The organism is Massilia sp. AB1, assembly GCF_018119385.1.
In the GTDB taxonomy this organism is placed as follows: Bacteria; Pseudomonadota; Gammaproteobacteria; order Burkholderiales; family Burkholderiaceae_D; genus Telluria.
Genome location: NZ_JAGKSG010000005.1, coordinates 1 through 57,671 on the forward strand (window position 1 = coordinate 1; position 57,671 = coordinate 57,671).

Consider the following 57,671-nt stretch of genomic DNA (forward strand, 5'->3'; position numbering starts at 1 on the left):
GGACGAAGGTTTGCTGCAGCTGCTCTTCCGGATATCCGACATGAAAATCATTGGGGAGGCAACGTTTAATGAAGTTCAAGCTTGAAAAAGTCCGCTACGTGCCTAAACAACTCGCGCCAGGGGTCCTCTATGTGTCCTATGAGTTTGGCACTGCGGCGCATCTCTGTGCTTGCGGGTGCGGCGCAAAAGTGCGCACGCCGCTGGGACCGGCAGAATGGTCGATCAAGGAGCATTCTGCAGGACCATCGCTGTGGCCATCAGTTGGAAATTGGCAGCGGCCCTGTAAGTCCCATTATGTTATTTCAGAAGGCGAAGTCGAGTGGGCTCCGCGTTGGTCAGAAGCTCAGGTGCATGCTGGACGTGCTAACGAACAACGGCGTCGCGAAGCTTACTTCGCGCAACGGAAACACAGTCGTCGTGGAACTTGGGGCCACTTAACGCAATGGCTTAAAGGGCTTTTCAACTGAACTTCGCCGCTACCGCTTCGGTTCGACGATCTTGTTCCAAACAAGCAGCTTATCGTCGAAAGACATATGAGCGTAAGCTGGCGATGACGACGGCAATACGAGGGTTTCGAAGCCTGCCGCGCTAAAACGTTGCTCGGATTTGCCGGAGGTCTTACCGTTGAAGCAGACGCGGAAAAGATGGGGGCTGTGCCGTAGCAAAACGCCGAATTCGTTGGCCTGCGCCTGTCGAATGGCAGCGTCAAGGCTTCCTTCACGCTTGCAAGCAGCAATGGTGTCCCACAAGCCGATCTGATGAGCGAGCAAGCGAGTCAATCGCTCGTCGTAACCCATATCTGAAAGAGGCTCGCCGATTACCGCAGACAGAAGCCGCCAGAACTGATTCCTTGGATGGGCATAGTATCGCTTTGCCGATAGCGAAGCCTCACCAGGAAAACTCCCAAGAATAACAATACGGGTTTGTTGATCAAGAACGGGGGACAAGCCAACTAGCATAGGAAGAATTTGCCTGGAGTAAGTTAACGTAGCAACACGCGAAATGAACGCTTCGTCTCTAAAGACCAACTATAAAAGGGAGTCAAAGTCAGAAGCCATGCAGGTTCTAGGTCGGTTACGCAAAAACGCTGAACAAACCTCGTCACGCATAATCCGGTGGGCGTAATACTGCTGGGCGGCGAGCGAGGCGGCGCCGGGGAAGCTGCCGAGGACGAGGATGCGGGTCCCGGCGTCGATGACCGGGGCAAGCCCGGTAAGGGTCGCGGAAGTCGGGGTATCGAGGGGGTTCGGCATGGGGGCATTGTAGCCTCGCGATGCCGAACCCGATGCGCGCTTCGTGGATCAGTTATGGATGTATTTGCTGAACACGTCGCTGAAGTCGCATTTGGTGTGCGTCTCCAGCATCGCAGTGTTCACGGCAGCCAGCAGTTCGCCGAACTGGCCCGCCACGCCGCCCGCCGGCGCCGTATTCAGCTTGTGCATCGACGCGGTGGCGTCCAGCGCGCGCAGGGCGTTGTCGCGGCCGACGGCATCGCGGTGCTGCTGCTTGCCGATCGAGATCAGGGCCTTGTAGATGTCCTTGAGCTGTTCGATGTGGGATTTCTTGACGTCGATGCTGAAGGTCGTGTCGCCGGCCCGGAATTTGAGTTCGACGTCCATGTCGAGCGTACCGGCGGTTTCGATGCTGACGTCGGAGATATGGGTGGACGCGTATTCGTAGCGCTTGATCGAGCGCTTCGAGGACACGGCGGAATCGCCGTCCACGTGGATCAGCGCCACGTTGGTGAAGCAGTACTCGTCCTTCTTGCTCTTGATGAGGAAGAAGATCTGCTCGCCGTCTTCCGAGAACAGGTAATCGTCGGCGTCGACCTTGTCGTAATCCTTGGGCGAGACGATCACGCCGATATCGCTGATGCCGAGGGCCTCTGCGGCCAGCTTCTTGAACATGTCCAGGACTCCATCGCTGTGAAAGATGTCCTTTTATACACGTAAATCTGCGTCTTGCGCCCTCCTTCTCCCGACACGATGTTGCTCTCTCACAACGAACTTCTGTATTTTATGTCTTTACGCTTGATTAACCCTCGACCACTTAGTCAAACTACAAGTTTTGCTCATCCTGTCTATGCAACAGGCGCCAGGCGCATGACGCGTGCCGGCGGCAGCGAGTGACTTTTCTTATAGATTGGACATCGGTATGGATACACGCTTCAAGCATTCCCTGCTCGCCCTGGCCGTCGCCAGCGCTTTCCCGCTGCACGCCAGCGCCCAGGAAACCCCGCCCGCCGAGGAGGCGAAGAAGCCCGGCCAGCTGGAGACCGTGATCGTGACCGCACAGCGCCGCGCGGAAAACATCCGTGACGTGCCGATGTCCATCGCCACCGTGAAGGGCGAGAAGCTGGACGTGCTGACCTCGGGCGGCCAGGACATCCGCTTCCTGAGCGGCCGTTCGCCGTCCGTGTCGGTCGAATCGGACTATGGCCGCACCTTCCCGCGCTTCTACATCCGCGGCCTGGGCAACACCGACTTCGACCTGAACGCGTCGCAGCCGGTCGGCCTGGTGATGGACGACATCGTCCAGGAAAACCCGATGCTGAAGGGCTTCCCGGTGTTCGACGTGGACCAGATCGAAGTGCTGCGCGGCCCGCAGGGCACCCTGTTCGGCCGTAACTCGCCGGCCGGCGTGATCAAGTTCGACTCGGCCAAGCCGGTGTTCCGCAAGGAAGGCTACGTCAACGTCGGCTTCGGCAAGGACCGCGTGCGCAACATCGAAGGCGCCATCAACATCCCGGCCAACGACGTCTTCGCCACCCGTATCTCGGTGCAGTCGCAGCACCGCGGCGACCGCGTGCACAACGACCGCCCGAACGCGCCGACCCGCGACTTCGAAGGCTACAAGGACAACGCCGGCCGCATCCAGTTCCTGCTCAAGCCGACCAAGGACTTCAGCGCGCTGCTCAACCTGCACGCCCGCGACATGGACGGCAACGCCACCCTGTTCCGCGCGAACATCCTGAAGAAGGGCACCAACGAGCTGGTCGACAACTTCGACTACAAGTCCTACCCGACCGACGGCCTGAACACCCAAAGCCTGAAGAACAAGGGCGCCAGCCTGCGCCTGCGCTGGGATACCCCGGGCCTGACCTTCCACTCGATCACCGGCTACGAGACCCTGGAATTCTTCAGCCGCGCCGACGTCGACGGCGGCTACGGCGCCGTCTATGCGCAGCCGATGGGTCCGGGCTTCATCCCCTTCGTGGTGGAGACCGCCGACCTGATTCCGGACCATAAGCAGCTGTCGCAGGAATTCCGCGTCGAGTCCAACAACAAGGGCCCGCTGCAGTGGATCGCCGGCCTGTTCTACTTCGACGAGCAGATCCAGATCGATTCGATCTCCTTCGATTCGCTCGCGCCGGGCAATCCGCAGAACTTCAACTACGCGACCCAGAGCCAGGACGCCAAGTCGTGGGCGGTGTTCGGCACCGTCAACTACACCGTCACCGACGCGTTCAAGCTGCGCGCCGGCCTGCGCTACACCAAGGACAAGAAGGACTTCGTGGCGCGCCGCATCGAGACCGGCGGTTCGACCAACCTGCCGCTGCACGATTCGTCGAACAACGTGAGCTGGGACCTGAGCGGTACCTACACCCTGAACAAGGACACCAACCTGTTCGGCCGCATCGCGACCGGCTACCGCGCCGCCTCCATGCAGGGCCGCCTGTTCGACCTGACCTCGCTGCCGTCGCAGGCTGACGCCGAGAAGATCGTGTCGGTGGAATTCGGCGTCAAGCAGGACCTGTTCGACCGCCGTGCGCGCATGTCGGCCACCGTGTTCGACTACCGCATGAAGGACAAGCAGCTGACCGCGGGTTCCGGCACCGTCAACATGAACCAGCTGGTCAACGCCGACAAGGTCACCGGCCGCGGCGTCGAACTGGACTTCCAGGCCAACCTGAGCGACGCCTGGAGCATGACCTTCGGCACCAGCTACAACGACACCGAAATCAAGGACCCGAACCTGTTCGTGCAGTCCTGCGGCAGCGGCTGCACCACCCTCGATCCGCGCCGCACCTTCACGGACGCGAACGGCAACGTGATCGGCTCCGCCGCCATCATCGACGGCAACCCGCTGCCGCGCGCACCGAAGTGGCAGCACAACCTCACCCTGCGCTTCAGCCAGCCGCTGGGCAACGGCGAGATCTACGCCTTCACCGACTGGGCTTACCGCACCTCGTACAACTTCTTCCTGTACGAAGCGGCCGAGTACAAGGCGAAGGAACTGCTGGAAGGCGGCCTGCGCGTGGGCTATCGCTGGAACGACGGCAAGTATGAAGTGGCAGCTTACGGCCGCAACATCACCAACCGTATCCAGGCGCTGGGCGCGATCGACTTCAACAACCTGACTGGTATCGTCAACGAGCCGCGCACTTATGGTGTGCAGTTCAAAGCGAACTTCTAAGTCAGCCTAAAGACCGTCGGCCCGGCCTTCGCCGGGACGACGTTTTTACGCTGACTCAATCTCACGCAATTACTTCATCCACACCGCGTAATTCGTCCCCGACGTCTGCAAGGTCCACCCTGCCCCCGGGCTCCAGCTGTTCGGCCCGATCTTCATCGCCAGCTGCCGCGTGCTGCCCGTAATGATGGCCGCATACAGCCCCTGCGTCGCCTGCTGGATCGCCACTGCCGACGTCGAATGCACCCCCGCCGCCTTGCGCGCCGCCATCAGCGCGGCGATCGGCGTCTTCAGTCCCCAGTTGTAGATGTGCGGGTAGTACACCGTCGGGATGCCCGGATGGCTGAGGATGTAGGCATAGCCCTGCATCACCGCGCCGCACGGCACCGGCCAGTGGTTCTGGCCAGTGCTGCAGCTCTCCGACGGACCGGTGTCGTGGTTGTCGACGAAGGTCACCGACATCGCCGGCCACCAGCCCAGCGCGCCCTGCGGCTTGCCGGCCGAATCCTTCAGGCGCCAGTAATTGCCGTTCGCAAGCGCATCGTTGAGCAGGCCCTTGGTGGTGAAGTCGAAGGCGCCGCAGCTGTTGTTGGTGCCGTTGATCCAGTTCATGATTGCCTGGCGGTGCGGGTTGACGTCGTTCAGGTTCAGGTCCGTCCACAGCTCGCCCACGCAGAACTCGGCCCCGAAGGCGTTCGCGTACTGCCCCGCATAGCTGGCGCCGAAGCCCTTCACATAATCAAAGCGCAGGCCGCTGAAGCCCACCGGCTTGATCGTGGAATTGAGCCAGGTGGTGATGCCGTTCTGGACCTCGCCCACGTTGCGGTGATCGAGGTCGCGCGCGGCGCTGAAGCCGTCGCCGGTGTCGGCGTTACCCAGGCCGCAGTTGCATTCATCGTTGTTGACGATGGCCCAGGTGGTCCAGTTGGGATTGGTGAGGTCGGACCAGCCGGTGGTGCCCACGCGGTGGTTGACGACGACATCAGCCACTGCCTTGATGCCGTTGTTGGTGAAGGCGCGCACCACGTTGGTCAGCTCGGCCGAGCTGCCGTACTTCGAATTCAGGTTGTTCAGCTGGCGCGGCATATAGCCTTCGACCGCCCCGGAATCCGAAGGCGGCGGGAACCAGACGTGGGTGATGCCCATGCCCTTGAGGTCGGACACGTTGTTAAGCAGGGTGTTGTACCAGTTCGGGTTGCTGTAGCGGGCAGAGTTCCAGTGGAAGCCCTGCAGCAGAACAGCCTGGCTGTTGCCGGATTGGGCCGGCGGGGTGGCGGCGCTGGCCTGGATTGACAGGGCCAATGTGGTCATTGCAAGCATGGCGCTGAGGCGCGTTTTTTTCTTCATGTCTCCTCCGAGAGTGTGGTGCGGTTGGTGTGGATTCCTTCAAAAAAAGCAGAAACTACAGGTTTCTTTATTACACGAACATTAGGTAGAAAAACTACTTCACAACTGTCATTACGGCGCGGTTGCCAGCGCGATAATCGCGTTTACCGCACAACGGTGTCAAACGAATTCAACGGTTTTATGTAGTTTCGCTACTTAATTGCGACTTCTGCACCAACGTCCGAATGCAAAAAAAGCGGCGGGCGCTGTCGCGCACCGCCGCAAGGGCAAAACTCCCAAGGGAAAGAAAATCGATCAGTTCTGGGCCAGGGTGTTCCCTTCCACACCGGCGCCGTCCCAGCCGCCGCCCAGTGCCCGGATCAGCGCCACCGTCGTCACCGCGCGATTGCCGCGCAGCTGGACCGCGGTGCGTTCGACCGCGGCCAGGTTGCGCTGGGCGTCCAGAAGCTCGAGGTAGCTGGAGCGTCCGGCGTCGTAGAGCTTCTGCGCCAGGTCGGCCGAGCGGCGCGCCGAGACCAGGGCCGCGTCGATCTGCTCGCCCTGTCCTGCCAGGATACGCAGGCCGGCCAGGTTGTCCTCGACTTCGGCGAAGGCGTTCAGGACGTTCTGGCGATAGGTGCCCACCGATTCCTCGAGCGCCGCTTCGCTGCGGATCACGTTGTTGCGGTTGCGGCCGCCGTCGATCAGGGGCATCGCCAGCAGCGCGCCCGTGACCCAGGAGCGGCTGCTCCACTTGAACACCTCGGAGAAGGTGCCGCCGATGCCGCCACCGGCCGCGCTCAAGGTCAGCGCCGGGAACATCGCGCCGCGCGCCACGCCGATGCGGGCGTTCGCCGCTTCCATCGTACGCTGGGCCGCCACGATGTCGGGACGGCGCTCCAGCAGCGAGGACGGCAGGCCGGCCGGAATGGTCGGCATCAGGGTCGAGTCCAGCAGCGGGCTCGGACCTGCCACGTAATCCGCCGCCGGCTTGCCCAGCAGGACCGCGAGCTGGTGCTCGGTGGTGGCGCGCTGGCGCTGCAGGCCGATGGCTTCGGCGCGCGCCGTGGCCAGCTCGGTGCGGGCGCGCGACAAATCGAACTCGCCAATGTCGCCCAGGTCGAAGCGGCGCTGGGTGACCTTGACGCTTTCCTCGCGCAGGCCGACGGTACGGTTCACGGTCTCGAGCTCCGCATCCAGGGCGCGCAGGCGGAAGTAGGTCTGGGCCACGTCCGCCTGCAGCGACAGCAGCACAGAACGGAAGTTGGCTTCCGAGGCCACCGCATCGCTGCGCGCCGCCGAGACGCCGGCCGCCACGCGGCCGAACAGGTCGACCTCGTAGCTGGCCGTGAGGCTGGCGCTGTAGCTGGTCTGGGCCGGGGTCGGCGTGCCCTGCGGCAGGTTCGCTTCCAGCGGCGCCGGGCGGGCGCGCTGGGCGCCGACACCCACGCCCACTTGCGGCAGGCGGTCGGCGTTGGCGATGCCGGCGATGGCGCGCGCCTGCTTGACGCGGGCGGCCGCCACGGCCAGGTTGGCGTTGTTGGCCGTGGCCTCGTCGATCAGGGCGGTCAGCGCCGAATCGTTGAAGGCCAGCCACCACTGGCCGCGCGGCTGCTGTTCGGCCGGCTGCGCCGGCTTCCAGCGCGAGCCTTCGATGCCGGCCACTTCGGCAGCGGGCTGCGGCGTTTGCGACTCGCGGAATGCTGTCGGGGTGGCGATCTGCGGCTGCTTGAATTCCGGGGTGGCGCAAGCCGTCAGGATCAAAGCCGCTAGCAGCGGGGCCACGCCCCTTGCAATCATCTTATTCATCTTAATGCACTCCTTCCGTGCCATGCGCAGCCGCGTGGGCATGAGCAGGCTTTTCGAAACGCTTGGCCAGCATGCGCAGCAGCACGTAGAACAGCGGGGTCAGGAACAGGCCGAAGAAGGTCACTCCCAGCATGCCCGAGAACACCGCAATACCGATGGCGTGGCGCATCTCCGCGCCGGCGCCGCTCGAGAACACCAGCGGGATCACGCCGGCGATGAAGGCGATCGAGGTCATCAGGATCGGACGCAGGCGCAGGCGGGAAGCTTCCAGCGCGGCGTCGATCACGCTGCGGCCGTGGTCTTCCAGTTCGCGGGCGAATTCCACGATCAGGATCGCGTTCTTCGAGGCCAGGCCCACCAGCACGAACAGGGCGATCTGGGTGAAGACGTTGTTGTCGCCACCGGTCAGCTTCACGCCGATCAGCGCGCACAGGATCGACATCGGCACGATCAGGATCACCGACAGCGGCAGGGTCCAGCTCTCGTACTGGGCGGCCAGCACCAGGAACACCAGCAGCACGCACAGCGGGAACACGTAGATCATGGTGTTACCGGCCAGGATGTCCTGGTAGGTCAGCTCGGTCCATTCGTAGCTGATCCCCTTCGGCAGCACTTCCGCGGCGATCTTCTCCATCGCGGCCTGGGCCTGGCCCGAGGACACGCCCGGCGCCGGTCCGCCATTCAGCTCGGCGGCGACGTAGCCGTTGTAGCGCTGCACGCGGTCCGGACCGTAGGCGTCCTTGATGCGCATGAGCGAGGACAGCGGGATCATCTCGCCCTTGTCGTTGCGGACCTTGAGCTGCTCGATCTGTTCCGGATGCGAGCGGAACTGCGCGTCCGCCTGCACACGCACCTGGTAGGTGCGGCCGAACTGGTTGAAGTCGTTCACGTACATCGAACCCAGGTTGACCTGCAAGGCCTGGTTGATCTCGGCCAGCGACACGCCCAGCTGCTTGGCTTTCACGCGGTCGATGTCGGCGAACAGCTGCGGCACGTTGATCTGGAAGCTGGAGAACACGCCCGCCAGTTCCGGGGTCTGCCAGGCCTTGGCCTGCAGCGCCTGCATCGCCTTGTTCAGTTCATCGTAGCCGAGGTTGCCGCGGTCTTCGACCATCAGCTTGAAGCCGCCGGTGGTGCCCAGGCCGTTGACCGGCGGAGGCGACAGCACCAGCACGAAGGCGTCTTCGACGGCGCCCATGCGCTTGTTGATCTCGGCCGCGATGGCGTCGGCGCTCATGGCCTTGCCCTTGCGCTGGTCGAACGGCGCCAGGGTGGTGAACACGATGCCGGCGTTCGGCGCGTTGGTGAAGCCGTTGATCGACAGGCCCGGGAAGGCGACCGAGGATTCCACGCCCGGGATCTCCTTGGCGATCGCGGACATCTTGCGGATCACGGCGTCGGTGCGGTCCAGCGAAGCGGCGTCCGGCAGCTGGGCGAAGCCGATCAGGTAGGCCTTGTCCTGCTGCGGCACGAAGCCTGGCGGCACGGCCTTGAACATGAACACAGCCGCCACGGCCAGCGCCAGGTAGACGCCCAGCGCTGCGGTCTTGCGGCGCAGGACGCCCTTCACGCCCACTTCATACTGGTGCGACGAACGGCCGAAGAAGCGGTTGAAGGCGGCGAAGAAGCGGCCGAACACGGCGTCGATCATGCGGGTCAGGCGGTCCTTCGGCGCATTGTGCGGCTGCAGCAGCGAGGCCGCCAGGGCCGGGGCCAGGGTCAGCGAGGCAAAGGCCGAGATCACGGTCGAGATCGCGATGGTCAGGGCGAACTGGCGGTAGAACTGGCCGGTCAGGCCCGACACGAAGGCGATCGGCACGAACACGGCGCACAGCACCAGCGCGATCGCGATGATCGGGCCGCTGACTTCCTTCATCGCCTGGATGGTGGCGTCGCGCGGCGACAGGCCATTGGCGATGTTGCGCTCGACGTTCTCCACCACCACGATGGCGTCGTCGACCACGATGCCGATCGCCAGCACCAGGCCGAACAGCGACAAGGTGTTGATCGAGAAGCCGAAGCCCAGCATCACGGCGAAGGTGCCCACCACCGAGACCGGCACGGCCAGCAGCGGGATGACGGACGCGCGCCAGGTCTGCAGGAATACGATCACCACCAGCGCCACCAGGGCCACGGCTTCCAGCAGGGTGTGGATGACGGAGTCGATCGATTCGCGCACGAACTGGGTCGGGTCGTAGACGATGCTGTAGGCGACGCCTTTCGGGAAGTCCTTGGACAGTTCTTCCATCCTGGCGCGCACGTCGGCGGACAGCTGCAGGTCGTTCGCGCCAGGCGCGGCGAAGATCGGGATCGCGACCGCCGACTTGTTGTTCAGCAGCGAGCGCAGCGCATACGAGCTGGAACCCAGTTCGATGCGCGCCACGTCCTTGAGCAGGGTGGTGCCGCCGTCGGTGTTGGTCTTGAGGACGATGTTGCCGAAGTCCTCGGTCGACTGCAGGCGCCCCTGGGTATTCAGGGTCAGCTGGAAGTCGGCGTCCTTGGCGGGACCCTGGCCGACCACGCCGGCCGCAACCTGCACATTCTGCTCGCGGATCGCGGCGACCACGTCGCCGGCGGTCAGGTTGCGGGCGGCGACCTTCTGCGGGTCGAGCCAGACGCGCATGGCGTAGTCGCCCGAACCGAAGATCTGCACCTCGCCCATGCCCTTGATGCGGGCCAGCTGGTCCTTCACGTTCAGCACCGCGTAGTTGCGCAGGTACAGGTCGTCGTAGCTGCCGTCGGGCGAGTTCAGGTGGACCACCATGGTCAGGTTGGGCGAGGCCTTCACCGTGGTGACGCCGATCTGGCGCACCTCTTCCGGCAGGCGCGGCAGGGCGCGCTGCACGCGGTTCTGCACCGCGGTCTCGGCCTGCTCGACGTCGGTGCCGATCTTGAAGGTCACGGTCAGCGCCAGCGCGCCGTCCGAGGTGTTTTGCGAGGACATGTAAAGCATGTCCTCGACGCCGTTGATCTGCTCTTCCAGCGGCGTGGCCACCGTTTCGGCGATCACTTTCGGGTTCGCGCCCGGATACTGGGCGCGCACCACCACCGAAGGCGGCACCACTTCCGGATACTCCGACACCGGCAGCTTGAAGATCGAGATCAGGCCGCCGACGAAGATGAGCACCGACAGCACCGCCGCGAAGATCGGTTTGTCGACAAAGAATTTAGGGAAGTTCATACATTACTCCTTGGCGCCGGCGTCCGCCATGGCCAGTTTGGTGTCCTTGCTGCCGCCCGCCTTGGCTGTCGCGGTCATCGGCACGACTTGCGGGGCGATCGGCGCGCCGGGACGCACGCGCTGCAGCCCGTTGACGACGATCTTCTCGCCCGGCTTCAGGCCTTCGCGCACGATGCGCAGGCCGTCGATGGTCGGGCCCAGCTTGACGGCGCGGTATTCGGCCTTGTTGTCTTTGCCGACCACGAACACGAACTTGCGGTCCTGGTCGGTGTTGACGGCGCGGTCGTTGATCAGGATCTGCGGACGCGCTTCGCCGCCGGCGATCTGCACGCGGGCGAACAGGCCGGGCGCCAGCTGGCGGTCGGCATTGGCCAGGGTGGCGCGCATGCGCACGCTGCCGCTCTGGCTGTCGAGGCGGTTGTCGACGAATTCGAGCTTGCCGCTGTGCGGGAAGCCGTCTTCGTTGGCCAGGCCGACCTTGACGTCGACCGCCTGGCCGGCGTGGGCGCGGCGGCTGACGCGCAGGTAGGTGTCTTCGTCGCCGTCGAAGCTGGCGTAGATGCGGTCCAGCGACACGACCGAGGTCAGCACGGCCGACGCGTCGACCAGGTTGCCCAGGGTGATCTCGGCCTTCGACACGCGGCCGTCGATCGGCGACAGCACGCGGGTGTAGGCCAGGTTCAGCCTGGCCGCTTCGTACTGGGCCTGGGCCGCGCGGGCGCTGGCGTCCAGTTCCTTCTGGCTGGCGGCGCGCTCGTCGAATTCGCGCTGGGCGATGGCTTTATCCGCCAGCAGGCGCTCGGCGCGCTGCAGTTCCAGGCGCGCCAGGTCGGCGCGGGCCTTGGCTGCCGCCGCGGCGGCGCCGGCGCGGTCGGCTTCGGCCTGGTAGGGGCGTGGGTCGATCACGAACAGCAGGTCGCCCTTCTTCACTTCGGCGCCCGGTTTGAAGTTCACGGCGGTGATGTAGCCCGACACGCGCGGGCGGATCTCGACCACCTCGATCGCTTCCAGGCGGCCCGAGAATTCCTGGGTCTCCAGCACCGGCTTCTCGAGCACCACCGCGGCCGACACCGGCGGTGCGGGCGCCGCCGCCGGGGCGTCATTGCTGTTGGCGTCGGCGCAGCCCGTGAGGCCGGCGCCTGCCAGGCCGGCCACCGCGAGTGCGGCGACCATGATGCGAACTTTGCCCGTCCATCCTTGTTGGCTATTCATGATTAACCTTTCTTATTTAGTACTTGATAAAAGCTTGCGCGGCCCCGCTAGTACGGAAACGCAGGCAAAAAGAGGCCCTCCCGCGCCAGTGGGCACGGTTGAACGTCATTCAGTGGATTAAGTCGGAACGCTAGCTAGCGTCGACACCTTTCGGTGCATATGCGCATGTTGGTCATGGCGAACTCCCTTCATCGAAATCATTGCCTGCAAACCGCAGGTAAAGCGCTACCCCTGCCCTACACTCGGTAAGGCATGTGCGCGGTTCTCTGGAATCGGGGTCGGTGCCCCTTATGGTAGCCGCGCTAGACGGGCGCGCCTCCTTGTCCCTCGAGTCCCGAGAGGAAGATGCTGATCTCGCCCATCGCATGCACCTTGCACGCGCATTCGGTGCGGCCGTTCGGGTCGGTCAGCTGGGCCGGGGGCAGGCGGCGCACCGTGGTGCGCACACCTGCGTTAATCAATTTGGCGCCGTATTGTTCAGCCTCGTCGCGCAATGGGTCGTCTTCGGCCGACAGGATCAGCGCCGGCGGCAGGTTCTTCAGCCGGCTCGACTGCAGCGGCGACGCGTACGGATGGGCGCGATCAGCGGCGTTCGGCAGGTAGCCGCGGTAGGCTTCGGCGCACACGGCGGTCACTTTCTCGCGGTCCGGGCACAGGGTCATCTGGCGCATCGAGCAGGTGGTCAGGCCGGGATCGAGCATCGGCATGATCAAGAGCTGGCCTGCCAGGGACGGGCCGCCGCGGTCGCGCGACATCAGGCCGCACACCGCCGCCAGGTTGGCTCCCGCTTCGATGCCGGACACCACCAGCTGCTTGCCGGTCCAGCCGAGCTTGGTCTTGTTCTTCTTGGCCCACAGCAGGACCGCATGCGCATCCTCGACCGCAGCCGGGAAAGGGCTCACGGTGGCCAGGGTGTAGCGCGAGGCCAGCACCAGCGGCTGGTGGTCGCTTTCGGCGAGCATGCGCAGGAACTCGTCCGCATCGTCCATGTCGTCGGCGATGAAGCCGCCGCCGTGGAAGAACACCACCAGCGTGTCGCGCTTGGGGGCGGGTCCCGCCACGTAGAGACGTGCGCCGAGCGGGCCGGTGGCGCCGCCGACGTCGAGCTCGCGCACCTTCACAGCCAGATTGTCCGGCACCGCGCTCATCGGGCAGCCTCTTGTTCACCAAGTTGAACAATGTTTTCCTGGCCATTGCACTCGCCGGCGCAGGCCATCTGCACCTGGGCGGTCAACGCATGCAGGCCGCGGGCTTCCAGGCCGGCGGCGCGCGAGTAGGCGTCGGTGCCCAGCAGGCCCGCCAGCGCGATTCCGCTGACAGCGACTGCGACCGTGGTGAAGATTCCGTCCCGAATGCTCATGACCAGCTCCGTTAAACGTTGCGTATTTATTTGTTGCGATGCACACATAATAGACATCATCTACAATCGGATAAAGATGGCAATGCCGAATTGATTGTTCGGATTGTTGAACAATGACACCGTTCTGTCATCCGGAGGACAGGAAATGAACAAGTTACAGGCCATGGAAGTCTTCGTGCAGGTGGTCGATTGCGGCAGCTTCACCAAGGCGGCCGACGCCCTGCAGCTGCCCAAGGCGACGGTATCGACCCTGGTGCAGTCGCTCGAAACCACCCTCTCGGCCAAGCTGCTGCACCGCACGACGCGCCAGGTGACGGTGACCTCGGACGGCGCCGCCTATTATGAGCGTTGCGTGCGGATCCTGTCGGACGTGCGCGACGCCGAGGAATCGCTCTCGCGCCACCGCCTCAGCCCGAGCGGCCGGCTGCGGGTCGATGCGCCCACCGGCCTGTCCTCAGAAATCCTGCTGCCCGCCCTGCCCGATTTTTTCGAGCGCTACCCCGACATCACCATGGAGCTGGGCAGCAGCGACCGCCCTGTCGACCTGGTCGAGGAAGGCGTGGACTGCGCCGTGCGCGGCGGCGAGCTGGTCGACCTGAGCCTGATCGCACGCCGGGTCGGCGTGGTCAATTTCGTCACCTGCGCATCGCCCGCCTACATCGAGCGCTTCGGCATGCCGGAACATCCGCGCGACCTGGAACGCCACCGCTGCGTGAATTATTTCTCCGCCAAGACCGGCAAGATCTACAACTGGGACTTCACCCGCGACGGCGAGCGCATCGAGCTGGCGCTGCCGGGCGTGATCGCGCTGAACGACTCCAACGCCTACATCGAGGCCGGCCTGTCGGGACTGGGCATCATCTTCATGGCCGACTACCTGCTGACCGGGCACCTGGCCACGGGCCGCGTGGTGCGCCTGCTGCCGGATTGGCGCTCCGACCCGCTGCCGATCCACATCGTGTATCCGCAGAACCGCCACCTGTCGGCCAAGGTGCGCGTGTTCGTGGAATGGGTGTCCGAGCTGTTCGCCAACAATCCGCATCTGCGCCTGCAGCCGGCCGACAGCGCCTTGAACCCACCGCCCCTGCCGCCGGATGCTTTCCGGCTGGGACAGTCGGTGTAGAATCGGCGCATAACGATAATGCCGGAGACCACCATGGAACATGCATCGCAACCGCGCCAGATCGACATCCTGCTGGCGAAGTATGCGGAGAGCCACCAGAACCCGACCAACGAGCTGATTCACTTCGTCTGCATTCCGGCGATCGTCTTCAGCCTGCTGGGCATCCTGTGGGCGATCCATCCGGTGGTGGCGCTGGCGGTGGTGCTGGGATCGATGGTGTATTACCTCAAGCTGTCGCGTCCCTTCGCCATGGGCATGGGTGCGATGAGCCTCATCATGCTGGCCCTGCTCGCGCTGCTGCCCGGGATGACCGTGCTGCCGGTATCGATCGCGGTCTTCGTCGTGGCCTGGATCGGGCAGTTCATCGGCCACAAGATAGAAGGGAAGAAGCCATCGTTCTTCGACGACCTGCGCTTCCTGCTGATCGGGCCATTGTTCGTCCTGAGCTTCCTGTATCGCCGGATGCGCCTGGCCTACTGAATCATCCACACCACATCGCGCTGGCGGCGGCGGTGCCTCCCCAGCGAGATGCATGCGAGAAAGCCGCGGAGCACGTATACTTCCGCGAATGCCTTCTCCCGTCCTGTTCACCGTCGCCTGCCTGATCTGGGGCTCCACCTTCTGGGCCATCACCTTGCAGCTGGGGCACGTCGCTCCTTCCGTCTCGGTCGCCTATCGATTTTTCCTTGCCGCCGCCGCGCTGTTCGCCGTCTGCCTCGTGCGCCGCGACCGCCTGCTGCTGCCCTGGCGCACCCAGGGCTGGATGGCGCTGCAGGGCTTCCTGACCTTCGGCATTTCCTACGTCTGTACTTACGAGTCCGAGCTGCACGTGGTCTCGGGCCTGGTGGCCGTGATGTTCGCGCTGATGGTGTTCTGGACGCCCATGTGGAGCCGCATCTTCTTCGGGACCGGCATCAGCCGCCGCACCCTCGCCTGCGGCGTGGCCGCGACCGTGGGCGTGGCCTTGCTGTTCTATCATTCGATCGCCGACGCCTGGCGCGACCTGCAATCCGGCGGCGGCGGCGAATTCCTGGCCGGTGTGATCCTGGCCCTGGCCGCCACCCTCGCCAGTTCGGCCGGCAGCATCGTGGTCGGCAAGGTCAAGGAGCAGTGCGCCAACCTGCCGCTGTCCATGGCCTGGTCCATGCTGTGGGGCGCGTCCATGGTCGCCGTCTGGTGCGTCGTCAACGGCGACGCCTTCGTGCTGCCCACCGCGCCCAGCTACTGGATGGGCCTCGTCTACCTGTCGATCTTCGGCTCGGTGATCGCCTTCTTCGCCTACTTCACCCTGATCAGCCGCATCGGACCGCAGAAGGCCGTGTACATCGGCGTGGTCACGCCGGTGCTGTCGGTGCTGCTCTCGATCCAGCTCGAAGACTACCGTCCCGGCCCGGTCGAATTCCTCGGCATGATCGTCTGCCTGGCCAGCGTGGCCTGGGCCCTGCGCGCACCCGCAGCCAAAAAGGTGCAATCCGCTAACCTGAACAACGCCATCGAAACCCCATGAGCACTGAATCCGTCTTTTCCATCCGCCCCGCCCAGCCTTCGGACGTCGCCCACATCTACGGCATGATCGTGGAGCTGGCCGTGTTCGAGAAACTCGAACACCTGGTGGTCGCCACCGAAGCCATGCTGCACGACGGCCTGTTCGGCGCGCGCCCGTCCTGCGAAGCCATCATCGGCGAGGAGAACGGGAAAGTGGTGGCCTTCGCGCTGTTCTTCCATAACTTCTCGACCTTCCTGACCAAGAAGGGCCTGTACCTCGAAGACCTGTACGTGCTCCAGTCGCACCGCGGCAAGGGTTACGGCACACAGATGCTCAAGCGCCTGGCGCAAATCGCCGTGGAGCGCAATTGCGGCCGCTTCGAGTGGTCGGTGCTGGATTGGAACGAACCGGCGATCCAGTTCTACAAGGCGATGGGCGCCGACATCCTGCCGGACTGGCGCATCTGCCGCGTCACCGGCGACACCCTCACCGCGCTGGCCGAACGCCGCTAAACGCTCCACGCAAAGAAAAACCCACGGGGCCGTTGGCGCCGTGGGCGAACCCATTTTTGGCAAAATGGGGAGGGGAGATGGGAATCACTGAATGCACTATAGACGTGCATCCTTAACGATCCATTAAGCTTTACATTTGGTTACCGCCCTATTACCGTTTAGGTAATCATTACCCACGTGGAAATGCCTGCTTTGAGCGTGATCAAGCAAGCATTCTTAAAGACGGGGAATGTGATGTGGGGTGGACGGAGATCGCCCACCCAAGGCGCTACGGACGCAGCACGCCTGCCTTGTAGACAGCCTTGCAGGGATTGAATCCGATCGCATACGCCAGGTCGGCGGGACGTGCGATATCCCACAGGGCCAAATCGGCCTGCTTGCCCACTTCCAGCGTCCCGATCTGCTTCTGCAGCCCGAGCGCGCGCGCCGCATTGGCAGTCGTGCCGAGCAAGGCTTCCTGCGGCGTCAGGCGCCACAGGGTGCAGGCCATGTTCATTGCCAGCAGCAGCGAGGTCATGGGCGAGGTGCCGGGATTGCAATCCGTCGATACCGCCATCGGCACGCCGGCTTCGCGCAATGCGGCCACCGGCGGCTGCACGGTCTCGCGCAGGAAGTAATAGGCTCCAGGCAGCAGCACGGCCACCGTGCCCGCATTCGCCATGGCGGCGATGCCCTCCGGCGACAGGTATTCGAGATGGTCGGCGGAGAGTCCGCCAAAGCGCGCCACCAGCGCGGCGCCCTGCTGGTCCGACAGCTGTTCGGCGTGCAGCTTGACCGGCAGGCCGAGCTTGCGCGCGGCGGCGAAGATGCGTTCGGTCTGCGCATTGCTGAAGCCGATCCGCTCGCAGAAGGCGTCCACCGCATCGACCAGTCCCTGCCCGGCCAACTGCGGCAGCATGCGCTCGCAAACTTCGGTCACGTAGTCGTCGGCGCGGCCCGCGAATTCCGGCGGCAGCGCGTGCGCGCCCAGGAAGGTGGTCGCCACCCGCACCGGCAGCAGCTCGCCGATGCGGCGCGCCGCTTGCAGCATGCGCGTCTCGGACTCCAGCTCCAGCCCGTAGCCGGATTTGATCTCGAGCGTGGTCACGCCTTCGCGCAGCATGGCCTGCACGCGCGGCAGGCTGGCCGCGACCAGCGCGTCGACATCGGCTTCGCGCGTGGCGCGCACCGTCGACATGATGCCCCCGCCCTGGCGTGCGATGTCCTCATAGGTGGCGCCGTTCAGGCGCGCTTCCCATTCGTTGCTGCGGTTGCCGGCGTGGACGATGTGGGTGTGGCAGTCGACCAGCCCCGGCGTCATCCAGGCGCCGCCGCAGTCGTGCTCCTGCACCGCGCGCGGCGCCTGCGCGCGCGGTCCGATCCAGGCGATGCGCCCGTCCTTCACCGCCAGCGCGGCGTCGCGCTGTTCGCCGTAGCCGCCCGCCATCGTGGCCAGGTGGACGTTGGTGAACAGCAGGTCCATCTCACTCATACATTTCCTCGTCGTCTTCGTCGGAGTGGTAGTACACGTCGACGATGAAGATGGTCGCCTGCCCCGCTTCCAGGTTCCAGGTCTTGTCCGGGTCCAGCACCACGGCGTCGTAGCGCACCAGGCCGATGCGCTCCTCGTCGTTGGACAGTTCCAGGCTGTCGCCCTCGGCCAGGAACAGCACGGTGACGTCGGCGCGCGTCACGAAGCGCGAATCGCCGCTCAGGCGGCGGCGTCCGAACTGGTGGTAGCAGCGCTCGCTGCGCGTCATGACGTTGAAATCCGTCGTCACGCCCCGGCTGAGTTTTGCGAAGACTTCCGAGCTGCCGTCGAACTGGGCCACCGGCTCGGCTTCGCAAATCAGGCTCGGCTCGCCGTCGATCTGCAGGGTCATGCCGTGGCCCTCGACCAGGGCCAGGGTGCGGTCCACGCCGGGGAACTGCGAAAACGCGCCATCCTCGGCGATGGTCGCCAGGCTGACGCGCCAGTCGAAGTTCTCGAAGCCCGCATCCGGCGGCCCGATCGCGATCTCGATGGTGCTGCCGCCGCCGTTCTTCCACGGCACCGGCGACAGCCCTGCAAACGGAATCAAGACGGTCATTGGCTCCCCTCCCGCAATTGTTTCACTGCTTGCCGATAGCGCTGTGCGATCGCATCCTGCGCCATGTGGCGTCCACCTTGCACCACCCAGCGCCCGCCGCACAGCACGTCGCGCACCAGGTTGTCGTTACCGCAGAACAGGAAGCGTCCGAGCACGTCCGCATCCTGCACGCCGTCCAGGTTCGGATGGCTGCCGTCGAGCACCAGCAGGTCGGCGCGCCGGCCCTCTTCCAGCGCGCCCACGCGGCGTCCGGCCGCCTTGGCGCCACCCTGCAGTGCAGCTTGCCACAGGAATTCGCCCACGTCGCGCTGCTTTTGGGTGACGGCGACGTTGCGGCGCTGGTGGATCAGGCGCTGGCCGTATTCCAGCCAGCGCAGTTCTTCCACCGGGCTTTGCGAGACGTGGCTGTCGCTGCCCACGCCGAAGGCGCCGCCGGCCGCGATGAAGGGCTCGAGCGGGAACAGGCCGTCGCCCAGGTTCGCCTCGGTGGTCGGGCACAGGCCGGCGATCGCGCCGCTCCGCGCCAGGGCCTGCACTTCGCTGTCGTTCAGGTGGGTGGCGTGCACCAGGCACCAGCGCGCATCGAGCGCGACCTGGCCCATCAGGTATTCGACCGGGCGCTTGCCCGCATAGGCCAGGCATTGCTCCACCTCTCCCTGCTGCTCGGCGATGTGGATGTGCAGCGGGCGTTCCTTCGGCAGCGCCGCCGCCAGTTCGCGCACCTGGGCGATGGAGGCCGCGCGCAGCGAGTGCGGCGCGGCGCCGACTTCGACCTGGCCGCCGCGCAGCGGCGCCAGCGCCTCGACGATGCCAAGCACGTCGTCCACGCCGGTGCGGAAGCGTCCCTGGGCTGGTGCCAAAGGCTTCTCGCCGAAGCCGGCATGGCTGTACAGCACCGGCAGCAGGGTCAATCCCATGCCGGACGCCTGGGCGCCGGCGGCGACGCGCTCGGCGGTCTCCGCCACGCGCGCGTAGGGCTGGCCGTCCGGGGCACGCTGCAGGTAATGGAATTCGCACACCGAGGTGTAGCCGTGGCGCAGGCACTCGACGAAGAGCTGGGCGGCGATGGCCTCGATCTGCTCCGGCGTGATGCTGGCGGCGAAGCGGTACATCAGGTCGCGCCAGGTCCAGAAGCTGTCCGGACCGTCGCCGGCGCGCTCGGTCAGGCCGCCCAGCGCGCGCTGGAAGGCGTGCGAGTGCAAATTGACCATCCCCGGCAGGACGTAGTCGGCGCGCGCCACGCCCAGCGGCGCAGGCGATTCAGGAACGATATGGGTCAGGTCGCCGTGGATGTCCCACTCGACCAGGACGTCGCGCCGCCAGCCTTCCGGCAGCAGCGCGTGGCGGGCGAATAAAGCTCTCATTTCTGCACCCAGTCCACCGCGCCCTGGATCATGGCGCGCAGCAGGGGCTGCACCTCGGCCGCCACGTCCGGGCGGTATGCGAAGGGCGGCGCCTCGTTCATGTACAGGCACTGGCACATTTCGAGCTGGATGGCGTGCACCTTCTCTTGCGGCTGGCCATAGTGACGGGTGATGTGCCCGCCCTTGAAGCGGCCGTTGACGGCGACGCTGAAGCGGTCCTGGGCACGCGCCACGTCCACGATGGCGTCTTCCAGTCCCTTGGCGCAGGACTTGCCGTCCGCGGTGCCGAAGTTCAGGTCCGGCAGCTTGCCTTCGAAGAAGCGCGGCACCCTCGATGCGATGGAATGCGCGTCCCACAGCACCACGCTGCCGAATTCGGCCTTCAACCGGTCAAGCTCGGCGCGCAGCTGATTGTGATACGGGCGCCAGTAGGCTTCCAGGCGCCGCTGCACCTCGGCTTCGTCGGGCTCCTGCCCTTCCCGGTACAGCTTTTCGTCGCCGAAGGTGTCGACCGGGCACAGGCCGGTGGTGCTCATGCCCGGATACAGGTTGGTGTTTTCCGGAGGCCGGTTCAGGTCGATCAGGTAGCGCGACCAGCGCGCCGACAGCACCGACACGCCCATCTCCTCGAGGAAGCCATACAGCTCCGGCAAATGCCAGTCGGTGTCGGCGCGCGCCTGCGCGCAGGGCGCAAGCCGCGCGGCGACCTCGTCGGGGATGTCGGTGCCCACATGGGGCATCGACACCAGCATGGGGACCCTACCTGCCTTGAACCGGAACTCCATTACGACTCCTGTGGTTGTGGATTACGGGTGCAGCACCGTAAACAGCTCCTTGCTCGACGCCGACAGCGCGCCGCTGACGACCATCTTGCGCGCGGCCTCGATGTCCGGCGCGAAGAAGCGGTCGGCATCGTAGGGCGCCACGTGCTGGCGCAGCGCGGCGTGCACCTGCTCCAGGATGGCGGAGCTGGTCAGCGGACGGTGGAATTCGATGCCCTGGGCCGCCGCCAGCAGTTCGATCGCCACGATAACAGACGTATTGTGCGCCATCTGGTCGAGACGGCGCGCCGCGAAGGTCGCCATGCTGACGTGGTCTTCCTGGTTGGCCGAAGTCGGCAGGCTGTCGACGCTGGCCGGGTGGGCGTGCGACTTGTTTTCCGAGGCCAGCGCGGCCGCCGTCACGTGGGCGATCATGAAGCCCGAGTTCAGGCCCGGCTCGCGCACCAGGAAGGCCGGCAGGCCGGACAGGTTGGCGTCGATCAGCAGCGCGATGCGGCGCTCGGCCAGCGCGCCGATCTCGGCGATCGCCAGCGCCAGGGTGTCGGCGGCGAAGGCCACCGGCTCGGCATGGAAATTCCCGCCGGAAATAATCGTGCCGCCTTCGAACAGCAGCGGGTTGTCGGTGACGGCGTTGGCCTCGATCAGCAGGGTGCGGCCGGCGTTGGCGATCAGGTCCATCACGGCGCCCATCACCTGCGGCTGGCAGCGCAGGCTGTACGGGTCCTGCACGCGCTCGTCGCCCACCAGGTGCGAGGCGCGGATGGCGCTGCCCGCCACCAGCTGGCGGTAGATGTTGGCGGCGGCGATCTGGCCCGGCTGGCCGCGCACGGCGTGGATGCGCGGGTCGAAGGGCGCGTCCGAACCGCGGGCGGCATCGACCGACAGCGCGCCGGTGACCATGCCCGCTTCCAGCAGGCGCTCGGCCATGAACAGGCCGTGCAGGGCCAGCGCGGTCGAGACCTGGGTGCCGTTGATCAGCGCCAGGCCCTCTTTCGCTTCCAGCTCGATCTGCTCGATGCCGGCGGCGCGCAGGGCGTCGACGGCGTCCAGCAGTTCGCCGTTCACGCGCACCTGGCCCACGCCCAGCATCGGCAGGGTCATGTGGGCCAGCGGCGCCAGGTCGCCCGAGGCGCCGACCGAGCCCTGGGACGGGATCGCCGGCATGATGCCCGCGTTGTACATCTTGATCAGGGTCTCGATGATCGCCGGGCGCACGCCCGAGTAGCCGCGCGCCAGGCTGCCGATCTTGGTCAGCAGGATCAGGCGGACGATGGTGTCCGACAGGAGTTCGCCGGTGCCGACCGCGTGCGACAGGATCAGGTTACGCTGCAGGGCCGCCAGCTGGTCGTGCGGGATGTGGGCCTTGGCCAGGATGCCGAAGCCGGTGTTGATGCCGTAGGCCGGGTCGCCCTTGGCGACGATGGCCTTCACGGTTTCGGCCGAGGCCTTGATCGCGGTCCAGGCCTCATCGGCCAGGGTCAGCGGCACGTGGGCGGCCCAGACGGCGCGCAGGTCGGCAAGCGCCATCTGGCCGGGCTTCAGGGTGAGTGCGTGATGGTGGTTCATGGTGTGCTGCCTTACTTGATCATCGGGAGGTTCAGGCCATTGCGCTTGGCCGTTTCAATCGCGCTTTCGTAGCCGGCGTCGGCGTGGCGCATCACGCCCGAGCCGCTGTCGTTCACCAGCACGCGCGCCAGGCGCTTGGCGGCGGCGTCGGTGCCGTCGGCAACGATCACCACGCCGGAGTGCTGCGAATAGCCCATGCCCACGCCGCCGCCGTGGTGGAGCGACACCCAGGTGGCGCCGCCGGCGGTGTTCAGCATGGCGTTCAGGAGCGGCCAGTCGGACACCGCGTCGGTGCCGTCGCGCATCGCTTCGGTTTCGCGGTTGGGGCTGGCGACCGAGCCAGTGTCCAGGTGGTCGCGGCCGATGACGATCGGCGCCTTCAGTTCGCCGGTACGGACCATCTCGTTGAAGGCCAGGCCGGCGAGGTGGCGCTCGCCCAGGCCCAGCCAGCAGATACGCGCTGGCAGGCCCTGGAAGGCGATGCGCTCGCGCGCCATGTCGAGCCAGCGGTGCACGCGCGCGTGCTGCGGGAACAGTTCCTTGATCTTGGCGTCGGTTTTATAGATGTCTTCCGGATCGCCCGACAGGGCCACCCAGCGGAACGGGCCGCGGCCTTCGCAGAACTGGGGACGGATGTAGGCCGGCACGAAGCCCGGGAAGGCGAAGGCATCCTCGACGCCCTCGTCCTTGGCCACCTGGCGGATGTTGTTGCCGTAGTCGACCGCGTAGGAACCCATGGCCTTGAAGTCGAGGATGGCGCGCACGTGGATGGCGCAGGACTTGGCCGCGGCGGCCTTCAGGCGCGCATGCTCGGCCGGATTCTGCTGGGCGGCCTTCCATTCTTCCACGGTCCAGCCGAGCGGCAGGTAGCCGTTGATCAGGTCGTGGGCCGAGGTCTGGTCGGTGACCAGGTCGGGGACGAGGCCGCCCATTCGTCCACCTTGGGCGCGCTGCACCAGCTCCGGCAGGATCTCGGCGGCATTGCCCAGCAGGCCGATCGAGACCGCTTCGCGGCGCCCGGTGTATTCCTTGATCATGGCCAGGGCTTCGTCGATGTCCTTGGCCTGCTTGTCCAGGTAGCGGGTGCGCAGGCGGAAGTCGATGCTGCTCTGCTGGCATTCGATGTTCAGCGAGACGGCGCCGGCGAAGGTGGCGGCCAGCGGCTGGGCGCCGCCCATGCCGCCCAGGCCGGCGGTCAGGATCCAGCGGCCGGCCATGTCGCCGCCGAAGTGCTGGCGGCCGGCTTCGGCGAAGGTCTCGTAGGTGCCCTGGACGATGCCCTGGGTGCCGATGTAGATCCAGCTGCCGGCGGTCATCTGGCCGTACATGAACAGGCCCTTGCGGTCCAGTTCATTGAAGTGTTCCCAGGTAGCCCATTTCGGCACCAGGTTGGAGTTCGCCAGCAGCACGCGCGGGGCGTCCGGATGGGTCTGGAACACGCCGACCGGCTTGCCGGACTGGATCAGGAGGGTCTGGTCGTCCTCCAGTTCCTTCAGGGAGGCGAGGATCTGGTCGTAGCACTCCCAGTTGCGGGCCGCGCGGCCGATGCCGCCGTAGACCACCAGGCTTTGCGGGTTTTCCGCGACCTCGGCGTCGAGGTTGTTCTGGATCATGCGGTAGGCGGCTTCGGTCAGCCAGCTCTTGCAAGCCAGTTCGGTGCCGCGCGGGGCGCGGATCACGCGGGACGGGTCGACGCGCGGGTCGTCGAGACGGTTCGATTCAGTGGTCATGGCGGCTCCTTCGTGAAAGGTCGGGGCGTGCGCATGGGCGCACGCTGCGTGCTGCACTGAAGTCTAAGTTGTCTATACAACTAAGTCAAATCATTTTGGCATGCTGTTTTTGTAGTGGTGTGCGTGCAAACTTGGATCCCGGCCTTCGCCGGGATGACGTTTCAATGTACGTAGCCTTAAGACCGTCGTCCCGGCGAAGGCCGGGACCCAAGTTCGTCGCGTACCACTACATTACTTCTTGAAGACCTGCTTGCCCGCCACCCACGTCTCCAACACCCCCGTCTTGTGGATGTCATACGTCGGCATCCTGAACAAATCCCGATCGATCACAATAAAGTCCGCCTGCTTCCCCGCCTCCAACGACCCCAGCGAGTTCTCCTGATGCCCCGCATATGCCGCATCCAGGGTGAAGCACCTGAACGCCTCCTTCAGCGACATCGCCTGGTTCGGATACCACCCCGCCACCGGCTGCCCCTGCGCATCCTGGCGTGTCACCGCTGCATGGATGCCAAAGAAGGGATTCGGCGCCTCCACCGGGAAATCCGACCCGCAGGCGATCTTCGACCCCTGGTGCAGGAAGCTGCGCCACGCATACGCGCCCTTGATGCGCTCCGGCCCCACGCGGGTCTCGGCCATGTTCTTGTCCGAGGTTGCATGCGTCGGCTGCATCGACGGAATAATGCCCAAGGTCTTGAAGCGCGGGATGTCTTCCAGGGTCACGACCTGCGCGTGCTCAATGCGGTGGCGCTGCGCCGCGCTTTTTGTGACGCCCAGCTCTTTCTTGTAGATGTCCAGGATCTGGTGGTTGCCCGCGTCCCCGATGGCGTGCACGTTGACCTGGTAGCCCTTGCGCATCGCCTTGGCCATCATCGCATCCATCTGCGCCGTCTTGAAGAACAGCAGGCCGTGCGAATGCGGCTCGTCGCTGTACGGCTTAATCAGGGCCGCGCCGCGGCTGCCCAGCGCGCCGTCAGAATACAATTTGACTGAACGCAGCGCGTACATGCCCTTGCCGTAATCCTTCAAAGGCCCGTTCTTCGCCAGCTCGTCGAAATCCTTGTCGGTGCCGCCGATCATGGCGTACACGCGCGCCGTCAGCTTGCCCTGGTCGGCATAGGCGCGGTACAGGCGGTCTTCGGCCACGCCGATGCCCGCGTCGTGCACGCTGGTCAGTCCCACGCGTGCGATCTCCTGCAGTGCGCGGTCCAGCATCACCCGGCCTTCGGCCTCGGTCTGCCGCGGCAGCACCTTGGCCACCAGTTCCTGGGCCGCGTCGACCAGCACGCCGGTGGCTTCGCCGTTCGCGTCGCGCATGATCTTGCCGCCCACCGGATCGGGCGTGGACTTGGTGATGCCGGCCAGCTTCAGCGCGCGGCTGTTGGCCCAGCCGGCGTGGCCGTCGACCCGCTCCAGCCATACCGGACGGTCGCTCACCACGGCGTCCAGTTCGGAAGCAAGCGGGAAGCGGCCCAGCTTCCAGTTCTCCTGGTTCCAGCCGCGGCCGCGGATCCAGGCATGGTTAGCATTGGCGCGCGCGTAGTCGCCGATCGACTTGATCGCCCCTTCCAGCGAAGTGGAGCTGAACAGGTCGAGCTGGGTCAGCTGCTGGCCCAGGCCGAACACGTGGCCATGGGCGTCGATCAGGCCCGGCAGCACGGTGCGGCCCTGCATGTCGATGCGGCGGGCGTTCTTCGCCTTTGCCGCCACGTCGGCGCCGCTGCCTACCGCAATGATTTTCCCTTGGTCGTCGAAGGCCAGCGCGGTGAACTGCACCAGGTCGCCCCTGGCGTTCAGCGTGTAGCCGTTGGCGTTGTCGATGACGGTGTCGGCCAGGGCCGGCAGGCTGCCGAGGGCAGCCAGGACAAACAGGGAAATCGGGCGGATGCGCATGCTTTTTCTTCTCCGTGAAATAGGTGTACCGCGCCTCGTGGGCACGGCTCGGAGAAGTGTATAGCAAAGCTAAGCCGCGTCGTGAAAGATGATGCCCAATGTATGACGATTTCCGCGCCGCAGCCGGCTCACACCATGGCGCATGGCCACGCGGTAAATACCGCGCGTGCCCTGCACCGGCCGATGGTTGACGGGGAAGACCACGGCGTCGCCCTGCCCGAGCGCCACGACTTCGGCGCGCGACTGCATGCGCGGACGCTGTTCCGTCAATACGAACTCGCCACCCTCGAAGTCCTCGCCGGGCCGGGACAGCAGAACCGCCACCTGCAGCGGGAACACATGCTCGCCATACAGGTCCTGGTGCAGGCAGTTGTAGTCACCTTCGCGGTAGCGCAGCAGCAGCGGCGTCGGGCGCAGCTGGCCGGCATCATGGCAGCGCGCCAGGAAGTCCCCGTGCGCATCCGGAAAGCGCTCTTCGAGACCGAGCGCGGCCTGCCAGCGGTTGGCGATGCGCGCCAGCGGCGGATACAGCTGGGTGCGCATCCAGTCCAGCGCGCCCGGCAGCGGATACGCAAAGTATTGGTATTCGCCGCGTCCGAAGCCGTGGCGCTCCATCACCACGCGGCTGCGGAACTGGCCGGCGCCATCGTATAGCGAGGCGTACCACGCGCATTCGTCGCCGGACAGCAGCCCGGGCATGACGGCGCAGCCATGGTCGTCGAGCTGCGCGGCCACGGCATCCCAATCCACCTGCATCACTGGCCCGCCTCGCGGTCCAGCAGCACGCGCTTGCGTTCGATGCCCCAGCGGTAGCCGGACAGCGAACCGTCGGTACGCACCACGCGATGGCAGGGAATCGCCACCGCGACGGGATTGGCGGCGCAGGCTCCCGCCACGGCGCGTGCGCCATCCTTCAGGCCCACGCGTTCCGCCAGTTCGGCATAGCTGACGGTCTGGCCGGCCGGGATCTCGCGCAGCGCCTGCCACACGCGCTGCTGGAAGGCGGTGCCGCGCACATCGAGCGGCAGCTCCAGGCCGACGCGCGGGGACTCGACCAGCCCGATCACCTGCGCCACGGTCCGCTCGAATCCGGGCTCGGCGCCGATCAGCTCCGCGCGCGGGAAGCGCTCCTGCAGGTCGTGCACCAGGGGCTCGGGCTCGTCGCCGATCAGCACCGCGCAAATGCCCCGCTCCGTCGCCGCCACCAGGATCGCGCCCAGCGAGCACTGGGCCACCGCGAAGCGGATGCTCTCGCCCTGCCCGCCCGAGCGGTAGCTGGCGGGTTTCATGCCGAGCAGGCCGGTCGAGGCGGCGTAGAAGCGTCCGCTCGATCCGAAGCCGGCGTCGTAGATCGCGTCGGTCACGCTGGATGCCTCCGGCAGCTGGGCGCGCACGCGCGCCGCGCGCTGGGCCGCCGCATAGGCCTTGGGCGTGATACCGGTATGGGCCTTGAACACGCGGTGGAAATGGAAGCGGCTCATGCCGGCCGCCTGCGCCAGGCTGTCGAGATCCGGTTCTTCTTCCGAGGCCTCGATCAGGCGGCAGGCGCGCGCCACCGCTTGCGCCTGGCGCTCAGCCAGCGGCGCCTGGTCCGGCTTGCAGCGCAGGCAGGCGCGGAAGCCCGCGGCTTCCGCCTCGGCGCAGCCGGCATGGAAGGCGACGTTGGCGCGCAAGGCCCCGCGCGAGGGGCAGGACGGGCGGCAGTAGACGCCGGTGCTGCGCACCGAATACACGAAACGGCCGTCGGCGGCGCGGTCGCGGCGCTGGACGGCGTCCCAGCGGGCTTCGTCCGTATCGAATGCTTGGGTGGGAATGGCGGCGGTCATGGCATGCTCCGAATAGCGAATGGCTCCATCCTAGCGCCTGGCGCCAGGGGAGGCACTCCGGGTCTTGCTTTCGAATCAGGTTAAAATCCCGGGTGACGGCAGCGCCGCCCCGGCCTGTCATTATCGGCTCCGGGAGAGTAGTTTGGAAGAACAGACCGCGCAAGACAGTACCCCCATTTTCCAGCGCATCAAGGATTACCTGGTCGGCGAGATCGCCGCCGGACGCTGGAAGGAAGGCGACCTCGTGCCCTCCGAGCAGGCCCTGGTGCGCCAGTTCGGCGTGTCGCGCATGACCGTCAACCGCGCCGTTCGCGAGCTCACCGCCGAGCAGGTGCTGGTGCGGCGCCAGGGTTCGGGCACCTACGTGGCGCCGCAGAAGTACCAGGCCACCCTGGTCGAGATCCGCAACATCGCCGACGAGATCCGCGAACGCGGCAAGCTGCACCGCGCCAGCGTGCGCCTGCTGCGCCAGGAGGAAGCCGACGACGAACTGGCCGCCGAGTTCGAGCTGGAGCCGGGCGCGCCCCTGTTCCACTCGCTGATCGTGCACTTCGAGAACGACGTGCCGATCCAGCTGGAAGACCGCTGGGTCAACCCGGACTGCGCCCCCGCCTACCTGGAGCAGGACTTCACCGTCATCACTCCGAACGAACACCTGATGCAGGCCGCCCCGCTGCAGGGCGCCACCTATACCATCGAAGCCCATCCGGCCCAGCCGGAGGTGGCCGCGGTGCTGGCGGTGCCGGTGGACAGCTGCTGCCTGGTGCTGCACCGCCGCACCACCTCTGCCGGAAGGGTGGCTTCGGTCGCCACGATGTGGCATCCAGGCCACTTGTCGCGCTTTACCGGCAGCGTATAAGGCCACTTGCGGCAAAAAATGCGGCAGGACTGGCCATTTGTTCAAAATCCTGGCCATAATGGCCCTCCTTCCTCAGCCGCGACCATTTCCATGAGCCGAACCGACGCCCCTGTACCGAGCGACGCCCCCAAGCGCGTGCTGGTGCTCGACGACGACCGCTTCGTGCTGGGCGTGCTGGAAGAGATGCTGGGCGAGGTCGGGCGCTACCATGTCGCCACCGAGGCCAATGCCCGGGACGCGCTGGCGCGCCTGGACGAGCACCGTCCGGACGTCATGATCTGCGACCTGGTGCTACCCGATATGGATGGCATCGAGTTCCTGCAGGCCGCCGCCGGCCAGGGTTTCCGCGGCAAGGTGGTGCTCATCACCGGCTACGACGACGGACTGCGCGAGGCCGCCACCGACCTGGCGCGCGCCCTCGGTCTGCAGGTCGCCGGGGCCTTCCGCAAGCCGATCGGCGCCGAGCAATTGCGGCGCGCCGTGGAATGTTGAGATTTTGTACAAACTGCTAAACACTTTTTAAAAAAATGGGGTATTATTCGCCTCATTCCCCGCCTGACATCCCCTAGCCGTTCTTCCTTATTGAAATATGCACACAGTGTCTCCACCATTGTGTAGCAGCAATACGGTAACTCTAAGCAGTGCACGGCAGCCGGCTGAGACATCGTTCTGTCTCCAGGCGTTAATTGATCCTTACCTCATCTGAGGAAACCATGAGCGAAAACATCAAACATATCAGCGACGCATCCTTCGACACCGACGTGCTCAAGTCCGAGCGCCCGGTCCTGGTGGACTTCTGGGCCGAGTGGTGCGGCCCGTGCAAGATGATTGCACCGATCCTGGAAGAAGTCGCCAAGGAATACGAAGGCAAGGTCACGATTGCCAAGCTGGACGTCGACGCGAACCAGGCCATTCCGGCCAAGTTCGGCATCCGCGGCATTCCGACGCTGATCCTGTTCAAGAATGGTGTTGCCGCTGCCCAGAAAGTGGGCGCCATGGCCAAAGGCCAGCTGACCGCATTCATCGACAGCAATATTTAAGAAAAAAAGAGACAAGCGGCGGCGGCGCGCCCGCGCCACCGTCATCCTGGACGGAAGGACTACCTGGTCCTTCCGGCTTGATTAAACCAGCCACGCAGCTCCCTCCCCTACCTTAATTTCCCATCACGGGACACCCATACAAACATGCATTTATCTGAACTGAAGGCAATGCACGTCTCCGCCCTGCTGGAGATGGCTATCGGCCTCGACATCGACAACGCAGCACGCCTGCGCAAACAGGAACTGATGTTCGCGATCCTGAAGAAGCGCGCGAAAGGCGGAGAACAGATCTTCGGCGACGGCGCGCTCGAGGTGCTGCCGGACGGCTTCGGATTCCTGCGCTCGCCGGACGCGAGCTACATGGCATCGACCGACGACATCTACATCTCGCCGTCGCAGATCCGCCGCTTCAACTTGCATACGGGTGACTCGATCGAAGGGGAAGTGCGTACGCCGAAGGATGGCGAGCGTTACTTCGCGCTGGTCAAGGTCGACAAGGTCAACGGCGAATCGCCGGAAGCCTCGAAGCACCGCATCCTGTTCGAGAACCTGACCCCGCTGCACCCGCAGGAGCCGCTGCGCCTGGAGCGCGACATGAACGGCGCCGAGAACATCACCGGCCGCATCGTCGACCTGATCTCGCCGATCGGCAAGGGCCAGCGCGGCCTGCTGGTCGCCTCGCCGAAGTCGGGCAAGTCGGTCATGCTGCAGCACATCGCGCACGCGATCACCGCGAACCACCCGGACGTGACCCTGATCGTCCTGCTGATCGACGAGCGTCCCGAGGAAGTGACCGAGATGCAGCGTTCGGTGCGCGGCGAAGTGGTCGCCTCGACCTTCGACGAACCGGCCACCCGCCACGTGCAGGTCGCCGAGATGGTGCTGGAAAAGGCCAAGCGCCTGGTCGAGATGAAGAAGGACGTCGTGATCCTGCTGGACTCGATCACCCGCCTGGCCCGCGCCTACAACACCGTGATCCCGGCATCGGGCAAGGTCCTGACCGGCGGTGTGGACGCCAACGCGCTGCAGCGTCCGAAGCGCTTCTTCGGCGCCGCCCGTAACGTCGAAGAAGGCGGCTCGCTGACCATCGTCGCGACCGCGCTGATCGAAACCGGTTCGCGCATGGACGACGTGATCTACGAAGAATTCAAGGGCACCGGCAACATGGAAGTGCACCTGGAGCGCCGCCTGGCCGAGAAGCGCGTCTACCCGGCGATCAACCTGAACAAGTCGGGTACCCGCCGCGAAGAACTGCTGATCAAGCCGGACCAGCTGCAGAAGATCTGGATCCTGCGCAAGCTGCTGTACTCGATGGACGAGATCGAGGCGATGGAGTTCATCCTCGACAAGATGCGCGCGACCAAGAACAATGTCGAGTTCTTCGACATGATGCGCCGCGGCGGCTAAACGCCGGCGTAGCGATCGCGTGAAGGGCGGCCTGAGGGTCGCCCTTTTCTTTTGGGGCGCGGTGAAAGGATGCGGTGCGGCGTGCGTGAACCCCCACCACCAACAATGATCTAACGTTCACCCACAGCCGAGAACGCCATCATGCCAAACGGTATCGATCCCCACGCCCCCTACCAGCTGGACCGCCGCCTGACCATCCTCGAAACGCGGTTCGATACCATATTGCCTCGGCTTCGGCGGCATGATCATGACCCTGTTTTCTCTATTGCAACACTGACCCGCACCTCGGTTGCCTCGATCGCCAAACCGCCTTATAATCGCCGGTTCAGTCAACCCCTGGCAAGTGATCGGCAATCGGGTCAAGAAGCAGTGCGACCGACGAAGTGCCTTTTGGCTACCAAACTAATCAGAGGCAATATTATGAAGACCGATATCCATCCGGATTACCGCGAAGTCGTGTTCCACGATCTGTCGTGCGATTTCAAGTTCATCACCCGTTCGACCATCGCTACCCGCGAAACCATCAACTTCGAAGGTAAAGACTACCCGCTGGTCAAGATCGAGGTGTCGGCTGAATCGCACCCGTTCTACACCGGTAAGCACAAGATCGTCGACACCGCTGGCCGCGTCGAGAAGTTCCGCCAGAAGTTCGGTTCGGTCGGCTCGAAGACCTCGGTCGCCAACGGCTAATCTGCCGGGCACCCGCCCGGAGCGATCCGGGTTACCAGAAAAGAAGCCGGCCTCCCCGGCTTCTTTTTTTTTCGCGGCTATACTACGCGCTTATTTCCCAAACATCAGACTTATCGATGAAACCAGTCCGCCTTCCCGCCGCCGCCACCCTGGCGCTGCCCCGCTGGGCCCTGCTCGCGCTGGGCATGCTGTACATCCTGCCCGGGCTGATCGGCCGCGATCTGTGGAAGGAGGACGCCGGCAGCTTCGGCATCATGTGGACCATGGCGCATGGCGGCCTCAATGACTGGCTGTATCCGAACGTCTCCGGCCTGCCCAGCCCCGAGGAGGGCCCGCTGGCCTTCTGGCTGGGTGCGCTGTGCATCAAGCTGTTCGGCTGGATCCTGGGCGACGTGCTGGCCGCGCGCGTCTCGACCATCGGCATCTTCGTGATGGGCGCCATGTCGCTCTGGTACACCGCCTTCCACCTGGGCCGCCGCGCCGAGGCCCAGCCGCTGCGCCTGGCCTTCGGCGGCCAGCCCGAACCGGACGACTACGGCCGCACTCTGGGCGACACCGCGGTCCTGATCTACCTCGGCTCCCTTGGCCTGCTGCTGCAAAGCCACCTGACCCTGGCGCCCACCCTGCAGGGCGCCCTGCTCGCCTATTTCCTGTACCGCGCGGTGCGCTACGTCGAGCACACCAGCACCCGCAACGCCGTGCTGGTCGGCCTGTCGCTGGGCGCCCTGACCCTGACGCGCGGCTTCCTGGCGCCGCTGGCCCTGGTGCTGGCGCTGTTCGCCTGCACCCGCTACCTCAAGCTGCCGGTCGCGGCCACCCTGCGCCACCTGGCGATCGCGCTGGGCGTGGCGTTCGGCCTGACCCTGGTGTGGATCCTGCCGGCCTCGCTGGCCCAGCCCTACGGCATGTCGCCGGTGGGCGACTGGCTGGCCTGGAACGGGGAGCAGATCGGCCTGCCCAGCCTGGTTTCGCTGAAGGCTTTCTTCCGCATCGGCGTCTGGTTCTTCTGGCCCGCCTGGCCGTTCGCGCTGTGGGCCGTGTGGGCCTGGCGCCGCCAGCAGAAGCTCCTGCACATCGTGCTGCCGGTATTCTTCTTCGCCACCCTGGCCGCCCTCCAGCTGTGCGACCCGGCGCCGGAGAACGGCGACTTCCTCAAGATGCTGCCGCCGCTGGCCCTGATGGCCGCCTTCGGCCTGCCGACCATGAAGCGCGGCGCGATCAACGCCATCGACTGGTTCTCGGTGATGGTGCTGACCATCCTGGGCGCCTTCGTGTGGCTGTTCTGGATCGCCAAGCTGACCGGCTGGCCGGCCCAGCTGGCCAAGAACGCGCTCAAGCTGGTGCCGGGCTTCAAGCCGGAAGTCGGCATCGTCGCCTTCGTGGTGGCGGCCGCCGCCAGCATCGGCTGGATCATGCTGGTGCAGTGGCGCCTGTCGCGCCAGCCTTCGGTGCTGTGGCGCGCCGTGGTGCTGTCCTCTGGCGGCCTGATCCTGCTGTGGGTGCTCCTGATGACCCTGTTCCTGCCCGACCTCAACTACAGCAAGAGCTACGCCGGCGTGGCCCAGCAGATCGCCGCACGCCTGCCGGCCGACGCCGGCAACGGCGCCGGCGGCAGCTGCATCGACACGAACGTCGGCCCGGCCCAGCGCGCCTCGCTGGCCTTCTACGGCCGCCTGCCCTTCGCCACCATGGCCAGCGGCGCATGCGATTACGTGCTGCTGCGCGACAGCGTGAAGACGCGCGACGACCGCGAGATGATGCGCAAGTACGAAGTGCGCAATCCGGTCCCCCTGTGGGAAGGCCGGCGCGCCTCGGACCGCGACGAGCGCTTCCGCCTGTTCCGCCGCGACCGCTGAGCGTTCTCATCCATACCCAGGCCGCACGGCTCGTCCGTGCGGCTTTTTTTTCGTCCACACTTGTTGAATCGCGCCACCAGTGCGCGCCTCCATGGCGCGATATGAGAACCTATCTCCAACAATTGGCGCGTTTGAGCGGTCTCAATTCGTACCCAGCGGCGATGGTCACAATGATTTGGTCGTAGCCGCCGGATGATCCCGACCGGGCCCTGACCCGGGTCCTCAAGCACGCAGCAAGGAGACGATCATGAAAAGCGTTACGTTTTCTGAAATTGTGCGCGTCCATCAACGGCCGGGTTACCTGCGCCGCCTCGCTACCTGGCGGCAATCGCTGCCCTGGGCCCTGACCCTGCTGGCCGGGCTGCCCCTGCTGATGCTGGCGCTGCACCTGATTGACCCCGGGACGCCCCTGGCCTACATCGTGCTGCCGGCGCTGCTCGGCGGCGTGCTGCCGGTCTGCATGCTGGGGCCGGGGCGCTTCGAGATGCAGACCCGTTTCGACGCCCGCTACATGATCAATACGCTCGACGAAGCCATGTCCGCCCTGGGCTACCGCAAGAGCGCGGACGACAGCGAACGCATCAGCTACTACCGCCCGCGCCCCTGGCTGCGCCAGCAGGAAGGCGCGATCACGGTGGCGGTGCTGCCGCATGCGCTGGAAGTGATCGGGCCGGTCGGCAGCCTGCGCCTGCTCCAGCACAGGATTGCCCGCTAAGTGCCCGCCAAGTGCCTGCTGAGCGCCTGCCGGGGGCCGGCGCCCAGTACGAGCACGCCGTATGGCCATGCGCCACGGTCAAAATTCACGCTCGTACTGGTCAGTCGCGCAAGGCATGTGCTAAGATGCGCGCCTGCTATTGGGCCTCTGTGGCGGAATTGGTAGACGCACTTGACTCAAAATCAAGCGCCGAAAGGCGTGCCGGTTCGATTCCGGCCGGAGGCACCAAATCCTTGTAGCAATATGCACCACACCAGAACCCGCGTTTCTCATCGAGAGAGCGTGGGTTTTTTGTTGCCCTGCACCGCAGCATCGAACGCCAGCCCATAGCCCGCGTGGCAGATCGCCATGGCGAGCCAGTACCGCGTCGCTACTGCGGCAATCCCTCGACCAGCATCGCATCCAGCGCCTCCGCAGGCGCAGGCTTGCCAAATAAATAGCCTTGATAACGGTGGCAGCCAAGCTCCCTGAGCATGGCATGCTGGGCTTCGGTCTCGACCCCTTCGGCGATGATCGACAGCCCGAGCGCCTGGGCCAGCGCGACCACGCTGCGCGCGATCGAGGCGTCGTTCGGATCGACCAGGATATCGCGCACGAAGGAACGGTCGATCTTCAGCTGCTCGAGCGGCAGCCGCTTGAGGTAGGCCAGGGACGAATAACCGGTGCCAAAGTCGTCGAGCGAGAAGCAGACGCCGCGGCGGCGCAACTGCTCCATCTTGTCGATGGTCTCCTCGACGCGATCGATGACCATCGATTCCGTCAATTCCAGCTTCAGCCGCGACGGATCGGCGCCGGTGGCGGCGATGACCTCCAGCGTGTCCCGCACAAAGCTGTCCTCCATCAGCTGGCGGATGCTGATGTTGACTGCGACTGTCAGGTGGGCGCTGTGCGGCGTCCTGCTCCAGCGGACCAGCTGCTCGCAGGCCGCGCGCAGCACCCAGCCGCCGATCGGCAGGATCAGGTCCGTGTGCTCGGCCACGCCGATGAACTCGACGGGGCCGATCAGCCCCCGCTCGGGATGCCGCCAGCGCAGCAAGGCCTCGGCGCCGACGACACGGCTTTCCTCGACCTGTGGCTGGTAGAACAGTTCCAGCTGTCCGGCGTGCAGCGCGTGGCGCAATTCGGCCTCGAGCTGGATGCGCTGCCGGATGCGCTGCTCCATCCAGGGCTCGAAAAAGCGCAAGGTGTTGCGCCCGTCGGCCTTGGCCTGGTACATGGCCAGGTCGCCGCGCTTCATGAGCATGTCGAGCGATTCGTCGCGGTGCGTGCACAGGGTGATGCCGATGCTGCAGCTGGCGTGATGCGCCATGCCGCCGATATCGTAGGGCGCGCCCAAGGCCGCCAGCACTTTCTCCGCCAGCATCTCGGCGTGCAGCCGAGCCTCCTCTTCGCTGGCGCCGATCGCGTCGAGCATGACGACGAATTCGTCGCCGCCGAGGCGGGCTACGGTGTCATTGGCGCGCACGCAAGCTTCCAGGCGCCGCGCCACCTGCTGCAGCAGCTGGTCGCCGGCGATATGGCCACGGGTATCGTTCAGGTCCTTGAAGTTGTCGAGATCGAGGAAGAGCAAGGCGCCGGCCTGGGCCGCGTCGCCGCTGGCCGCCAGGCAGGCCTGGATGCGCTCGAACAGCAGCCTGCGGTTGGGCAAGCCGGTGAGTTCGTCGTAAAAGGCCAGCCGCAGGTTACGCTCCTGGGTCTGTTTCAGTTCCGTGATGTCCGACACCGTGCACACGTAGTTGGCGATGCGCCCCGCCTGGTCGGGTACGGCGCTCACCGACAGCAGGGCCGGGTACAGGCCGCCGGTCTTGCGCTGGCCCCATGCATCTCCCTGCCATTTGTGCTGGGCCGCCAGCAGGTCCCAGAAAGGGGCGTCCAGGCCGCGTCCGTCCCGGGTGAGCAGGAAAGGCAGAGTGCGCGACTCCAGCAGCTCGGACAGCACATAGCCGCTCATCGCACACATCGCCTGGTTGGCGTCGACGATCGCATGGTCCGGCCCCAGCACCAGCATGCCCTCGTGCGACTGGAACACGGTGGCGGCCAGGCGGTTCGATTCCTCCATCTGCTTGCGGGCCGTGATATCGCTCGAGATGCCGCACAGGTAGCGCGCCGCGCCGCTTTCCAGCGCCAGCGACACCTTGGTCGACAGATAGATGCGCTGCCCGTCCTTCATGCTGGGCCCCGCCTCTTCGAACACCCTGCGCTCCTTGTCCTCCATTACCAGGGCGTCATGCGCACGCAGGGTGGCGGCCAGTTCAGGGCCAAACAGCTCGAAGTCGTCCTTGCCGATGATTTCGGCGGCCGGCCGGTCCACCAGGCGGCACAGCGCCCCGTTCGCGTACAGGTAACGGAAATCGGCATCCTTGATGTAGACGGGCGAATCGACGCTGTCCAGGATGGCCGAGAGCTTGTTCTCGGTGTCGCGCAATTCGCGCGCCCGCGTCCGCGCCTGGCGGCGAAAGCGCAGTGCCGCGGCCGACGCAGCCGACAGCAGCACCGCGGCCAGTCCCAGCAGCCAGAAAAAGCGCGCGCCGATGGCCTGCGCGGGCGCCTGCAGCTGCCAGCGCTTCAGGATGCCGAAATACACGGATTCAGGATCGGCTTGCCATGCCGCAAGACGGCGGTCGAGCGCCGCCTGCACGTCGCCCTGGGCGCCGGGCCGGGCGGCATAGAACAGGCGCGCCGGCTGGAACACGATGGGAGTATCGTGCAGGCCGAAGTGGGACGCCCGCAGGTCGCCGTAGTACTTGTTGGCGGCGGCCAGGTCCACCTTGCCCTCGCGTACCAGCTGGAAGGCCTGGTCGTACGAGGACGTCTGCACGAAGCTGGTATTCAACCCGAAAGTGTCCGTCAGGTTTTGCAGGAATGCCGCCTGCACCGATCCCTCCAATACCGCCACCCGCTTGTCTTTCAGGTCGAGGAGGGAAACGGCCTTGACCTCGCCGCCGTAGAGCTGGGACCAGCTGATCAGTGCCGGGACATTGTGGAAGGCAAAGCGCCTGGCACGCTCGGGGGAATAGGCGACGTCGGGCAGCAGGTCGATGTCGCCCCGCTCGAGCATGGCCAGGCAGCCCGCCCATTCGCAGGGAACGAAGTGCAGGCGCCAGTTCTCGTCCTTGGCGGCTTCCTGCAACAGCTCGACCAGGATGCCCGAAGCCTGGCCCTTGTCGTCGACGAACAGCTTGGGTTGGTTGCTGTAGACACCGACCCGCAGTTCCTTTTCCGGGGCCGCCGACGCACTGAGGGAGGAGACTGCCAACAGGAGGGACAACAGCAGTTTGCCGACGAGCGCGCGCACACAAGACCATGGGCGGCCGGGGTGGCAGGATAGACCGGGGGACGATGGCGGCATGCGGCTCATGCGAACGGGCTAGATGGCTTTATCAAGCACAGCGGCCCATGCCCCCTTCCCGCTTTCCGTCCCTCCACCGCAGCGATCCACATCGACATCTGCATGACCTTCCTCGAAGACTGCGTGTCCGTCCCAGTCCGGATGGCTGATCCGGCGCGCTTGTTAATCGGTAAACTGATATTTCGTCATCATAGCGACGGTGCAAGACTACCAGAGCGTGGTGGAAAACGCAGAAGGCTGGCGTGCTGCCTCCGCCCGGCGGCCGGCGCGGGACTGGAATGTGCGCGGATGGGAGTCGATGTGGAGGGAGCCGGTCTGGAACGCTCAGCGCTTGCCCGCCGGCGTATTCACCGCCGCCGTCGCATTCCCCGCCGTCCCCGAGTTGTCGTATGCGCGCTCGATGCGCCTCCCGGTGCCATCCCTGGCGATCTCGGCGAACGCCACGTTGAGCCGGTCGATCACCGCATCCGGCACCGCGCGATTGCAGGCCAGGTAGACTTCGATCCGGTTAAACACGAGCACCGGCACGATCTGCTTGTCCCAGCCGTAGCGGCTCAGCACGGTCTCGCTGGAACGCACGCTGGCCGCCCACAGGTCGATGCGGCCCAGCATCAGCTTGCGAGGATTCATGAGGTCGTTCGAGGCGGCGTCCACCTGGAAGCCGCGTTCGCGCAGGAACTGGTCGCGGGCATCGCCGTGGTAGGTGCCGATGCGCAGCTTGCGCGCCTGCTCCAGGTTGTCCAGGTTCCATTCGCGGTCGGCGCGCCCCATCAGGACCCACTGGCCGACGTCGGTCGGGCCGGCCCACTTGAACAGGCGCTCGCGCTCGGGAGTACGGGTGGTGGAGTAAACACAGGCGTCCGGACGCTGCAGCGCCGCGGCATAGGCACGCTTCCAGGGCAGCAGGTCGATGGTGTGCGCCACGCCGGCGCGCTGCATCGCCTCGCGCACCTTGTCGGTGGCGACGCCGACCACACGCCCCTTGTCGAGCATGCTGGACGTCCCCGATTGCTCGGTCGTGATGTACAGACGCGCGCCCGCCTCCGGCGCACTGCCGGGAGCCGCGGCGGCCATCGCTTGCGCCGCCTGCAGCGCCAGCGCAGTGACGGCGATAACGGTTCTGTTCAAATGCGCACCCTGGTTCTCTACCTTTTGGAAGACTGCCAACCAAGCATACCAGCCGGCCCGGATTTCCCACAGTGCATAGCGCGGAAGGTGGCGCGCCCGCCACAGTCCCGCGTTTGACACGGCTTCATTCCGATGATCAAGAAGACTTTCCGAAACGAAAATGCGATACTGACCAGCTCATCCAATGGGCATCGTGCAAGCCGCCCGCCTTCCTATGTTGCAAATATTTTCAGTTCCGGACGACCCGTCCCTGCTGACCTATGGCATCTACGAACCGCGCCTGGTCGTACTGTCGCTGCTGGTCGCGATCTTTTCTTCCTGGATGGGCCTGCAGATCGCGGGCCAGGCCAGCGCCAGCCGCGCGCAGCGCACGATCATGCTGGCCAGCGGCAGCCTGGCGCTGGGCGCCGGCGTGTGGGCGATGCACTTCATCGGCATGCTGGCCTTTAACCTGTGCACGCGGGTCGACTACGACGAGCTGACCACCATCCTGTCCGCCCTGCCCAGCATCGCCGCCTCCTTCGTGGCGCTGTCCCTGATCGCGCGTCCGCGCCTGGGCTTCGGCGGCCTGCTGGCGGGCGGCGTGCTGGTCGGCGCCGGCATCGGCGCGATGCATTATTCCGGCATGGCGGGCATGCGCATGAGCCTGAGCCTGCACTACGATCCGCTGATGTTCGGCCTGTCGATCGTGGTCGCGGTGGTGCTGGCCACCTTGGCGCTGGGCGTACGCTCGGGCCTGTCGCGCTTCCAGTCGATGTCCGAATCGCGCCGCCTGCTGCTGGCCGCGGTCGTGATGGGCTGCGCCATCGCCGGCATGCACTACACCGGCATGGCGGCCGCGCGCTTCATCGGCCGCGTCGCGCCGGGCAGCGAAGGACACGTCAACAGCGACTTCCTGGCGCTGGCGATCACGGTGATCACCGTTGCCTTCACCTTGTTCGTGCTGGCCGCCAACGGCCTGCTGCGCTACCGCCAGATGTTCCTCGACCTCTCGCGCAGCGAAGCCTGGATGCGCGCCCTGCTCACCACCACCGTCGACGGCGTGGTCACCATCGACCGCAAGGGCAACATCAACGAATTCAACGCCTCGGCCGAACGCATCTTCGGCTGGCGCCGCGACGAAATCATCGGCCGCCATATCGACCTCCTGATCGCCGACCAGGAAAACGCGGAGAAGGACGGCCTGCTCGGCATCCTGCGCCAGGGCAGCCTCGATTCCTTCGCGCGCAGCAGCGAGGTCATGGCCAAGCGCAAGGACGGCAGCCTGGTGCCGGTGCGGCGCTCGATCGGCCACGCGAAGCTGGGCGACCAGGATTTGTTCGTCGGCTTCGTCACCGACATCAGCGAACGCCGCGCGATGGAACAGGCGCTGCGCGCCAGCGAACAGCAGTTCCGCTCACTGATCGGCAACATCCCCGGTATCTCCTTCCGCTGCACGCTCGAACCGGGCTGGCCCATGGTTTTCATCAGCGATGCCATAGAACGTGTGACGGGCTATCCAGCGCGTGAATTCATTGGCACGCCCCCGCGCCGCACCTTCGACAGCCTGATCCACGCCGCCGACCGCGTGCGCGTCAACGACGCAATCGCTGCCGCGATGCGCGGGGACCTGCACTACCTGGTCGAATACCGCGTGCTGAACGCCGACGGCAGCGTGCGCTGGCTGTGGGAGAACGGCACCGGCGTGCGCGACGATGCAGGCGAAGTGCGCTGGCTGGACGGCGTCATCCTCGACATCACCGAGCGCCGCCAGATGGAAGAAGCGCTGCGTGAAGCCAAGGACAAGGCCGAGCAGGCCGCCGCGGCGCGCGCTACATTTGTCGCCAACATGAGCCACGAGATCCGCACGCCGATGAACTCGATCCTGGGCTTCACCGACGTGCTGCTGGACGGCGAACTGAACGCCCAGCAGCGGCGCCACCTGGACACCATCCGCAACGCCGGCAAGTCCCTGCTGCGCCTGCTGAACGAGATCCTCGACACCGCCAAGCTGGAAAAAGGCGCGGTCGAGCTTGAGCAGAACGACTACAACCTGCTGTCGCTGATCGACGAGCTGTCCTCGACCCTGGCGGCGAACGCGCGCGCCAAGGGCCTGCACCTGGACATCCAGTACGACCCGGCGCTGCCGACCGGCCTGCGCGGCGACGAACTGCGCATGCGCCAGGTGCTCACCAACCTGATCGACAATGCGATCAAGTTCACCGCCAAGGGCTCGGTCACCCTGAAGGTGCGCGCCGAAGGCGACCAGCTGTGCATCGCGGTGGTCGACACCGGCATCGGCATCGCCCAGGACCGCCTGGCCGCGATCTTCGATCCCTTCACCCAGGCCGATGCCTCGATGACCCGGCGCTTCGGCGGCACGGGTCTGGGCACCACCATCTGCAAGCAGCTGGTCGAGCTGATGGGCGGCCGGATCTGGGCCGAGAGCGAAGTCGGCAAGGGCACCACCTTCCACGTGCGCGTGCCGCTGGTGCTGGCGCGCTTCGCCCAGCAGGCGCCGCGCGTGCGCAGCGCCGCGGTGCTGCCGCCGCTGCGCGTGCTGGCGGCGGACGACGTGCCGCAGAACCTGGAGCTGCTGCAGCTCCTGATGGCGCGCCGCGGCCACATCATGACCGGCGTCGGCGACGGCGCCGCCGTGGTGGAGCTGGCGACGAAGCAGGACTTCGACGTGATCCTGATGGACTTCCAGATGCCGCTGCTCGACGGCCTGTCGGCCACGCGCGCGATCCGCGCCCACGAAGCAGCCGGTAGCCGCCGGCGCGTGCCGGTGATCGCGATGACCGCCAGCGTGCTGGCCGAGCACCGCAGCGCCAGCGTGGAAGCCGGCATGGACGGTTTCGCCAGCAAGCCGGTCGACTGGTTCGCGCTGTCGCACGAGATCGCGCGCGTGCTCGGCATCGCCCAGCAGTGCGCGGACAGCGCGGCGGCAAGCATCCCGGGCATGGTGCGCGAAGTATGGAACCGCCATGCCGGCCTGCATCGCTGGGGCGGCAAGGAAGACACCTATCTGGAAGCGCTCGACCACTTTAGCCGCCAGTATGCGGAACTGGACAAGACGCTGCGCCTGCACGCCGCCGGCGGCGAGCACCAGGAACTGCGCATGCTGGCCCACAAGGTGCGCGGCGTGGCGGCCAACGTGGGACTGGAGCAGCTGTCCGACGCCCTCGGACAGCTCGAACACGCCACCAATGCGCTGCCGACCGACGAACAGAAGGCGGCGGCCGCGCTCGAAGCCTCGGCCAGGGCCGTCGCCGAGGCGCTCGCCGCCATCCGGACCGGCGGCGCGAACGGTGCCCAGCCGCTTCAGGAGGCGGCGGAACAGACGGTGGACCTGGCGCGCGCGCGCCGTGCGGCCGGCGTGCTGCTCGAGGCCCTGCGCCGCGGCGCGCTCGACGACGGCGCGCTGGCCGGCCTGTCGTCCGCCCTGGCCGGCCATGCCTGCGCCCCGCGCGTGGCCCAGGTGCGCACCGCCATCGGCGACTTCGATTTCGACCTCGCCATGCAGCAGCTCGAAAGCGTGCTGGCGGCGATCAGGGAATAAAGTAATCCAGGAATTTTCGGCATGACCCAACCGACCAACAAACCGCTCATCCTCGCGGTCGACGACGAGGCCAGCAACCTGGCGCTGCTGCGCCAGATCCTGCAGGACCACTACCGCCTGCTGTTCGCCAAGGACGGCGCACGCGCGCTCGACCTGGCGCGCCAGGAACAGCCCGACCTGATCCTGCTGGACGTGATGATGCCCGGGATGTCGGGCTATGAAGTGTGCGCGGCGCTCAAGGCGCATCCGGGCACCGCCGCGATCCCCGTGATCTTCGTGACCGCCCTCACCGACACCGACGACGAGGTCGAAGGCTTCGAGGCCGGCGCGGTGGACTACATCACCAAGCCAGTCAGCCCGCCGATCGTGCGCGCCCGCGTGCGCACCCACCTGTCGCTGGTGCGCATGGAGGAATTGCGCGCGAGCCGCCTGGAGATCGTGCAGCGCCTCGGCCTGGCGTCCGAATACAAGGACAACGAGACCGGCCTGCACGTGATCCGCATGAGCCACTTTTCGCGCGTGCTCGGCATCGCGGCCGGCATGACGGAACAGGAAGCCGACGACCTGCTGCACGCCGCGCCAATGCACGACGTCGGCAAGATCGGCATCCCCGACCGCGTGCTGCAGAAGCCCGGCCCGCTCGACGCGGAAGAATGGAAGGTGATGCAGAGCCACGTGAACATCGGCGCCGAGATCATCGGCGAGCATAGCGGAGGCATGCTGGGGCTGGCGCGCAACATCGCGCTGACCCATCACGAGAAGTACGACGGCAGCGGCTATCCCAACGGCCTGAAGGGCGACGCCATTCCGCTCGAAGGGCGCATCTGCGCGATCGCCGACGTTTTCGACGCCCTCACCTCGGTGCGTCCCTACAAGAAGGCGTGGAGCGAGGAAGAAGCGATCGACTTCCTGCGCCAGCAAAAGGGAAAGCATTTCGATCCGGTGCTGGTGGACCTGTTCATCGAACAGATGCCGGCGATCCGGGCGATCAGGCTGCGCTGGGCGGAACAACAGTAGGGTGGACGGGTCTCCCGTCCACGCGGCGATACGTACCGGTTGATCATTCGCCGCTGTGCCGGCGCCGTTGAGCGCGTGGACGGCAAGCCGTCCACCCTACGCTTGGTCCGGCTGGTGGATCAGGCCTGCGCGCGCGCCAGGCGTACCGGCACGCGCCGCGGCGCCAGCGATTCGTAGAGCGACAGGTAGTTCGCGGCCATCTTCTCGGACGTGAACAATTCCTGGTAGCGCATCTCGGCGCGCCGCCCCATCTGGCGCGCCATCTCGGGGTTCTCCCACAGCCTTTGCATCGCCACGCGCAACGCCTGCGGATCGGACGGCGGCACCACGATGCCGGTGTTCCCGTCGATGTTGATGTAGGTGGTGCCGGTGCCGATCTCGCAGGAGATCATCGGCTTGCCGTACATGGCGCCTTCCAGCAGCGAAATGCCGAAGGCTTCCGAGCGCAGGTGCGAGGGGAAGGACAGCGCATACGACAAGGTGAGCAGCGCCACCTTGTCGGCGTCGTCCAGCGCGCCCAGGAAGACCACGTTCTTCAGCTTCAGGCGCGCGGCCTGCTGCTTGAGCTCGTGCTCGATCGGGCCCGCGCCCACGATCACGATCGGGTAGTCCAGGCCGGCCGCCGCTTCCAGCAGGATGTGCAGGCCCTTGTAGTAGCGCAGCACGCCCACGAACAGGAAGAACTTCGGGCCCAGGCGCGCGCGCCAGTGCGCCAGGCGGGCCGGGTCCGCCTGCGGATAGGTGCTCTTGTCCAGGCCATAGGTGATGACGCTGGTCTTGTCGCGGTAGCGGTCCAGCACCGGCGACGAGGCAAGGTAATTCGGCGAGGCCGCGACGATGGCGTCGACGGTGTTCAGGAAGCGGTCCCTGAGCGGCGCGTACAGGCGCAGCAGGTGGCGCTGGCGCACGATGTCGGAGTGGTAGGTGAGCACCGTCGGCTTGTTCACGCGCGCCATGAAATGCGCCAGGTCCATGAAGGGCCAGGGGAAGTGGTAGTGCACCACGTCCGCCTCTTGCGCCATGCGCGCCAGCGCGCCGATGGATTGCAGCGAGATGGCGTTGGACGCGATTTCCGCATTCTGCGGCACGCGATGGACCATGTGCCCCTCGAACTCGAAGGGCACCAGCCGGTCGTGCCGCGACAGCGACAGCACCGTGTTGCTGACGCCCACGCGGCCGGTACTGACGCACATCTGACGGATGACCTGTTCAATGCCACCCATCGAGTCCGGGAAATACGTTTTGTAGAAGTGAAGGACACGCATGGGCTTAAGATTACTGCGGATTAACGGGATACCACCGCACGATAGACATCGAGGGTCAATCGTGCGGTGTTCTGCCAGGTGAGTTGCTCCGCGCGCACGCGGCCGGCGGCGATGCAGCGCGCACGCACGGCGCCATCCTGGGCCAGGGTACGCATGGCTTCCATGATCTCGCCCGCGCTCAATGGGTCGACGTCGAGGGCCGCTCCCTGCGTTACTTCCGGCAGCGAGCTGGCGTTCGAGGCCACTACCGGCAGCTTCGAGGCGAAGGCTTCCACGACGGGAATGCCGAAGCCTTCGTACAGCGAAGGAAACACGAACACGCCCGCCCCCGCGTACACATGGCGCAGGGCCTGGTGATCGCTCAGGCTATTCAGCCAGACCAGGTTCTCGCCGCTTGCCTGCAGGCTTGCGATGCGCGCCACCAGTTCCTCGCTGCGCGCGCCGCGCACGCCCACGATCACCAGCGCGCGTTCGGCGCGCATGCTTGGGGGCAGCATCAGCCAGGCGTCGATCAGGCGCCCGATGTTCTTGCGCGGCTGCAGCGTGCCGACAGTCAGGAAATAACCGGGTTGCAGTTTATTGGCCGTAAGGGTGGCGGCCACGGCGGCCGGATCGGGCGTCTCCAGCCATTCGTCGTCCACCCCGCAAGGCACCACCGACACACGGCGCTCGTCGACGCCGAAGCACTCCACCAGTTCGTCGATCGCGAAGTGCGAGAGCGCGATCACATGGTCGGCCTTGGCGGCGGCCTTGCGCTGGAGCCAGTTCTTCACGCCGCGCAGGCGCGGGTTGCACCATTCGGGATACTTGATCGGCAGCGCGTCGTGCAGGGAGGCGACCACCGGGCAATCCATGCGCACGATGCGGTAGTCGGTCGCGTGGAACACGTCGACGGGCATGTGCACGCGGTGCGCGCCGGGTGTAGCCAGGTCGATGAACGAGGCTTTCTCGAAGGATTGCGGCATCGGCGTGCCGATGCTGATGCCCTGGCCGCCCTTCCCAGCGCGGCGCAGGCCTGGACGCGGCCACGAGAACGGCTGTACGGTGCAGCCGGTGCGCGGCAGGTTCTGCAGCAGCGCCCGGGTGTAGACCCCGATGCCGTCCAGGTGGCCGCCAGTCAGCCCCGGTTCGATCTTGGTCGTTCCGAGTCCTACGCTAAGGCTGCCAGCGATCAGGCTTCGTACATCCAGCGCAGCGTATCGCACAAGGGAGTCGGGTTGAGGTGGCCGATCGCGGCGGTCAGCTTGCTGTTGCTGCCGGTCAGCTGGAGCACGTCGTTGGCGCGTACGAAGGCCGGATTGACCTGCACGTCGATGCGGTAGCCGGCGATCTCGCTCATCATCTCGATCAGCTCGGCCAGCGAATGCGAGCTGCCCGAGCAGACATTGAAGACTTCGTTGCTGGGCGCCACGGCCAGCAGGCGGCGGTAGCTGCGCGCCATCATGCGCACGTCGGAAAAATCGCGCGCGATCGCCAGGTTGCCGAGTTCGATGCGGCGCTCGCCGCGGCGGAAATGCGACACGATCTTCGGCAGCAGGAAGTTTTCGGTCTGCCCGATGCCGGTGTAGTTGAAGGGACGCGCGATCGTGATCGGCAGCTTGTCCATCCACAGGCGCGCCATGTATTCCATGGCCAGCTTGCTGACGGCGTAGTCGTTGGCCGGGGACGGCGGCACGTTCTCGTCGAGGACGGGGACGCTGGCGTTGCCGTAGATGTTGGCCGAGGAGGCCAGCAGCACGCTGGTCGGACGGTGCCGGCCGGCGGCCAGCGCCTCCAGCAGGTTGCGCGTGCCGACCACGTTGACGCGGTAGATCATGTCGGCGTTGGCATGGGCCACGAAGGCGATGGCGGCCAGGTGGGCGACCATGTCGGGCTGGACCTTGCCGATCACTTCGGCCAGGGCGGCGCGGTCGAGCAGGTCGACCGGATAGATGTCCGGGCCGAGTTCCTCGCCCGGCATCACGGTGCCGTAGACGCGGTAGCCGGCGGCAGTGAGTTCCTGCGCCAGGTAGCGCGCGGTAAAGCCGCGCAGGCCGGTGATCAGGGCGCGCCGCCCCTCGCCTTCGCGCCCGCCGAGAAAGACGGGAATGTCGTCCGTGGCCACGCGTTCCATATCAGAAGGAGAATCCCAGTTCGTTGCGACGCAGGTCGGCGTCGACCATCATCTGGCACAGCTCTTCGAGGGTGGTCTTCGGCTCCCATCCCAGCTCGCGCCTGGCCTTGCCGGCGTCGCCGATCAGGAGATCGACCTCGGCCGGACGATAGAATTTGGGCGACACGCGCACCAGCTGCTTGCCGGTGCGGGCGCAGTGGCCGGCTTCCTCCTCGCCGCTGCCGCTCCACTCGATCGCGATGTTGGCGCCCTTGAAGGCCATGGCCACGAAGTCGCGCACGGTCTCGGTGCGGCCGGTGGCCAGCACGAAGGTGTCGGGCTGGTCGGCCTGGAGAATGCGCCACATGCCTTCGACGTATTCCTTGGCATAGCCCCAGTCGCGCTTGGCGTCCAGGTTGCCCAGCTCCAGCACGTCGAGCTTGTTCAGCACGATCTTGGCCACCGAATCGGTGATCTTGCGGGTGACGAATTCACGTCCGCGCAGCGGCGATTCGTGGTTGAACAGGATGCCCGAGCAGCCGAACATGCCATAGGACTCGCGATAGTTGACCGTCATCCAGTGCGCGTACAGCTTGGCGACGCCATAGGGGCTGCGCGGGTAGAAAGGGGTGCTCTCGAGCTGGGGGATGGCCTGCACCTTGCCGAACATTTCCGAGGTCGACGCCTGGTAGAAGCGGATCTTCGGGTTGACGATGCGGATCGCTTCGAGCAGGTTGACGGCGCCGATGCCGGTGATCGAGGCGGTGGCCACCGGCTGCTCGAAGGAGACGCCGACGAAGCTCTGAGCCGCCAGGTTGTACACCTCGTCGGGACGGCTGTTTTCGACCAGGCGCACGCTCGAGGACAGGTCGGTCAGGTCGTACTCGACCAGCTGCAGGTTCGGGTGCGAGGCGACGCCCAGCTCCTCGATACGCCAGAAATTGACCGAACTGCAGCGGCGGAAGGTCCCGGTGACGTGATAGCCTTTTTCGAGGAGCAGCTGCGCCAGGTAGGCGCCGTCCTGGCCGGTAATCCCGGTGATGAGGGCTCTTTTCGTAGTGTGCATATTCGTTGTTCTCGTGGTTGTCTCACGGGTGCGGACGCTGTCGAGCCGATTCTAGCAAGGAAGGTCTCGAGACCCTTGCACAATAGAAATCGTGTTAATAAAACAACACTTATCTGTACATTATGCCCTTTGAATCCTTAGGTTACCCCATGCGCTTACCGATTGTTACGGGTGTATTGTGAGCGCGACAAAAATCCGACGACTTGCGACGTGCACGCGACATATCGCTTGATGCAGCGCAATAAACAAATAGGGTTTACTTAAAGGAAAGCGGGGTGGCGGCTATTCGCCGGCAGAGTGAAGCCCAGAAATATTGCTGCAAACACAGGCAGCAAGACGTGCGGCGGGAAGAGGGAAGGAGGCGCGGCCGGCCAGGCCCGCGCCTGATGCACTGCAACAAAATGCACCAGGCGCGGCCCTGGCCGGCCGGGGGATTAACGCTGGGAGACGGCGTCGACCACGGCCAGCGCGGTCATGTTGACGATGCGGCGCACGGTCGACGAGGGCGTCAGGATGTGGACCGGACGGGCGCAGCCCAGCAGCACCGGGCCGATCGCGATGCCGTTGCCGGCGGCGCTCTTGACCAGGTTGTAGGAGATGTTGGCGGCGTCGATGTTCGGCATTACCAGCAGGTTGGCGTCGCCGGTCAGCTTCGAATCCGGCATGATCTTGACGCGCACCTTGGCTTCGATCGCGGTGTCGCCATGCATCTCGCCGTCGATTTCCAGGTCGGGCTTCATCTGCTGCACCAGCGGCAGGACGGCGCGCATCTTCTGCGCCGACTCGCTGTTGGCGGTGCCGAAGTTCGAGTGCGACAGCAGGGCCGCGCGCGGGCACATGCCGAAGCGTTCCATCTCCTCGGCGGCCATGACCGTGATCTCGGCCAGTTCCGCAGCGTTCGGGTTCTCGTTGACGTGGGTGTCGACGATGGCCAGCTGGCGGTCCTGGGTGATCAGGAAGTTCATCGCCGCATAGACGTTGGAACCGGCGCGCTTGCCCAGCACCTGGTCGATGTACTGCAGGTGCATCTGGGTGGTGCCGTAGGTGCCGCAGATCAGGCCGTCCGCATCGCCCTTGTGCACCATCATGGCGCCGATCAGGGTGTGGCGGCGGCGCATTTCGAGCTTGGCCATGTCGATGGTCACGCCCTTGCGCATGCCGATCTGGTAGTAGGTCTGCCAGTAGTCGCGGTAGCGTTCGTCGAAGTCCGGGTTGATGACGTCGACGTGCTGGCCCAGCTTGAGGCGCAGGCCGAACTTCTCGATGCGCTTTTCCAGCACCGCCGGACGGCCGACCAGGATCGGGCGCGCCAGCTTCTCGTCCACCACCACCTGCACCGCGCGCAGCACGCGTTCGTCCTCGCCTTCGGCGTAGACGATGCGCTTGAGCTCCGCCGGGGCACTCTTGGCGATCTGGAACAGCGGCTTCATGAAGGTGCCGCTGCGGTACACGAACTGCTGCAGGCTGTCGGCATAGGCAGCCAGGTCCGCGATCGGGCGGGTGGCGACGCCGCCGTCCATCGCCGCCTTGGCCACCGCCGGAGCGATGTGGGTCAGCAGGCGCGGATCGAAAGGCATCGGGATCAGGTATTCCGGACCGAAGGACAGGTTGGTGATGCCGTAGGCCGAGGCCACGATGTCCGACTGCTCGGCGTGGGCCAGATCGGCGATCGCATGCACCACCGCGATTTCCATTTCGCGGGTGATGGTGGTCGCACCGCAGTCCAGGGCGCCGCGGAACATGTAGGGGAAGCACAGGACGTTGTTGACCTGGTTCGGGTAGTCCGAGCGGCCGGTGGCGATGATGGCGTCGCTGCGGACGGCCTTCACGTCTTCCGGCAGGATTTCCGGGTTCGGGTTGGCCAGGGCCAGGATCAGCGGGTTCGGCGCCATCCTGGCGACCATGTCCTGCTTCAGCACGCCGCCGGCCGACAGGCCGAGGAAGATGTCGGCGCCGGGGATGACGTCAAGCAGCGAGCGGTGCGGGGTGTCCTGGGCGAAGCGTTCCTTGTCCGGGTCCATCAGCTCGGTGCGGCCCTTGTAGACCACGCCCGCCAGGTCGGTGACGAAGATGTTCTCGATCGGGAAGCCCAGGTCGACGATCAGGTCCAGGCAGGCCAGCGCGGCCGCGCCGGCGCCCGACACGACCAGCTTGCATTCCTTGATGTTCTTGTTGACGACCTTCAGGCCGTTGATGATCGCGGCGCCGACGATGATCGCGGTGCCATGCTGGTCATCGTGGAAGACCGGGATCTTCATGCGCTCGCGGAGTTTACGCTCGATGTAGAAGCACTCCGGCGCCTTGATGTCCTCGAGGTTGATGCCCCCGAAAGTGGGCTCGAGCGAGGCGATGATGTCGACCAGCTTGTCCGGGTCGTTTTCGTTGATTTCGATGTCGAAGACATCGATGGCGGCGAATTTCTTGAACAGCACGCCCTTGCCTTCCATGACCGGCTTGGAAGCCAGCGGGCCGATATTGCCCAGGCCGAGGACGGCGGTGCCGTTGGAGATGACGGCGACCAGGTTGCCGCGCGCGGTGTACTTATAGGAGTTCGCCGGATCCTTGACGATCTCTTCGCAAGGCGCGGCCACCCCCGGCGAGTAAGCCAGGGCCAGGTCGCGCTGGTTCAGCAGGCCCTTCGTGGGGGTCACGCTGATCTTGCCGGGGCGGGGAATCTGGTGATATTCGAGTGCTGCCGTACGCAGTTGTTGACGTAATTCTTCTTTCTTGTCCGATGACGAGTCCATCTGGGCAGCCTTCCTGATACTAGAGGGGAACCTCCAATTCTAGCAGAGGCAAAGTTGTCAAGGGCTACGTATTTTCAACAAGTCAAGCCGGCATTCATAATCTGAGCAAATATATTCCGACTGCTCATCGGCAAATCCGATGCAGCGATTACCGGGTGCAAGTTTTCCATACCGGTCCTGGTATCGCAGGCGTGTTCGAGGCGGCGGTACAATCGCGGCCATGCTTTCCGAATTCGACCTCATCAAGACTTATTTCCAGCGCCGCCGGCCTGGACGCGCGGTGCTGGGCATCGGCGACGACTGCGCCCTGCTGGCCCCTGCTCCCGGACGCCAGATCGCGATCTCCTCGGACATGCTGGTGGAAGACCGCCATTTCTTCGCCGGCGCCGATCCCCGCATGCTCGGCCACAAGAGCCTGGCCGTGAACCTGTCGGACCTGGCGGCCATGGGCGCGCGGCCTGTTGCCTTTACCCTGGCGCTGGCCTTGCCCAAGGCCGATCCGGCCTGGCTGGAAGGGTTTTCGTCCGGGCTGTTCGCGCTGGCCGATGCCTTCGACTGCGAGCTGGTCGGCGGGGATACGACCAAGGGGCCGCTGAATATCTGCATCACGGTGTTCGGCGAGCTGAGGCCCGGCCACGCGCTGCGGCGCGCGGCGGCGCGGCCCGGCGACGACATCTGGATTTCCGGGACCCTGGGCGATGCGCGCCTGGCGCTGGCGGGGTACTGGAAGGAGCTGGAGCTCGATCCTTCCCTGCACGAGCAGGCGGCGCTGAGGATGCACATGCCGTCGCCGCGCGTGGCGCTGGGACTGGCGCTGGCGCGCGGGCCCATTGCCCCGCCTTTGGCACATGCGGCGCTGGATATCTCGGACGGGCTGGTGGGGGACCTGGGGCATATTCTCGCCGCCTCGCAGGTGGGCGCGACCCTGGATGTCGATGCGCTGCCGGCGGGGCCGGTGCTGGCGCGGCAGGCGCTTGCGCTGCGCAGGCGCTTCACGGCGGCGGGCGGGGACGATTATGAGCTGTGCTTCACGGCGCCGGCGGAGCATCGCGAGGCGGTGCTGGAGGCGGGAAGGGAGAGCGGGACGGCGGTGACGCGGGTGGGCAGGATCGAGGCGGAGGCGGGACTGCGGCTGGTGGATGCGGACGGAGCGCCTCTGGATGTGGGCTTGCGTGGCTGGGACCACTTTACCAGCCCATAGTCACCTCAACCAGCGTCGTCCCGGGACTCGGCTGAGGGAGCGGGCCGACGAATGACGTCTCACTGCTCATTTCCTTCCCTCGGCACCTTCCGGTCATCAAACGGCCCATACGTCAGCCAGTAATGGCGAAACGCATGCCGGATATTGTCCCTCAGCTGGGCATCGTTCCACGGCTTCGTATAGAACCGGTAGATCGCCCCGCGGTTGATCGAATCCAGCACCGTCTCCACGCCCGTATAGCCGGACAGGATGATGCGTATCGTCTCCGGATACATCTCCTTGACCTTGCTGAGGAACTCGGTCCCGCTCATCACCGGCATGCGCTGGTCGCACAGGATCACCTGCACCCGGTACAGCGCCAGCAGCTCGAAGGCCTCGGTCGGCGTGGCCGCCGTCAGCACGCGGTAGCCGTCGCGCCGGAACAGGCGGTGCAGGGCCGTCAGCACATTCACGTCGTCGTCCACCACCAGCAGGGTCTGGACCTTGTCCTCGGTCGCCGGCATCTTGTCGGGCTGGGCGCGGTTGTCCAGCACCAGCTGGCCCAGCTCCGGGGCCGGCAGCGCGCGCGAGAAGTGGAAGCCCTGGATCTCGTCGCAATGGTGGCGCCGCAAATACGCCATCTGGGCGCGCGATTCCACGCCCTCGGCGATCACCTGCATGTGCAGGCTGTGCGCCATGCTGATGATGGCCAGCGCGATCGCCGCGTCGTCCGGGTTGTTGATGATGTCGCGCACGAAGGCGATGTCGATCTTGAGCTTGTCGATCGGGAAGCGCTTCAGGTAGGCCAGGCTCGAATAGCCGGTGCCGAAATCGTCGATCGCCACCCGGATGCCCAGCTGCTTGAGGCTCAGCAGCACCTCGGTGGTGTGCTCGGCATTGACCATCAGCGCGCTCTCGGTCAGCTCCAGCTCCAGCTGGTGCGCTTCCACTCCATGGCGCTCGAGCGCCGCGCGGATTGTGGCTTCCAGGTCGCCCTCGGCGAACTGGCGGCTCGACACGTTCACCGCCACCCGCACGTCGCGCACCCCGGCCTCGTTCCATTCCGCCATCTGGCGGCAGGCCTCGTCGATGATCCATTCGCCGACCCGCACCACCAGCCCGGTCTCTTCCATCACCGGCACGAACTCCGCCGGATACACCAGCCCATAACCCGGCCGGTGCCAGCGCAGCAGCGCTTCGACGCCGGAGATGCGCCCGGTGTTGAGCTCCAGCTTGGGCTGGTAGTGCAGCACGAACTGCCCGTCCTCGAGCGCGCCGCGCAGGGCCAGTTCCAGGTCCAGGCGCGCCAGCACCTGCACGTTCATCCCGGCCGTGAAGAAGCGGTAGCCGTCGCGCCCCGCTTCCTTGGCGCGCACCATGGCGGCGTCGGCGTACTTGACCAGGGCGCCCGGATCGCTGGTGTCGTCCGGGTACATGGCGATGCCGATGCTGGCCGTGAGCGCGGCCTGCTGGCCGTCCAGGTCGAAGGGCGCGCGCAAGGTCTCGCGGATCTCGTTAGCCACGTTCACCGCTTCCTGCTGGTCGCGCTGCATGGTCAGGATCAGCGCGAACTCGTCGCCGCCCAGGCGTCCGACCAGCTCGCGCATCTTCACGCTGCGCACCAGGCGGGTGCTGAACTGGCGCAGCAGCTCGTCGCCCAGCGCGGTGCCGAGCGAATCGTTGATCACCTTGAAGCGGTCGAGCGTGATGCACAGCACCGCCACCCGCCAGCGCTTGTCCTTGGCCAGGTCGATGGCCGCGCCCAGGTTCTCGAAGAACAGGGTGCGGTTGGGCAGGCCGGTCAGGGCGTCGTAGCTGGCCGCGTGGCGCAGGCGCTCGGCCGCGTGCAGGCGCTCGCTGATGTCGCGCACCACCGCGATCAGGATGCGGCTGTGGCCCAGGTCCTGCAGCTTCCAGCTGATCTCGACCGGCACCGAGCCCTCGCCGCCGGCGCGCAGCAGCTCGGTCTCGACGATGTCGGTTTCCTTGCCCTCCCCCTCGGCATGCCCGGTGTGCCCCATCAGCCGTTCGATCTGCGTACGCGACGCCAGGCCGAGGGCCACCGGATCGATGCGCATCAGCGCGTCGCGCGAGAAGCCCAGCATGCGGCAGGCGCCGTCCGATACGTCCACCGTCGCCATGCTGGCGGTGTCGATCAGGAAGATCGCATCCGGGGTGGCGTCCATCGCGCCGCGGAAGCGCGCCAGCTCGGCGGTGCGCTCGCGCACTTCACGCTCGAGCTGGGAGCCGTAGTCGCGCGATTCGCGGTGCAGCAGGCGCACTTCCAGCAGGTTGCGGATGCGGGTCATCACCTCGACCGTGTCGAAGGGCTTGCCGATGAAGTCGCGCGCCCCCGCTTCCAGCGCCGCCAGCTTCTTGTCCGGCTCCGCCGTCACCACCAGCACCGGCAGCCACGAATCGCTCTCGAGCGGCTTGAGCGCCTCCATCACGTCGAAGCCGTCCATGCCGGGCATGTGCAGGTCGAGGATGATCAGGTCGAAGCGGTGCTTCAGGTGCAGCGACACCACCTGGCGCGGGTCGTTGGTGCTGAACACGTTCTCGTAGCCGGTGGTCTTGAGCAGGTACTCGAGCAGCTGCACGTTCACAGGCTCGTCGTCGACGACGAGGATGTGGGCGCGCCGGATGTCGGACAGGGAAATCATCAAACTTCCTTCCTTTCGGCCTGGGCCCCGCGTCCATGCAGGTGCGCCAGCGTACTGTCGATCGCTTCGGTGAACTTGTCGATGTCGATCGGCTTGGTCAGGTAGCGGTGGAAGCCCGCCGCGATCCCGCGCTCGATATCGCGCGGCATGGCGTTGGCGGTGAGGGCGATCACGGGAATCGCCGCGGTCTCGGGATCGGTGCGCAGCTGGCGCAGCACTTCGATCCCGCTCATGCCGGGCAGGTTCAGGTCCATCAGGATCACTTCGGGGCGGTGCGCGCGCGCCAGCTGCAGGCCGATGTGGCCGTCGGGCGCGGACAGCAGGCGCAGGTCGGGGCGGAAGCGCACGATCTCTTCGATCAGGCGCAGGTTGGCCGGATTGTCCTCGACGTAGAGCAGCAGGTGCGGCTCGCCCTCCATCGGCGCGGCCGGCGCCGCCGCTTGCACCTCCTGGCCGCCCTCCGGCAGGGCCGAGGCCAGCGGCGCGGTGGTGGCCAGCTCGATCCAGAACACGCTGCCCACGCCGGGGCTGCTGCTGACGCCGATCTGGCCGCCCATCAGCTCGACCAGGCGCTTGGTCACCACCAGGCCGATGCCGGTGCCTTCCTGGCTCCCGCCCTCCTGGCCCAGGCGATTGAAGGGCTGGAACAGGCTCGCCACCTGCTCGGCCGACAGGCCCTGGCCGGTGTCCTGCACCGACAGGCGCAGGCGCGAGGGCGCGGTCTGCTCGCAGGTCAGCACCACCGCGCCCGATTCGCGGTTGTACTTGACCGCGTTGGAGAGCAGGTTGAGCAGCACCTGCTTCAGGCGCGTGCGGTCGGCCAGCACCACCGCCCCGGCCACGTCCGGGAACAGCACCCGCACGCCGCGGCCGGCGGCGATCGGCTCGACCATGGTGCGGCATTCGAGCAGGGTGTCGCTCAGCGCCACCGGCTCCATCGACAGGGTCACGGTGCCCGACTCCACCTTGGCCAGGTCGAGGATCTCGTTGATCAGGGTGAGCAGGTGGCGGCCGGACTTGAGGATGTGGTTGGCGAATTCCTTCTTCTGCTCCAGGGTGGACGGCAGGGTGTCGGAGGTCAGGATCTGGGCGAAGCCGAGGATGGCGTTGAGCGGGGTGCGCAGCTCGTGGCTCATGGACGAAAGGAAGGCCGACTTGGCCTGGTTGGCGTTGCGCGCTTCCTCGATCGCGTTGGCCAGCTCGGCGTTGGCCAGGGCCAGCTGCATGGTGCGCTCGTCGACGTGCTGCTCGAGCTGTTCGTTCAGGCGCATCACTTCCTGCTGGGCGCGGGTGCGCTCCTGGGCCTCGCGCACGATGGCGCTGTTGGAATTTTCCAGCTCGCGGGTGCGCTGCTCGATCTCGGTCAGCATGGCGTTGAAGGAGTCGGCCAGTTCGCCCGCCTCGTCGTCGCTGGTGCGCGGCGCGCGGCGCGAGTAGTCGCGCGTGGCCACCACCTCCTGCGCGATGCCGGTGATCGCCATCAAGGGAGCGGTCAGGCGTTTCCCCAGCCGCCACATCAGCAGCCAGGCCACGCCCATGGCCAGCAGGGTGACGCCGACGCCGATCGCCAGGTAGTCGATGAAGCGCTGCGCCAGACCGCTCTCGGCGCGCAGCACCACGGTGCCCAGCTGCTCGCCGTTCTCGGCGATGCGCTGCCGGACCACCAGCTCGCCCTCGACGCTCGTCGCGGTCGCTTCGCCGAGGCGCTGGGGAACCGGACGGCCCTCCCCGGCGGCCGCATACGACGCGAACAGCTCGCCCCCGGCGTCGTAGATGGCGGCGGCGCGCACCAGGGGACGGGTGCGCAGCAGGGCCAGGTTCTCGTTGGCCAGGCGCGGATCGTCGAAGGTCAGCGCGGCCGAGGTCATGTGGCCGACCAGCTCGGCCTGGGTGGTGAGGTCGTTGAGGAGCGCGCGGTGGTAGCTGCGCAAGTCGTAGCCGACCACGATCGCGATCGAGACCAGCAGCGCGGCGAAGGTGGTCGCCATGACCGCCGTGGCCAGCTTCTTGCGGATCGATCCCTGGCGGCTCATGCTTCCTCCAGGACGAGCATGGGCTTGCGCGCGGACCGCGACGGGACAGCGACAGGGATCTTCACGGCCGTGGCGGCCCGGCTTGGCTTCGCGCGATCAAAGCGTGCGGCATTCTCAGGTCCTACAAAAAAACGGGGAAAGGACGCCCTCCCCGAGGCGCGCCCAGCAGGCGTCCAGCATAGCAGCACGGCCGGGCATCATGTCGCACGGAACATTTTATTGTGCCAAGAGGATGTGGGCGCACTGTCGAAGGGCTAGCGGTGTTCGAATTGCAAATTTTACCCCCAGTGTCATGCCATGACGGCCTGCAGCGCGCTAGAATGGTTTCCAGGCCGACGACCCCGTCCGCCGCACCGGGGCGCCGCCGCCGGACCGCCCCGACAAGAAACGAAAGGAGACGCACGTGACGAACGAACTCATCGATCTTGCCACCCAGGTTGGGCGGGCCCTGGAGGCCAAACGGCTGCTGCTGGTCACCGCCGAGTCATGCACCGGCGGCGGAGTCTCGCAGGCCATCACCGAGGTTGCCGGCTCCACCGGCTGGTTCGAGTGCGGCTTCGTGACTTATTCGAATGCGTCCAAGACCGAATTGCTGGACGTGCCGGCGGCGATGATCGCCCAGTTCGGCTCGGTCAGCGAGGAAGTCGCGGGCAAGATGGCCGAGGGCGCGCTGGCCAACAGCAACGCCGACGTGGCCGTTTCGACCACCGGCATCGCCGGCCCGACCGGCGCCGTGCCGGGCAAGCCGGTCGGGACCGTCTGCTTCGGCTGGTCGCGCGGCGACACCACCTATACCGAGCGCCTGGTGTTCTCAGGCGACCGCCACGCCGTGCGCGAGCAGACCGTCGCGCACGCTCTCCGGGGACTGCTGCGCTTCATTGAATAAGGCGCGCCGGATGCCGGACAGGCTGCGCCATGCGCTTTTCGCCACGCTGGCGGCCCTGCCGCTGACGGCGGCCGCCGTCCCGGCAACGGCTTACACGCTGTATGCGGCGGGCGACATCGCCCGCTGCGCCCATCCCGATCCACGCTGGTCGGGCGCGGCCGCCACCGCCGCCCTGGTGGAAACGCGGCTGGCCGGCGATCCCGACGCCGCCGTATTGACGCTGGGCGACCACACCTACCCGCACGGCGCGGCGCGCGAGTTCGCCGACTGCTACGCCCCGACCTGGGGACGCTTCCGCGAACGCACCTGGCCCACGCCCGGCAACCACGAATACCACACCGACAAGGGCGCGCCCTACTTCGCCTACTTCGGCGAGCGCGCCGGGCGCGGCTACTACAGCCTGCGGCTGGGCGGCTGGCTGGTGATCTCGCTCAACAGCAACCTCAAGGGCGCGGCGCAGGCCGCCCAGCTGGACTGGCTGCGCACGG

44 protein-coding genes and 1 tRNA gene (1 of these 45 running past the window's edge) are annotated in these 57,671 nt (G+C 66.0%); 19 read left to right on the forward strand and 26 right to left on the reverse strand.

Annotation, left to right across the window (positions count from 1 at the left end; translation table 11 throughout):
• The first annotated feature begins 68 nt into the window (after positions 1 to 68).
• Positions 69 to 467, forward strand: coding sequence for a DUF6527 family protein (locus tag J8847_RS04440; RefSeq protein ID WP_211523477.1), 399 nt, complete (start codon positions 69 to 71; stop codon positions 465 to 467).
• A gap of 9 nt (positions 468 to 476) precedes the next feature.
• On the opposite strand, the gene J8847_RS04445 is transcribed toward J8847_RS04440, so the two are convergent.
• Both J8847_RS04445 and J8847_RS04450 read right to left on the reverse strand, forming a co-directional pair.
• A complete protein-coding gene (locus tag J8847_RS04445) occupies positions 477 to 959 on the reverse strand; it encodes a DNA-deoxyinosine glycosylase (protein ID WP_211523478.1) in 483 nt (160 codons plus the stop codon).
• A gap of 342 nt (positions 960 to 1,301) precedes the next feature.
• Positions 1,302 to 1,907, reverse strand: a complete 606-nt coding sequence (locus J8847_RS04450) for a PH domain-containing protein (RefSeq protein ID WP_211523479.1) — start codon at positions 1,905 to 1,907, stop codon at positions 1,302 to 1,304.
• Between the two features lie 247 nt (positions 1,908 to 2,154).
• Here J8847_RS04450 and J8847_RS04455 point away from each other — a divergent pair, with 247 nt between their 5' ends.
• Positions 2,155 to 4,416, forward strand: coding sequence for a TonB-dependent receptor (locus tag J8847_RS04455; RefSeq protein WP_211523480.1), 2,262 nt, complete (start codon positions 2,155 to 2,157; stop codon positions 4,414 to 4,416).
• A 69-nt stretch (positions 4,417 to 4,485) separates the two neighbouring features.
• Here the strand turns inward: J8847_RS04455 and J8847_RS04460 are convergent, their stop codons facing one another.
• From J8847_RS04460 to J8847_RS04485, 6 genes are all read right to left on the reverse strand, one after another.
• Positions 4,486 to 5,760 (reverse strand): glucan 1,4-alpha-maltotetraohydrolase domain-containing protein, encoded by a 1,275-nt coding sequence (locus tag J8847_RS04460; RefSeq protein WP_211523481.1) that lies wholly within the window; start codon positions 5,758 to 5,760, stop codon positions 4,486 to 4,488.
• Between the two features lie 294 nt (positions 5,761 to 6,054).
• Positions 6,055 to 7,548: an efflux transporter outer membrane subunit gene (locus J8847_RS04465; protein WP_211523482.1), complete on the reverse strand. Its 1,494-nt coding sequence runs from the start codon at positions 7,546 to 7,548 to the stop codon at positions 6,055 to 6,057.
• 1 nt (position 7,549) lies between these two features.
• Positions 7,550 to 10,729 (reverse strand): efflux RND transporter permease subunit, encoded by a 3,180-nt coding sequence (locus J8847_RS04470; protein WP_211523483.1) that lies wholly within the window; start codon positions 10,727 to 10,729, stop codon positions 7,550 to 7,552.
• A 3-nt stretch (positions 10,730 to 10,732) separates the two neighbouring features.
• A complete protein-coding gene (locus tag J8847_RS04475; protein WP_211523484.1) occupies positions 10,733 to 11,941 on the reverse strand; it encodes an efflux RND transporter periplasmic adaptor subunit in 1,209 nt (402 codons plus the stop codon).
• 302 nt (positions 11,942 to 12,243) lie between these two features.
• Positions 12,244 to 13,089, reverse strand: a complete 846-nt coding sequence (locus tag J8847_RS04480) for an alpha/beta hydrolase (RefSeq protein ID WP_211523485.1) — start codon at positions 13,087 to 13,089, stop codon at positions 12,244 to 12,246.
• Positions 13,086 to 13,301 carry a hypothetical protein gene (locus J8847_RS04485; protein WP_211523486.1) on the reverse strand — a complete coding sequence of 72 codons (216 nt, stop codon included), beginning with the start codon at positions 13,299 to 13,301 and terminating at the stop codon, positions 13,086 to 13,088. The genes J8847_RS04480 and J8847_RS04485 overlap by 4 nt, the downstream gene beginning before the upstream one ends.
• Before the next feature lie 145 nt (positions 13,302 to 13,446).
• On the opposite strand from J8847_RS04485, the gene J8847_RS04490 reads away from it, so the two are divergent.
• From J8847_RS04490 to J8847_RS04505, 4 genes are all read left to right on the forward strand, one after another.
• Positions 13,447 to 14,424, forward strand: coding sequence for a LysR family transcriptional regulator (locus tag J8847_RS04490; protein ID WP_211523487.1), 978 nt, complete (start codon positions 13,447 to 13,449; stop codon positions 14,422 to 14,424).
• 33 nt (positions 14,425 to 14,457) lie between these two features.
• On the forward strand, positions 14,458 to 14,904 hold the full coding sequence (locus tag J8847_RS04495; RefSeq protein ID WP_211523488.1) for a DUF962 domain-containing protein: 447 nt from the start codon (positions 14,458 to 14,460) through the stop codon (positions 14,902 to 14,904).
• 88 nt (positions 14,905 to 14,992) lie between these two features.
• Positions 14,993 to 15,931 (forward strand): DMT family transporter, encoded by a 939-nt coding sequence (locus J8847_RS04500; RefSeq protein ID WP_211523489.1) that lies wholly within the window; start codon positions 14,993 to 14,995, stop codon positions 15,929 to 15,931.
• Positions 15,928 to 16,422, forward strand: coding sequence for a GNAT family N-acetyltransferase (locus tag J8847_RS04505; protein ID WP_211523490.1), 495 nt, complete (start codon positions 15,928 to 15,930; stop codon positions 16,420 to 16,422). Before J8847_RS04500 ends, J8847_RS04505 begins: the two co-directional genes overlap by 4 nt.
• A 268-nt stretch (positions 16,423 to 16,690) precedes the next feature.
• On the opposite strand, the gene hutI is transcribed toward J8847_RS04505, so the two are convergent.
• From hutI to ada, 9 genes are all read right to left on the reverse strand, one after another.
• The gene (hutI, locus tag J8847_RS04510; protein WP_211523491.1) at positions 16,691 to 17,893 is read right to left on the reverse strand and encodes an imidazolonepropionase; all 1,203 of its coding nucleotides are present in this window, start codon (positions 17,891 to 17,893) and stop codon (positions 16,691 to 16,693) included.
• Entirely contained in the window at positions 17,886 to 18,491 is a 606-nt protein-coding gene (locus J8847_RS04515) for a HutD family protein (RefSeq protein WP_211523492.1), read from the reverse strand. Before J8847_RS04515 ends, hutI begins: the two co-directional genes overlap by 8 nt.
• The gene (locus J8847_RS04520; protein WP_211523493.1) at positions 18,488 to 19,855 is read right to left on the reverse strand and encodes a formimidoylglutamate deiminase; all 1,368 of its coding nucleotides are present in this window, start codon (positions 19,853 to 19,855) and stop codon (positions 18,488 to 18,490) included. Before J8847_RS04520 ends, J8847_RS04515 begins: the two co-directional genes overlap by 4 nt.
• Positions 19,852 to 20,640 (reverse strand): N-formylglutamate deformylase, encoded by a 789-nt coding sequence (gene hutG, locus J8847_RS04525; RefSeq protein ID WP_211523494.1) that lies wholly within the window; start codon positions 20,638 to 20,640, stop codon positions 19,852 to 19,854. Before hutG ends, J8847_RS04520 begins: the two co-directional genes overlap by 4 nt.
• 21 nt (positions 20,641 to 20,661) lie before the next feature.
• Complete coding sequence (gene hutH, locus J8847_RS04530) at positions 20,662 to 22,203, reverse strand: histidine ammonia-lyase (RefSeq protein WP_211523495.1); 1,542 nt, start codon at positions 22,201 to 22,203, stop codon at positions 20,662 to 20,664.
• 11 nt (positions 22,204 to 22,214) lie between these two features.
• The gene (gene hutU / locus J8847_RS04535; protein ID WP_211523496.1) at positions 22,215 to 23,933 is read right to left on the reverse strand and encodes a urocanate hydratase; all 1,719 of its coding nucleotides are present in this window, start codon (positions 23,931 to 23,933) and stop codon (positions 22,215 to 22,217) included.
• A 231-nt stretch (positions 23,934 to 24,164) separates the two neighbouring features.
• The gene (locus J8847_RS04540; protein ID WP_211523497.1) at positions 24,165 to 25,823 is read right to left on the reverse strand and encodes an amidohydrolase; all 1,659 of its coding nucleotides are present in this window, start codon (positions 25,821 to 25,823) and stop codon (positions 24,165 to 24,167) included.
• A 69-nt stretch (positions 25,824 to 25,892) separates the two neighbouring features.
• Positions 25,893 to 26,579 carry a 2OG-Fe(II) oxygenase gene (locus J8847_RS04545; protein ID WP_211523616.1) on the reverse strand — a complete coding sequence of 229 codons (687 nt, stop codon included), beginning with the start codon at positions 26,577 to 26,579 and terminating at the stop codon, positions 25,893 to 25,895.
• The gene (gene ada / locus J8847_RS04550) at positions 26,579 to 27,649 is read right to left on the reverse strand and encodes a bifunctional DNA-binding transcriptional regulator/O6-methylguanine-DNA methyltransferase Ada (protein WP_211523498.1); all 1,071 of its coding nucleotides are present in this window, start codon (positions 27,647 to 27,649) and stop codon (positions 26,579 to 26,581) included. The genes J8847_RS04545 and ada overlap by 1 nt, the downstream gene beginning before the upstream one ends.
• A 142-nt stretch (positions 27,650 to 27,791) precedes the next feature.
• On the opposite strand from ada, the gene hutC reads away from it, so the two are divergent.
• From hutC to J8847_RS04590, 8 genes are all read left to right on the forward strand, one after another.
• Positions 27,792 to 28,508, forward strand: coding sequence for a histidine utilization repressor (gene hutC / locus J8847_RS04555; RefSeq protein WP_211523499.1), 717 nt, complete (start codon positions 27,792 to 27,794; stop codon positions 28,506 to 28,508).
• Positions 28,509 to 28,598: 90 nt separating this feature from the next.
• Positions 28,599 to 29,000, forward strand: coding sequence for a response regulator (locus J8847_RS04560; RefSeq protein WP_211523500.1), 402 nt, complete (start codon positions 28,599 to 28,601; stop codon positions 28,998 to 29,000).
• 221 nt (positions 29,001 to 29,221) lie between these two features.
• The gene (trxA, locus tag J8847_RS04565) at positions 29,222 to 29,548 is read left to right on the forward strand and encodes a thioredoxin TrxA (protein WP_211523501.1); all 327 of its coding nucleotides are present in this window, start codon (positions 29,222 to 29,224) and stop codon (positions 29,546 to 29,548) included.
• Between the two features lie 144 nt (positions 29,549 to 29,692).
• Positions 29,693 to 30,955 (forward strand): transcription termination factor Rho, encoded by a 1,263-nt coding sequence (gene rho / locus J8847_RS04570; protein ID WP_211518437.1) that lies wholly within the window; start codon positions 29,693 to 29,695, stop codon positions 30,953 to 30,955.
• Between the two features lie 420 nt (positions 30,956 to 31,375).
• Positions 31,376 to 31,645 (forward strand): type B 50S ribosomal protein L31, encoded by a 270-nt coding sequence (locus J8847_RS04575; RefSeq protein ID WP_211523502.1) that lies wholly within the window; start codon positions 31,376 to 31,378, stop codon positions 31,643 to 31,645.
• A gap of 116 nt (positions 31,646 to 31,761) precedes the next feature.
• Positions 31,762 to 33,501 (forward strand): glycosyltransferase family 39 protein, encoded by a 1,740-nt coding sequence (locus J8847_RS04580; protein ID WP_211523503.1) that lies wholly within the window; start codon positions 31,762 to 31,764, stop codon positions 33,499 to 33,501.
• A gap of 247 nt (positions 33,502 to 33,748) precedes the next feature.
• Positions 33,749 to 34,216 carry a hypothetical protein gene (locus J8847_RS04585; protein ID WP_211523504.1) on the forward strand — a complete coding sequence of 156 codons (468 nt, stop codon included), beginning with the start codon at positions 33,749 to 33,751 and terminating at the stop codon, positions 34,214 to 34,216.
• A 143-nt stretch (positions 34,217 to 34,359) separates the two neighbouring features.
• Positions 34,360 to 34,444: transfer RNA gene (locus J8847_RS04590), tRNA-Leu, on the forward strand.
• A 142-nt stretch (positions 34,445 to 34,586) separates the two neighbouring features.
• On the opposite strand, the gene J8847_RS04595 is transcribed toward J8847_RS04590, so the two are convergent.
• Together J8847_RS04595 and J8847_RS04600 are read right to left on the reverse strand one after the other, a co-directional pair.
• Positions 34,587 to 37,484: an EAL domain-containing protein gene (locus J8847_RS04595; protein ID WP_229429454.1), complete on the reverse strand. Its 2,898-nt coding sequence runs from the start codon at positions 37,482 to 37,484 to the stop codon at positions 34,587 to 34,589.
• Positions 37,485 to 37,889: 405 nt separating this feature from the next.
• Positions 37,890 to 38,693 (reverse strand): ABC transporter substrate-binding protein, encoded by an 804-nt coding sequence (locus tag J8847_RS04600; RefSeq protein ID WP_229429456.1) that lies wholly within the window; start codon positions 38,691 to 38,693, stop codon positions 37,890 to 37,892.
• A gap of 214 nt (positions 38,694 to 38,907) precedes the next feature.
• Here J8847_RS04600 and J8847_RS04605 point away from each other — a divergent pair, with 214 nt between their 5' ends.
• Both J8847_RS04605 and J8847_RS04610 read left to right on the forward strand, forming a co-directional pair.
• Positions 38,908 to 42,234, forward strand: coding sequence for an MHYT domain-containing protein (locus J8847_RS04605; RefSeq protein ID WP_211523505.1), 3,327 nt, complete (start codon positions 38,908 to 38,910; stop codon positions 42,232 to 42,234).
• Positions 42,235 to 42,255: 21 nt separating this feature from the next.
• Positions 42,256 to 43,251, forward strand: a complete 996-nt coding sequence (locus J8847_RS04610) for a two-component system response regulator (protein WP_211523506.1) — start codon at positions 42,256 to 42,258, stop codon at positions 43,249 to 43,251.
• Positions 43,252 to 43,370: 119 nt separating this feature from the next.
• Here the strand turns inward: J8847_RS04610 and J8847_RS04615 are convergent, their stop codons facing one another.
• The 5 genes from J8847_RS04615 to J8847_RS04635 form a co-directional block, all read right to left on the reverse strand.
• On the reverse strand, positions 43,371 to 44,516 hold the full coding sequence (locus tag J8847_RS04615) for a glycosyltransferase family 4 protein (protein ID WP_211523507.1): 1,146 nt from the start codon (positions 44,514 to 44,516) through the stop codon (positions 43,371 to 43,373).
• Positions 44,517 to 44,536: 20 nt separating this feature from the next.
• Entirely contained in the window at positions 44,537 to 45,721 is a 1,185-nt protein-coding gene (locus J8847_RS04620) for a glycosyltransferase family 4 protein (protein WP_373999824.1), read from the reverse strand.
• On the reverse strand, positions 45,688 to 46,629 hold the full coding sequence (locus J8847_RS04625) for a GDP-mannose 4,6-dehydratase (protein ID WP_211523508.1): 942 nt from the start codon (positions 46,627 to 46,629) through the stop codon (positions 45,688 to 45,690). Before J8847_RS04625 ends, J8847_RS04620 begins: the two co-directional genes overlap by 34 nt.
• A gap of 1 nt (position 46,630) precedes the next feature.
• Entirely contained in the window at positions 46,631 to 47,674 is a 1,044-nt protein-coding gene (gene gmd / locus J8847_RS04630; RefSeq protein ID WP_211523509.1) for a GDP-mannose 4,6-dehydratase, read from the reverse strand.
• A 434-nt stretch (positions 47,675 to 48,108) separates the two neighbouring features.
• Entirely contained in the window at positions 48,109 to 50,421 is a 2,313-nt protein-coding gene (locus J8847_RS04635; RefSeq protein ID WP_211523510.1) for an NADP-dependent malic enzyme, read from the reverse strand.
• A 220-nt stretch (positions 50,422 to 50,641) separates the two neighbouring features.
• Here J8847_RS04635 and thiL point away from each other — a divergent pair, with 220 nt between their 5' ends.
• Positions 50,642 to 51,622 carry a thiamine-phosphate kinase gene (gene thiL, locus J8847_RS04640; protein WP_211523511.1) on the forward strand — a complete coding sequence of 327 codons (981 nt, stop codon included), beginning with the start codon at positions 50,642 to 50,644 and terminating at the stop codon, positions 51,620 to 51,622.
• A 59-nt stretch (positions 51,623 to 51,681) separates the two neighbouring features.
• Here thiL and J8847_RS04645 read toward each other — a convergent pair whose 3' ends face one another.
• The gene (locus J8847_RS04645; RefSeq protein WP_211523512.1) at positions 51,682 to 54,264 is read right to left on the reverse strand and encodes an EAL domain-containing protein; all 2,583 of its coding nucleotides are present in this window, start codon (positions 54,262 to 54,264) and stop codon (positions 51,682 to 51,684) included.
• On the reverse strand, positions 54,264 to 56,297 hold the full coding sequence (locus tag J8847_RS04650; RefSeq protein WP_211523513.1) for an ATP-binding protein: 2,034 nt from the start codon (positions 56,295 to 56,297) through the stop codon (positions 54,264 to 54,266). The genes J8847_RS04645 and J8847_RS04650 overlap by 1 nt, the downstream gene beginning before the upstream one ends.
• A gap of 403 nt (positions 56,298 to 56,700) precedes the next feature.
• On the opposite strand from J8847_RS04650, the gene J8847_RS04655 reads away from it, so the two are divergent.
• Positions 56,701 to 57,183, forward strand: a complete 483-nt coding sequence (locus J8847_RS04655; protein ID WP_211523514.1) for a CinA family protein — start codon at positions 56,701 to 56,703, stop codon at positions 57,181 to 57,183.
• A gap of 10 nt (positions 57,184 to 57,193) precedes the next feature.
• A protein-coding gene (locus J8847_RS04660; protein ID WP_211523515.1) for a metallophosphoesterase crosses the window boundary here: on the forward strand, positions 57,194 to 57,671 show its 5' portion. Its footprint extends 419 nt past the window's final position; 478 of the gene's 897 nt are visible here — the first part of the coding sequence; it begins with the start codon at positions 57,194 to 57,196; its stop codon lies beyond the right edge, outside the window.

Bases quoted from the DNA above. Each gene is read 5' to 3' on its own strand.
- J8847_RS04440 (WP_211523477.1), top strand. From the start codon at position 69: ATGAAGTTCAAGCTTGAAAAAGTCCGCTACGTGCCTAAACAACTCGCG.
- J8847_RS04610 (WP_211523506.1), top strand. From the start codon at position 42,256: ATGACCCAACCGACCAACAAACCGCTCATCCTCGCGGTCGACGACGAG.
- J8847_RS04470 (WP_211523483.1), bottom strand. From the start codon at position 10,729: ATGAACTTCCCTAAATTCTTTGTCGACAAACCGATCTTCGCGGCGGTG.
- J8847_RS04480 (WP_211523485.1), bottom strand. From the start codon at position 13,089: ATGAGCGCGGTGCCGGACAATCTGGCTGTGAAGGTGCGCGAGCTCGAC.
- J8847_RS04545 (WP_211523616.1), bottom strand. From the start codon at position 26,579: ATGCAGGTGGATTGGGATGCCGTGGCCGCGCAGCTCGACGACCATGGC.
- J8847_RS04500 (WP_211523489.1), top strand. From the start codon at position 14,993: ATGCCTTCTCCCGTCCTGTTCACCGTCGCCTGCCTGATCTGGGGCTCC.
- J8847_RS04485 (WP_211523486.1), bottom strand. From the start codon at position 13,301: ATGAGCATTCGGGACGGAATCTTCACCACGGTCGCAGTCGCTGTCAGC.
- J8847_RS04460 (WP_211523481.1), bottom strand. From the start codon at position 5,760: ATGAAGAAAAAAACGCGCCTCAGCGCCATGCTTGCAATGACCACATTG.
- J8847_RS04450 (WP_211523479.1), bottom strand. From the start codon at position 1,907: ATGTTCAAGAAGCTGGCCGCAGAGGCCCTCGGCATCAGCGATATCGGC.
- J8847_RS04650 (WP_211523513.1), bottom strand. From the start codon at position 56,297: ATGAGCCGCCAGGGATCGATCCGCAAGAAGCTGGCCACGGCGGTCATG.
- J8847_RS04445 (WP_211523478.1), bottom strand. From the start codon at position 959: ATGCTAGTTGGCTTGTCCCCCGTTCTTGATCAACAAACCCGTATTGTT.
- J8847_RS04615 (WP_211523507.1), bottom strand. From the start codon at position 44,516: ATGCGTGTCCTTCACTTCTACAAAACGTATTTCCCGGACTCGATGGGT.
- J8847_RS04540 (WP_211523497.1), bottom strand. From the start codon at position 25,823: ATGCGCATCCGCCCGATTTCCCTGTTTGTCCTGGCTGCCCTCGGCAGC.
- J8847_RS04560 (WP_211523500.1), top strand. From the start codon at position 28,599: ATGAGCCGAACCGACGCCCCTGTACCGAGCGACGCCCCCAAGCGCGTG.
- J8847_RS04605 (WP_211523505.1), top strand. From the start codon at position 38,908: ATGTTGCAAATATTTTCAGTTCCGGACGACCCGTCCCTGCTGACCTAT.
- hutG (WP_211523494.1), bottom strand. From the start codon at position 20,640: ATGGAGTTCCGGTTCAAGGCAGGTAGGGTCCCCATGCTGGTGTCGATG.
- J8847_RS04625 (WP_211523508.1), bottom strand. From the start codon at position 46,629: ATGGAACGCGTGGCCACGGACGACATTCCCGTCTTTCTCGGCGGGCGC.
- hutH (WP_211523495.1), bottom strand. From the start codon at position 22,203: ATGAACCACCATCACGCACTCACCCTGAAGCCCGGCCAGATGGCGCTT.
- J8847_RS04520 (WP_211523493.1), bottom strand. From the start codon at position 19,855: ATGAGAGCTTTATTCGCCCGCCACGCGCTGCTGCCGGAAGGCTGGCGG.
- J8847_RS04515 (WP_211523492.1), bottom strand. From the start codon at position 18,491: ATGACCGTCTTGATTCCGTTTGCAGGGCTGTCGCCGGTGCCGTGGAAG.
- hutU (WP_211523496.1), bottom strand. From the start codon at position 23,933: ATGACCACTGAATCGAACCGTCTCGACGACCCGCGCGTCGACCCGTCC.
- J8847_RS04635 (WP_211523510.1), bottom strand. From the start codon at position 50,421: ATGGACTCGTCATCGGACAAGAAAGAAGAATTACGTCAACAACTGCGT.
- J8847_RS04585 (WP_211523504.1), top strand. From the start codon at position 33,749: ATGAAAAGCGTTACGTTTTCTGAAATTGTGCGCGTCCATCAACGGCCG.
- J8847_RS04475 (WP_211523484.1), bottom strand. From the start codon at position 11,941: ATGAATAGCCAACAAGGATGGACGGGCAAAGTTCGCATCATGGTCGCC.
- J8847_RS04495 (WP_211523488.1), top strand. From the start codon at position 14,458: ATGGAACATGCATCGCAACCGCGCCAGATCGACATCCTGCTGGCGAAG.
- J8847_RS04505 (WP_211523490.1), top strand. From the start codon at position 15,928: ATGAGCACTGAATCCGTCTTTTCCATCCGCCCCGCCCAGCCTTCGGAC.
- J8847_RS04645 (WP_211523512.1), bottom strand. From the start codon at position 54,264: ATGATTTCCCTGTCCGACATCCGGCGCGCCCACATCCTCGTCGTCGAC.
- rho (WP_211518437.1), top strand. From the start codon at position 29,693: ATGCATTTATCTGAACTGAAGGCAATGCACGTCTCCGCCCTGCTGGAG.
- trxA (WP_211523501.1), top strand. From the start codon at position 29,222: ATGAGCGAAAACATCAAACATATCAGCGACGCATCCTTCGACACCGAC.
- hutI (WP_211523491.1), bottom strand. From the start codon at position 17,893: ATGAGTGAGATGGACCTGCTGTTCACCAACGTCCACCTGGCCACGATG.
- J8847_RS04580 (WP_211523503.1), top strand. From the start codon at position 31,762: ATGAAACCAGTCCGCCTTCCCGCCGCCGCCACCCTGGCGCTGCCCCGC.
- J8847_RS04465 (WP_211523482.1), bottom strand. From the start codon at position 7,548: ATGAATAAGATGATTGCAAGGGGCGTGGCCCCGCTGCTAGCGGCTTTG.
- J8847_RS04575 (WP_211523502.1), top strand. From the start codon at position 31,376: ATGAAGACCGATATCCATCCGGATTACCGCGAAGTCGTGTTCCACGAT.
- J8847_RS04490 (WP_211523487.1), top strand. From the start codon at position 13,447: ATGAACAAGTTACAGGCCATGGAAGTCTTCGTGCAGGTGGTCGATTGC.
- ada (WP_211523498.1), bottom strand. From the start codon at position 27,649: ATGACCGCCGCCATTCCCACCCAAGCATTCGATACGGACGAAGCCCGC.
- thiL (WP_211523511.1), top strand. From the start codon at position 50,642: ATGCTTTCCGAATTCGACCTCATCAAGACTTATTTCCAGCGCCGCCGG.
- gmd (WP_211523509.1), bottom strand. From the start codon at position 47,674: ATGCACACTACGAAAAGAGCCCTCATCACCGGGATTACCGGCCAGGAC.
- J8847_RS04455 (WP_211523480.1), top strand. From the start codon at position 2,155: ATGGATACACGCTTCAAGCATTCCCTGCTCGCCCTGGCCGTCGCCAGC.